The organism is Sulfitobacter sp. 1A12779, from assembly GCF_043557315.1.
GTDB classification, from domain to species: domain Bacteria; phylum Pseudomonadota; class Alphaproteobacteria; order Rhodobacterales; family Rhodobacteraceae; genus Sulfitobacter; species Sulfitobacter faviae.
The window spans coordinates 1-41,022 of the sequence record NZ_JBIFFU010000020.1; the positions used below are offsets into that span (position 1 = coordinate 1).

The 41,022-nt window shown below is 63.1% G+C and carries 37 protein-coding genes; 26 read left to right on the plus strand and 11 right to left on the minus strand.

The window, feature by feature from the left end; genetic code table 11:
• Window positions 1–147: 147 nt before the first annotated feature.
• The 5 genes from ACGYLQ_RS16970 to ACGYLQ_RS16990 are packed head-to-tail and all read left to right on the plus strand — an operon-like array spanning window position 148 to window position 8,761.
• Window positions 148–2,136: a helicase-related protein gene (locus tag ACGYLQ_RS16970; protein WP_394444010.1), complete on the plus strand. Its 1,989-nt coding sequence runs from the start codon at window positions 148–150 to the stop codon at window positions 2,134–2,136.
• Window positions 2,137–2,138: 2 nt separating this feature from the next.
• Window positions 2,139–6,119, plus strand: coding sequence for an Eco57I restriction-modification methylase domain-containing protein (locus ACGYLQ_RS16975; RefSeq protein WP_394444011.1), 3,981 nt, complete (start codon window positions 2,139–2,141; stop codon window positions 6,117–6,119).
• A 51-nt stretch (window positions 6,120–6,170) separates the two neighbouring features.
• Complete coding sequence (locus ACGYLQ_RS16980) at window positions 6,171–6,866, plus strand: hypothetical protein (protein WP_394444012.1); 696 nt, start codon at window positions 6,171–6,173, stop codon at window positions 6,864–6,866.
• A 9-nt stretch (window positions 6,867–6,875) separates the two neighbouring features.
• Complete coding sequence (locus tag ACGYLQ_RS16985) at window positions 6,876–8,003, plus strand: ImmA/IrrE family metallo-endopeptidase (RefSeq protein ID WP_394444014.1); 1,128 nt, start codon at window positions 6,876–6,878, stop codon at window positions 8,001–8,003.
• A complete protein-coding gene (locus ACGYLQ_RS16990) occupies window positions 8,000–8,761 on the plus strand; it encodes an HNH endonuclease (protein WP_394444016.1) in 762 nt (253 codons plus the stop codon). The genes ACGYLQ_RS16985 and ACGYLQ_RS16990 overlap by 4 nt, the downstream gene beginning before the upstream one ends.
• A gap of 152 nt (window positions 8,762–8,913) precedes the next feature.
• Here the strand turns inward: ACGYLQ_RS16990 and ACGYLQ_RS16995 are convergent, their stop codons facing one another.
• A complete protein-coding gene (locus tag ACGYLQ_RS16995) occupies window positions 8,914–9,603 on the minus strand; it encodes an RES family NAD+ phosphorylase (protein WP_394444017.1) in 690 nt (229 codons plus the stop codon).
• Window positions 9,600–10,013 carry an MbcA/ParS/Xre antitoxin family protein gene (locus ACGYLQ_RS17000; protein ID WP_038074207.1) on the minus strand — a complete coding sequence of 138 codons (414 nt, stop codon included), beginning with the start codon at window positions 10,011–10,013 and terminating at the stop codon, window positions 9,600–9,602. The genes ACGYLQ_RS16995 and ACGYLQ_RS17000 overlap by 4 nt, the downstream gene beginning before the upstream one ends.
• Window positions 10,014–10,227: 214 nt before the next feature.
• On the opposite strand from ACGYLQ_RS17000, the gene trbB reads away from it, so the two are divergent.
• The 11 genes from trbB to ACGYLQ_RS17055 are packed head-to-tail and all read left to right on the plus strand — an operon-like array spanning window position 10,228 to window position 19,813.
• The gene (trbB, locus tag ACGYLQ_RS17005; protein WP_394444019.1) at window positions 10,228–11,226 is read left to right on the plus strand and encodes a P-type conjugative transfer ATPase TrbB; all 999 of its coding nucleotides are present in this window, start codon (window positions 10,228–10,230) and stop codon (window positions 11,224–11,226) included.
• Complete coding sequence (locus tag ACGYLQ_RS17010; RefSeq protein ID WP_299560080.1) at window positions 11,223–11,555, plus strand: TrbC/VirB2 family protein; 333 nt, start codon at window positions 11,223–11,225, stop codon at window positions 11,553–11,555. Before trbB ends, ACGYLQ_RS17010 begins: the two co-directional genes overlap by 4 nt.
• A complete protein-coding gene (locus ACGYLQ_RS17015; protein ID WP_394444020.1) occupies window positions 11,555–11,836 on the plus strand; it encodes a VirB3 family type IV secretion system protein in 282 nt (93 codons plus the stop codon). The genes ACGYLQ_RS17010 and ACGYLQ_RS17015 overlap by 1 nt, the downstream gene beginning before the upstream one ends.
• Window positions 11,837–11,846: 10 nt before the next feature.
• Entirely contained in the window at window positions 11,847–14,342 is a 2,496-nt protein-coding gene (gene trbE / locus ACGYLQ_RS17020; RefSeq protein ID WP_394444022.1) for a conjugal transfer protein TrbE, read from the plus strand.
• Window positions 14,339–15,127 (plus strand): P-type conjugative transfer protein TrbJ, encoded by a 789-nt coding sequence (gene trbJ / locus ACGYLQ_RS17025; protein ID WP_394444024.1) that lies wholly within the window; start codon window positions 14,339–14,341, stop codon window positions 15,125–15,127. Before trbE ends, trbJ begins: the two co-directional genes overlap by 4 nt.
• Before the next feature lie 14 nt (window positions 15,128–15,141).
• Window positions 15,142–15,414 carry a putative entry exclusion protein TrbK-alt gene (trbK-alt, locus tag ACGYLQ_RS17030; RefSeq protein WP_394444026.1) on the plus strand — a complete coding sequence of 91 codons (273 nt, stop codon included), beginning with the start codon at window positions 15,142–15,144 and terminating at the stop codon, window positions 15,412–15,414.
• A 3-nt stretch (window positions 15,415–15,417) separates the two neighbouring features.
• Window positions 15,418–16,767, plus strand: coding sequence for a P-type conjugative transfer protein TrbL (trbL, locus tag ACGYLQ_RS17035; protein ID WP_394444028.1), 1,350 nt, complete (start codon window positions 15,418–15,420; stop codon window positions 16,765–16,767).
• Window positions 16,764–17,453, plus strand: coding sequence for a conjugal transfer protein TrbF (trbF, locus tag ACGYLQ_RS17040; protein WP_394444030.1), 690 nt, complete (start codon window positions 16,764–16,766; stop codon window positions 17,451–17,453). Before trbL ends, trbF begins: the two co-directional genes overlap by 4 nt.
• Entirely contained in the window at window positions 17,450–18,424 is a 975-nt protein-coding gene (trbG, locus tag ACGYLQ_RS17045) for a P-type conjugative transfer protein TrbG (RefSeq protein ID WP_394444032.1), read from the plus strand. The genes trbF and trbG overlap by 4 nt, the downstream gene beginning before the upstream one ends.
• A gap of 29 nt (window positions 18,425–18,453) precedes the next feature.
• Complete coding sequence (locus tag ACGYLQ_RS17050; protein ID WP_394444068.1) at window positions 18,454–19,557, plus strand: TrbI/VirB10 family protein; 1,104 nt, start codon at window positions 18,454–18,456, stop codon at window positions 19,555–19,557.
• Between the two features lies 1 nt (window position 19,558).
• Window positions 19,559–19,813, plus strand: a complete 255-nt coding sequence (locus ACGYLQ_RS17055; RefSeq protein ID WP_394444034.1) for a DUF2274 domain-containing protein — start codon at window positions 19,559–19,561, stop codon at window positions 19,811–19,813.
• Window positions 19,814–19,963: 150 nt separating this feature from the next.
• Here ACGYLQ_RS17055 and ACGYLQ_RS17060 read toward each other — a convergent pair whose 3' ends face one another.
• The 4 genes from ACGYLQ_RS17060 to ACGYLQ_RS17075 all read right to left on the minus strand — a co-directional run bounded on the left by ACGYLQ_RS17060 (window position 19,964) and on the right by ACGYLQ_RS17075 (window position 25,619).
• A complete protein-coding gene (locus tag ACGYLQ_RS17060; protein ID WP_394444036.1) occupies window positions 19,964–21,196 on the minus strand; it encodes a type II toxin-antitoxin system HipA family toxin in 1,233 nt (410 codons plus the stop codon).
• The gene (locus tag ACGYLQ_RS17065; protein WP_394444038.1) at window positions 21,196–21,564 is read right to left on the minus strand and encodes a helix-turn-helix domain-containing protein; all 369 of its coding nucleotides are present in this window, start codon (window positions 21,562–21,564) and stop codon (window positions 21,196–21,198) included. Before ACGYLQ_RS17065 ends, ACGYLQ_RS17060 begins: the two co-directional genes overlap by 1 nt.
• A gap of 243 nt (window positions 21,565–21,807) precedes the next feature.
• Window positions 21,808–23,112: an McrC family protein gene (locus ACGYLQ_RS17070; RefSeq protein WP_394444040.1), complete on the minus strand. Its 1,305-nt coding sequence runs from the start codon at window positions 23,110–23,112 to the stop codon at window positions 21,808–21,810.
• Entirely contained in the window at window positions 23,109–25,619 is a 2,511-nt protein-coding gene (locus ACGYLQ_RS17075; protein ID WP_394444042.1) for an AAA family ATPase, read from the minus strand. Before ACGYLQ_RS17075 ends, ACGYLQ_RS17070 begins: the two co-directional genes overlap by 4 nt.
• Before the next feature lie 503 nt (window positions 25,620–26,122).
• Here ACGYLQ_RS17075 and ACGYLQ_RS17080 point away from each other — a divergent pair.
• The gene (locus ACGYLQ_RS17080; protein ID WP_394444044.1) at window positions 26,123–27,439 is read left to right on the plus strand and encodes a hypothetical protein; all 1,317 of its coding nucleotides are present in this window, start codon (window positions 26,123–26,125) and stop codon (window positions 27,437–27,439) included.
• 34 nt (window positions 27,440–27,473) lie between these two features.
• Here the strand turns inward: ACGYLQ_RS17080 and ACGYLQ_RS17085 are convergent, their stop codons facing one another.
• On the minus strand, window positions 27,474–28,658 hold the full coding sequence (locus ACGYLQ_RS17085; RefSeq protein WP_394444046.1) for a site-specific integrase: 1,185 nt from the start codon (window positions 28,656–28,658) through the stop codon (window positions 27,474–27,476).
• 108 nt (window positions 28,659–28,766) lie between these two features.
• On the opposite strand from ACGYLQ_RS17085, the gene dusA reads away from it, so the two are divergent.
• The gene (dusA, locus tag ACGYLQ_RS17090) at window positions 28,767–29,789 is read left to right on the plus strand and encodes a tRNA dihydrouridine(20/20a) synthase DusA (RefSeq protein ID WP_394444048.1); all 1,023 of its coding nucleotides are present in this window, start codon (window positions 28,767–28,769) and stop codon (window positions 29,787–29,789) included.
• A gap of 2 nt (window positions 29,790–29,791) precedes the next feature.
• Here the strand turns inward: dusA and ACGYLQ_RS17095 are convergent, their stop codons facing one another.
• Complete coding sequence (locus ACGYLQ_RS17095) at window positions 29,792–30,979, minus strand: multidrug effflux MFS transporter (protein ID WP_394444050.1); 1,188 nt, start codon at window positions 30,977–30,979, stop codon at window positions 29,792–29,794.
• Between the two features lie 184 nt (window positions 30,980–31,163).
• Here ACGYLQ_RS17095 and ACGYLQ_RS17100 point away from each other — a divergent pair, with 184 nt between their 5' ends.
• Both ACGYLQ_RS17100 and ACGYLQ_RS17105 read left to right on the plus strand, forming a co-directional pair.
• Complete coding sequence (locus ACGYLQ_RS17100; RefSeq protein WP_067264714.1) at window positions 31,164–31,985, plus strand: sulfite exporter TauE/SafE family protein; 822 nt, start codon at window positions 31,164–31,166, stop codon at window positions 31,983–31,985.
• Window positions 31,986–32,136: 151 nt separating this feature from the next.
• Window positions 32,137–32,391: a hypothetical protein gene (locus tag ACGYLQ_RS17105; protein ID WP_394444052.1), complete on the plus strand. Its 255-nt coding sequence runs from the start codon at window positions 32,137–32,139 to the stop codon at window positions 32,389–32,391.
• Between the two features lie 7 nt (window positions 32,392–32,398).
• Here the strand turns inward: ACGYLQ_RS17105 and ACGYLQ_RS17110 are convergent, their stop codons facing one another.
• From ACGYLQ_RS17110 to ccmI, 3 genes are read right to left on the minus strand one after another with little or no spacing between them, the layout of a single operon-like run.
• Window positions 32,399–32,638, minus strand: a complete 240-nt coding sequence (locus ACGYLQ_RS17110; RefSeq protein WP_067264719.1) for a DUF1289 domain-containing protein — start codon at window positions 32,636–32,638, stop codon at window positions 32,399–32,401.
• Window positions 32,631–33,104, minus strand: coding sequence for a Holliday junction resolvase RuvX (ruvX, locus tag ACGYLQ_RS17115; RefSeq protein ID WP_067264722.1), 474 nt, complete (start codon window positions 33,102–33,104; stop codon window positions 32,631–32,633). The genes ACGYLQ_RS17110 and ruvX overlap by 8 nt, the downstream gene beginning before the upstream one ends.
• Window positions 33,101–34,330 carry a c-type cytochrome biogenesis protein CcmI gene (gene ccmI, locus ACGYLQ_RS17120; protein ID WP_394444054.1) on the minus strand — a complete coding sequence of 410 codons (1,230 nt, stop codon included), beginning with the start codon at window positions 34,328–34,330 and terminating at the stop codon, window positions 33,101–33,103. Before ccmI ends, ruvX begins: the two co-directional genes overlap by 4 nt.
• 196 nt (window positions 34,331–34,526) lie before the next feature.
• On the opposite strand from ccmI, the gene ACGYLQ_RS17125 reads away from it, so the two are divergent.
• From ACGYLQ_RS17125 to ACGYLQ_RS17150, 6 genes are all read left to right on the plus strand, one after another.
• Window positions 34,527–35,771: a sarcosine oxidase subunit beta family protein gene (locus ACGYLQ_RS17125; protein ID WP_394444056.1), complete on the plus strand. Its 1,245-nt coding sequence runs from the start codon at window positions 34,527–34,529 to the stop codon at window positions 35,769–35,771.
• Window positions 35,772–35,874: 103 nt separating this feature from the next.
• Window positions 35,875–36,132 (plus strand): hypothetical protein, encoded by a 258-nt coding sequence (locus tag ACGYLQ_RS17130; RefSeq protein WP_394444057.1) that lies wholly within the window; start codon window positions 35,875–35,877, stop codon window positions 36,130–36,132.
• Between the two features lie 108 nt (window positions 36,133–36,240).
• On the plus strand, window positions 36,241–36,570 hold the full coding sequence (locus ACGYLQ_RS17135; RefSeq protein WP_394444059.1) for a sarcosine oxidase subunit delta: 330 nt from the start codon (window positions 36,241–36,243) through the stop codon (window positions 36,568–36,570).
• Window positions 36,571–36,631: 61 nt separating this feature from the next.
• The gene (locus tag ACGYLQ_RS17140) at window positions 36,632–39,649 is read left to right on the plus strand and encodes a sarcosine oxidase subunit alpha family protein (RefSeq protein ID WP_394444061.1); all 3,018 of its coding nucleotides are present in this window, start codon (window positions 36,632–36,634) and stop codon (window positions 39,647–39,649) included.
• Window positions 39,642–40,220, plus strand: coding sequence for a sarcosine oxidase subunit gamma (locus ACGYLQ_RS17145; RefSeq protein WP_394444064.1), 579 nt, complete (start codon window positions 39,642–39,644; stop codon window positions 40,218–40,220). The genes ACGYLQ_RS17140 and ACGYLQ_RS17145 overlap by 8 nt, the downstream gene beginning before the upstream one ends.
• 122 nt (window positions 40,221–40,342) lie before the next feature.
• Window positions 40,343–40,942 (plus strand): superoxide dismutase, encoded by a 600-nt coding sequence (locus ACGYLQ_RS17150; RefSeq protein ID WP_394444066.1) that lies wholly within the window; start codon window positions 40,343–40,345, stop codon window positions 40,940–40,942.
• Window positions 40,943–41,022: the final 80 nt, after the last annotated feature.

The following is a 41,022-nucleotide window of genomic DNA, read 5'->3' on the forward strand; positions in this document are numbered from 1 at the left end:
GGGAAGTGTGTTCACATGGGTCAATTCTCAGTGACAATTTATGGGGCTACCGGGTCAGTTCTCAGTGACAATCAACAACATAAAGGGAAGCAGCAACGCTTCGACTTGCTCCAGGGGTTAGCAAAGGATCCAGAACGCAGGATAGTCATGCTCACGGCCACACCGCACTCCGGAGACGAAGAAGCGTTCGCGCGCTTGCTCTCGCTGATTGATCAAGAGTTCGCCTCAGTAGACTTCGACAATGCGCGTTACCGCGAGCGCTTGGCGCGGCACTTGGTTCAGCGGCGCCGGGTCGATCTCATCGAAGGGGACTGGGACGAAGATCGCTCTTTCCCGAAGCACGAAACAACCGAGTTCCCTTATCGTCTTTCAGCCGACCATTTGGCCTTTCAAGAGTCCGCCATCGACTACTGCCTTGAAGTCGTCTCGAAAGCCGGTGATCAGAAGAAGGATCAGCGGCTCGCTTTCTGGGGCACCCTCGCCTTGATGCGATGCGTGGGCTCTTCTCCAGCGGCGGCGCTAAGCGCTCTTAGAAATCGTGCCTCGAACGAAGCCGAGCGTTTGGAGCCACAAATCTACGACGAAGATGGCGACGACGAAGACGCTGTTGATGTCGAGCCCAATACAATCTTTGCGAACGATCCGGCACTCCAAGGTCTCCTGGATCAAGCGTCCAGTCTTTCGGTCGCAAAAGATCCCAAACTTGACGCGCTTGTCAGTGCGCTGAAGCCGCTGATCAAAGCAGGAGCCAATCCGGTCGTGTTTTGTCGATACCTGGCAACGGCGGAACACGTGAAGGAAGGCCTCCGAAAGGCTTTTCCAAAACTGACCATTGAGGCCGTCACCGGTGAACTCACGCCGGACGAGAGACGAGATCGTGTTTCGGAGATGACGATTGAAGATGGCGAAAAGGATACTCAGCGGATCTTGGTCGCGACGGATTGCCTGTCTGAAGGGATTAACCTTCAGCAGCTTTTTGACACTGTCGTGCACTACGACCTCTCGTGGAACCCGACCCGACACCAACAACGCGAGGGCCGGGTGGACCGTTTTGGTCAACCCGCCGAACTGGTTCGATCCATCATGATGTTTTCGCCAGACAGCGCTATCGATGGCGCCGTCCTCGACGTCATCTTACGCAAAGCGGAGGAAATCCGGAAAGCAACAGGTGTAACCGTTCCGCTGCCCGATGAACGCGGCCCCGTCACCGATGCACTCATGGCCGCGATGATGCTTCGTCGCGGTGGTCATAAACAGCTGACACTTGACTTGCGTCTGGACGACGGCACGCACGCGATGGATGCCCGTTGGCGTGATGCAAGCGAGAACGAGAAGAAATCCCGTGCGCGCTTTGCACAGAATGCAATGAAACCGGCCGAGGTTGCACCGGAATGGAACAAGGTCAAAGACCTGCTCGGTTCGCCGGATGATGCGCGGCAGTTTGTCGAACGCGCAATGTCTCGCTTTGGCGTGCCTCTAGAGAAGAAGCGGTCACTCTACATTGCGCATGTTCATGCACTGCAGGAGAGCCTGAGAGAAAAGCTGGGGCAAAGAGGAGTCGAGAAATCCGTTAAGCTTGCCACTGCGGAACCCGCGCCTTCGGGCACGTCTCTATTGACGCGCACCCATCCTCTGACAGCCGCTCTGGCAGAAAGCCTTGTGGAGGCTTCCCTGGACCACGAAGCCCTACCAGATCTCGGTATCGGGCGCGTTGGCGCTTGGCCTACACCGGCAGTCTCAGCAATGACCCGTCTCGTGCTTCTACGTATCCGCTACAAGCTCACCATCCATTCTCGCAAGGAAAGACTGCTACTCGCGGAAGAGGCCGCACTGGTTGCCCTTCAAGGGAACAGCATTGTAGCGATCGCAGACACCGCACGTGAAATGCTTAACACGCCAGCAACTGCTGATCTTGCGCAAATTGCGCGAGACCGGCTGGTGAACAACGCAAAGTCGGAGTTGCCCACGCTCATTGAAGGACCGCTGGCGGCATTCGTGAAAAAGCGGGCGGAGGAGCTCGTCGAAGATCATGCACGACTGCGTGCTGCGGCTGGATCGGCCTCGCGTGTCAGCGTGGAGGCTGTGCTTCCACCTGACGTCATTGGAATGTTCGTCCTGATGCCGGGAGAGGTTTAAGCATGGCCCGCAAGCCCATTACCGATATGTCGGCATGGCCCTCGCTTAGCCTCGAGGGCAATCTCATCGCACCCGCCATGATTGCAAAGATCGATCAGCGGGCCGCGCCGGAACAGGCCCCGGAGGACTATTCCGTTCGAAAGGGCCTGACGATCCGCGAAGAAATCTCGACGGCTTTCCGCGTCGGGCAGTCTCATTTTGATGCATTCGCCAAGATCGAGACACCAACTCAGGATGCCACACGTCGCTTTGTTTCTGGCCTCTTCAAGGAAACCTTCGGTTACGATGATCTGGCGGCTGCTGAGGCACCCATCGCATTGATCGCAAGTGGGCGCGTTCCGTTCGTCGTGGTGCCCACGTCCGAGACGCTTGACCGTCGCAGTCCGACCTTGTCAATCGACCGGTCGCGCTCCCCGGCGTTCGCCCTTCAGGACTACCTCAATGACAAGGACGAGGCGCTTTGGGGAATTGTCACCAACGGCACCCATTTGCGCCTCATGCGTGACAACGCCTCGCTGACACGCCCGGCTTATATCGAAGCTGACCTTGCCCAGATCTTCTCGAACGAGGACATCGCCTCCTTCGCGGTCCTCTGGCTGCTGATCCACCGGTCCCGTTTCGGCAACGAAGGTGCTCCCGCCACGGACTGCCCGCTCGAGCGGTGGCGAGAGACCGGCTCAAAGGAAGGTGAGGTTGCCCGGGATCGCCTTGCCGACCAGGTCCAGATCGCGCTCAAGGTGCTCGGCTCCGGTTTCCTCGAAGCCAACCCCGACCTTTCGACAAAACTGAAATCTGGTGAAGTGAACCTCACCGAGTGGTTCAACGAGCTCCTGCGCCTCGTCTACCGCTTGATCTTCCTCATGGTGGCCGAGGATCGGAACCTGCTGCACCCCAGCAACGCCAAGACCGACGCGCGCTCACTTTACGCCCAAGGTTACTCTCTCGCGGCCCTGCGCAAGCAATGCTACCGCGCCGCGACCTGGGACAAGCACCACGACCGTTACGAAGGCGTCAAGATCGTCTTCAACGCGCTCGCCCATGGTCAGCCAGCACTCGCCCTCCCGGCGCTCGGCGGCCTCTTTGCCGACGACCGTCTGCCCCACTTGGAGACCGCCCGACTGCGAAACAAGGCCTTCATGGAAGCGCTCTACCGCCTCTCCTGGCTCTCGGACAAAACCGGCATGGTCCCCGTCAACTGGCGCGCGATGGAGACCGAGGAGCTGGGGTCCGTCTATGAATCCCTCCTCGAACTGCAGCCCCAGCTGGGCGACGATGGCAAGACGCTCGTCTTCGCTTCCGAAGCCGCCGAGCAGAAGGGCAACCAGCGCAAGACCACCGGCTCCTACTACACGCCCGACAGCCTCGTTCAGGCGCTTCTCGACACAGCGCTCGACCCGGTGCTGGACAAGACCGAACCGGACAAGCTGCTCAAGCTGACCGTGATCGACCCTGCCTGCGGCTCGGGCCACTTCCTGCTGGCCGCCGCTCGCCGCATCGCCACGCGCCTTGCCCGGCATAGGGCCGAGGGCACGCCCGCGCTATCCGACTTCCGCCACGCCCTGCGCGATGTCGCGCGCTCCTGCCTGCACGGGGTGGACCGCAACCCGATGGCGGTGGAGCTGACCAAGGTCGCGCTGTGGATCGAGACGGTGGACCCCGGCCTTCCGCTCGGCTTCTTCGACGCGCAGATCCGCTGCGGCGATGCGTTGCTGGGGGTGTTCGACCTGAAGGTTCTGGAGGATGGCATCCCCGATGCCGCCTACAAGCCGCTGACCGGCGACGACAAGGATACGGCCAAATACTACCTGAAGGCCAATCGCGACGCCAAGGGCGGTCAGGGCGGGTTCGATTTCGGCACCGGCCAGGTCGCCATGCCCGAGATGAAGCCGATGGCGCTGGATTTCTCGGGTTTCCGCGATCTGCCCGAGGATACGGTGGAGCAGATCGGGGCCAAGGCCAAACGCTTCAAGGAACTGCGCAAGAAGCAGGGATTTGTGCGGGCGACGGCGGCGGCGAACCTCTATGTCGCGGCCTTCCTGTTGCCCAAGGTGGGCGGCGCGCCCGCTGGCCCCTCAGCCCGCACCGTGCCGACGACCGAGGAACTGTGGATGGCCCTCAATCAGGGCAAGATGCGGCAGGCGATGGTGGATGCGCCAAAGGCCGCGCGCCGTGCCCGTGCGTTCCACTGGCCGCTGGAATTTCCTGATGTGATGCAGCGCGGTGGGTTCGACATCGTGCTGGGCAATCCGCCATGGGAGCGGATCAAGCTGCAAGAGCAGGAGTTCTTTGCAACCCGTTCACCGGAGATCGCCGGTGCGCCTAACAAAGCGGCGCGCAACAAGCTGATCAAAGCCTTGGCGACGGCAATCGAAGGCAGCGCTGACCGAGCATTGCTTGAGGCATTCACATCCGCCAAACGCGAAGCTGAGGCAACAAGCGAATTTGTCCGTGTGTCAGGTGAAGATGGCGGACGCTTTGCTCTGACAGGACGAGGCGACGTTAACACCTATGCGCTCTTTGCGGAGTTGTTCGCGGACCTCGCGCACCAGCGAGCGGGTGTGATTGTCCCCACTGGTATCTCCACTGACATCACAACGGCCCCATTCTTTGCACATTTGGTTGAGAAACACCGACTGGCGCGGCTCATTGACTTCGAGAATCGAAGCCCGATCTTTTCGGCGGTTCATCGCAGTTTCAAATTCTGCTTACTTACTTTGGGCCGAGATGTGCGGGAGGCAGGCTTTTCATTCTTCTTGACCGATGCTAGCGAGATTGCCGACCCGGAGCGAAACTTCTCGCTGTCTCCCGAAGAGATTTCTGCAATTAACCCCAACACTCGAACTGCACCGGTGTTCCGATCTCGCTGGGACGCAGAATTGACAGCAAAAATTTACCGTCGCGCCCCGGTCCTTGTCGATGATTCAAATGATTCCAAAGGCAATCCGTGGAGTGTCAGCTTTGCACGCCCCTTCGACATGTCGACGGACTCGAAGTTCTTTCGCACTGCCTCGCAATTGGCGGCAGATGGCTTTGATCGCTCTGGCATGGATTGGATTCAGGGGGGAGTAAGACCTTCTCAAGGGGCCCTCTCCGTTGAGAGTTCAGGAGCTGGCAGCTTACCTTTGAGTGGGGCGGCCCCGCGACAAACACGATACGTTCCGCTTTATGAAGCGAAGTTGGTTTGGCACTTTGACCATCGCGCATCTTCATATCATTCACGCGGCGACGAACGAGGAAGCCGAGTGCTACCGCCCACTACGGAAGCAGAACATCAAAACATTTCCTTCGAAACTGACCCATTCTATTGGGTTCCTTCTGATGAAGTTGCCAGAAGGCTCTCTGATCGCCTTCGTGGAAAGAATTACATTTTCGGCTGGCGGGACGTAACAACTGCCATTGCTGAGCGAACGATGGTTCCATGCATTATTCCAAAATGCGGAACCGGCGATACATTCTTGCTGGCTTTTACAGAGCAACCACCACAACAACTTGCTTGTCTCTATGCGAATTGGGCGTCTCTCGCCTTCGATTACGCGACAAGACAAAAGATTGCTTATGTACATCTCAAATATAATATTGTTAAGCAGTTACCGACAATTGCGCCCGACTTCTACACCGAACCCCGCCTCGCCTTCATCACCCCGAAGGTGCTGGAACTTACCTACACCTCGCACAGCATCGCCCCGTTCGCCCGCGATCTGGGCCATGACGGGCCGCCCTTCGTCTGGGACGAGGACCGCCGCGCCGACCTGCGCGCCGATCTCGACGCCTTCTACGCCCGCGCCTACGGCCTGACCCGCGACGAGCTGCGCTACATCCTCGACCCCGCCGACGTGAAGGGCCCCGACTACCCCTCGGAAACCTTCCGTGTCCTCAAGGAAAAGGAAATCCGCCAACACGGCGAATACCGCACCCGCCGCCTCGTCCTCGAAGCCTGGGACCGCATGGAAGCCAACGGCGAATTTACGGCGATGGGGATGTAGGGGATGCACCCATACCTCAAGATCGCGCTGTGGATCGGGATTGTCGTGGCGATGTTCATGATCTTCCCGGCCTTGCTCGTCATCGCAGTGCTGATCCTGTTGTGGTGGTTGATTTCAAACCTGACGGAGCACGGCCCAAAGTGGATCTTGTGGCAACGGGATGCTTTGTTCCTGTGGATGGGCAGGTTCTGGTGGTTCGGCAAATTGCCATGGGTGTCGGGAGTCCTGCACCGCGTCCAAGCGGAAGATGAGCGCCGAAAGGAAGACGCCCGTCGCAAGAAAGCCGAGGCCGACGCCCGAGAACAGGCCGAACGCGACAGGGCGCAGAAGGAACATGATGCACTGGTCGAGCGGCCCATCCCCCCGGACATCAAACGGGATATGCGCTCCTTTCTGGACGGCTCCTTCGTCGGCGAAGATCGCTCTCCCTTGGCCTATGTCGGATACAGGGTCGGAAAAACACGTGGCCTTCCCAGCCGTGAAAGGCAAAGGCGGCTGGGCGTCTGTTTTCGGATCGAGATCCCGTCTGACCTTGACCCAAAATACCAGGGATGGGGCGCACCCGCGACATACCAGCGGTTCCGATCAATCGAGAAGCATCTGAAAATGCTTGCCGATATGCGGAGCGGTCGCAGCAACCAGAGATTTGCCGTCGCGGATTGGGAAGCGGATCGGACGTGGTTTCAGGTCGAGTACCGAGAACTGGCCGGGTTGTTTCAGCGCCACCCCCCACGGCGCTATTGGTGAGATGTACCGATGCCAGTGATCCATCCGCAAACCTACGCCAAGTTCAAGCCGATCTTCCTTGATGCTCTGAAGACCCGCACAGAGCCCGGCGCAGATCGCACCGCCATGATGCACGCCATCATCCATCAATTGAAAGACGCCTCATACACTCGGGATGATGCCGAGGATATCAGGCCGTATATCGAGTTGTTTGTGGAAGAGGTCCAGAACGGGACGATCGAGCCCTTTCCCAAGGGGCCCTATCTGGCTGGTTTGGAACCAACGCCGAACCCGGTTTTTGCACCTTTTCAGAAAGACCTGTTCACACCCAAGCCTCAGGAAAAAGCCCCGGCAGAACAAGCACTCATCGACCAGCTGATCGCCGCAACAAAGCTTTATGACACGAGCGAGGCAATCGAGGCGCTGTTCACCTTTACGATCAACTTGCGAGAGTTCGCCCCGTTCAATGCGATGCTGCTCCACATCCAGAAGCCGGGCCTGACCCATGCCGCGACTGCGCATGACTGGTGGCATCGCTTTGGGCGTGTCCCGAAGAAGGGCACGCGCCCCTTGCTGGTCTTGCGCACCAAAGGTCCGGTCGATTTCGTCTTCGATATTCTCGATACGGAAGGCCGCGATGTGCCAGTTGATGCGTTCGCGTTCCCGACTTTTGGAGACCTGAGTGACAACCGGTTTTCCGAGTTCATGCGCGCAGTCGCCAAGGAGCGGATCGATCTCGTCGTCTTGGATTCCGGCGATGGACAGGCAGGTTGGATACGTCTTCTGGCTGAATCCAAGGCCAAGACCGGCAAGAACGTTTATCAACTCGCCTACAATCGAAACCACGCCGCGCCGACGCGCTTTGTAACCGTGGCGCACGAGCTGGCACACCTCTATCTCGGACACCTCGGGTCTGATGCCGGACGACGGGTCCCTGATCGGCGGGATACACCGCATGCCTTGATGGAAGTGGAGGCCGAGATGGTTGCTTACCTTGTTGCCATGCGAAATGGGTTAAAGCCAAGGAGCGAGAGCTACCTCGCGAATTACAAAGGCGCGTTTGAGGACCTGAATCTGTATGCTGTGACGCGGGCCGCCAATGCGGTTGAAACTGCCATGGGGATTGCATCGCACAAGCTGTGGAACGAGAAGTCATGATCGAAGCGCCCCAGTCTTTCGTTATTCGGCAGGAGTGCGACAAGATCGCGTTCCAGAACGGATTTCGCCGGACTCATGGCGAAACTGAAGGCTGGCGGCGATACAGCTCGACCACAGCGCAAGGTTCGATCTGGCTGGCGGCAGAGGAGAACGGTAATTGGCTGCTCGCGATCGACCATGCCGGTGTGTTGGGAGAAATCGGTCTCGAGATGTCTGACTCCGTTGGGCCTGGACTGGCCCGCTTTCGGTTCGCATCGCTAACTTCGCTCTACGCTATCATGCCTCGCCTTTACGAACTTGCCGTCAGTCTCCCCGACGCTCCGCTCCAAGAGTTCCTGCATCGGACGAGTGAGATGCCCAGGACGACCGAGGCCGAGCGTCTAGTGGTACAGCGTGTTGGACAGGACATATTCCGAGACCGTCTGATCACCTATTGGCAGGGCTGTTGCCCGCTGACGGGCATTTCCGACCACGCCTTGCTGCGTGCCTCCCACATCAAGCCGTGGAAGGATTGCGAGAGCGACGAGGATCGACTGGACGTGCACAACGGCTTGCTTCTGTCGGCGCTCTGGGATGCCGCGTTCGACCGCGGCCTCGTTACGTTCGATGACGGCGGCCACCCGCAGTTTTCAACTCAGCTGAGTGAAACGGCTGCTACCGAATTGAGATGGCAGGCGCCAATTCGCCTGACAGACAAGCACCGTGCCCGCTTGGAATGGCACCGCAGCGAAGTGTTCGAAAAAGGATACGGCGGCTAAGTAATAGGCCAACAAAGATTTCTGCTGAACTCAGAAAACATAGGGGCTTGCGCGGGGGGACCCAATTCTGCGCAAGGTCTTGGCCTTCGCCGGATTTCTGGTAGGTCCGGTATGCGTCGAACGGTCATCCCATCGGACTTCGGTTTCCAACGTCACAAGACTCGCAACACCTCCCCATTATCCAGCCGCTTCACGTAATCGACTGCCGTGCCGTTCCAGTGATACGCAAAATGGGCCCCTTGGGTCGGGATCGGGACAACGTCGGGCCAGAAGATGGCGATGCACTGGCCCTCGGGAAAGCGCATGCTGGGCCAGGTAATGCCGTTCGAGCCAGCCGCACGGCGCTCGGCCCCGAAGAGTTGCGAGGGGCGGTAGTCGTCGGGGTCCAGCAAATCGGCGTGGCCCGTGACGTCGTCGAGATCGGTGTCGATCGATCCGATCAGCTCGCGGAACTGCGAGGTCCAGCCAGGAGCCTCTTCCGTGGCGCGCATGAAGCGGGCGTGGTGGTGGATGGTCTCGGCAATCGCCACCTCGGTGCGGTCGCCCGCGTAGTAGAGGCCGAAGCTGCCATCCGAGAACCGCCCGGGCCTGAGCGGCGAGCAATGCACGAAGGGCGCCATGACCCAGCTTGCGCCGGGGCCGGTCACGCGGCGGGCCACCGGGACCTTGGAGAGATCGCCGATGCTCTCGCGGATGCGCGGGTTGAACTTGGCCTCGGCCGAGGCCAGCGCTTCCCAGTCGGCCGGATCGGCGATGTCCTCGAAGAGGTTGATGGGCGGGTGGATCGAGCGGATAATGCGAACCGTGCGCGACCATGTCACGCGGCGGACAGGCACATTCACCAGGCACCCCGTTCGGCATCGAGATAGGCGCGCAGGTCGATCAGGTCGGTGATCTCGCCCCGGAGCATGACGTCCAGCGCACTCCGGCCCGCGAAGGCGGCGTTCGGTTTGCGGATCCAGGCATAGCCCCGGGCAGGGTCGGTGAAGAGATAGCGCAGCGCCTTGTGAATCCCCATCAGGATTGCCATCCGCGCGCGCAAGTCGCGGTCGATCCGGCCGATATCGCCGGTCTTCCACCGCGCCCAGGTGCGTTGTGCCATGTCGCCCAGCAACGTGCGGGCTTCCGCATCCGTCAGCTCCCAGGCCCGGAACAGGTTGACCGTTGTGCGTGCCAGCGCCGCCGCCTCCTCGTCGGTGATGACGGGAAGATCGGTGCGGGCGAGGACAGGCTGGACCGTAGCGAACTGCATGGCATTCTCCTTTGGCATCAATATATACATTTTGTGCCAAAAGGCAAGGTGGGCCGTGCGGTGCAGCTAAGATGGACTTCCACCCATTTCCCTGTCTTTGCGCGCCAGAGCCCTACGCCCCTTGAAGAGCTGTTGAGCGCGGCCCGTTTCCGGTTTTCTTGATGGACCCGATCCAGGGCCGCCCGTCGGCGACCACTCACGGAACGGGGACAGAATGGCAGAGGCAGCTCGGAAACCGGAAGCGATGGCCCGCGGGGCGCGGATGCTGCGCACGGCGCTCGGGCCCGCCATCGCCGGGTTTCTGGAGGACCCAATGATTGTCGAGGTCATGCTCAATCCCGACGGGCGGCTCTGGATCGACCGGCTCTCCGATGGGCTCTCCGATACCGGGGCTACCCTGTCCCCCGCCGATGGTGAGCGGATCGTGCGGCTCGTCGCCCATCATGTCGGGGTCGAGGTGCATGCCGCGCGGCCGCGCGTCTCGGCCGAATTGCCCGAGACCGGCGAACGCTTCGAGGGGCTCCTGCCGCCCGTGGTCACCGCGCCCTGTTTCGCGATCCGCAAACCTGCCGTCGCGGTCTTCACGCTCGCCGACTACGTCGCGTCCGGGATCATGACCGAGACCCAGGCGGCGCTGTTGCGGGATGGCGTTGCCGCCCGCGCCAACATCCTCGTTGCGGGCGGGACCTCGACCGGCAAGACGACGCTGACCAATGCGCTCCTGGCCGAGGTGGCCAGAACGTCGGACCGCGTTGTCATCATCGAGGACACGCGCGAGCTGCAATGCGCCGCCCCCAACCTCGTGGCGCTCCGCACCAAGGACGGCGTCGCCTCGCTCTCCGATCTCGTCCGCTCCTCGCTCCGCCTGCGCCCGGACCGCATACCCATCGGCGAGGTGCGCGGGGCCGAAGCGCTGGATCTGTTGAAGGCCTGGGGCACCGGCCATCCGGGCGGGATCGGCACCATCCATGCGGGCTCCGCCCTCGGGGCCCTGCGCCGGATGGAACAGCTCATCCAGGAGGCGGTGGTGACCGTGCCGCGCGCCCTCATCGCCGAAACCATCGATCTTATCGCCGTCCTCTCCGGGCGCGGGGCCAACCGCAACCTCTACGAGCTCGCCCGCGTCCAGGGCCTGGGACCCGACGGCGACTACCGCATCACCCCGGCGGCGCGGCCGACCGGGACGGACACCGACACAGGAGACTCTTCATGACACGATCCCTTCACCGGCTGCGCGCGCAGGCAGCCCATGCCGTTACTTTTGCCACCGTGACCTTGATGCTGGCGGGACCTGCCCGGGCGGCGGGCTCGTCCATGCCTTGGGAGGCACCGCTCCAATCGATCCTCGAGTCCATTGAGGGGCCGGTCGCCAAGATCATCGCGGTGATCATCATCATCGTCACCGGCCTGACGCTGGCTTTCGGGGATACCTCCGGGGGCTTCCGCCGCCTGATCCAGATCGTCTTCGGCATCTCCATCGCCTTCGCGGCGAGTTCGTTCTTCCTGAGCTTCTTCAGCTTCGGCGGCGGAGCGTTGATCTGATGGACGGAACATTCGAACAATTGGCGGATGTCTCGGGCTTCACCGTCCCGGTCCACCGGGCTCTGACCGAGCCGATCCTGCTGGCCGGTGCGCCGCGGGCCTTCGCGATCCTGAACGGCACGTTGGCCGCGGCCATCGGGCTCGGGCTGCAGCTCTGGGTCGCGGGCATCGTCATCGGTCTCCTGAGCCACGGGGTCGCGGTCTGGGCCGCGCGGCGCGATCCGCTCTTCGTCGAGGTCGGGCGCCGGCATCTGCGCCTTCCCGGTCACCTCGAGGTCTGAGGGCAGCACCATGATGAACCTCGCGGAGTATCGCCGGAAAGGGACGCGGCTGGCGGATTACCTGCCTTGGGCGGCGCTGGTGGCGCCCGGCGTGGTGCTGAACAAGGATGGCAGCCTGCAGCGCTCGGCCCGGTTCTGCGGTCCCGATCTCGACAGCGCGGTCGCGGCGGAGCTCGTGGCGGTGGCCGGGCGCATCAACAATGCCTTCCGTCGCCTCGGCTCGGGCTGGGCGATCTTCGTCGAGGCGCAGCGCGTGGCGGCGGCCGACTACCCCGACAGCCGCTTTCCCGATCCGGCCTCGGCGCTGCTCGATGCCGAACGGCGTGCGGGGTTTGCAGAGCAGGGGGCGCATTTCCAGTCGGACTATCTTCTGACCTTCCTCTACCTGCCGCCCGCTGAGGAGGCTGCGCGGGCCGAGACCTGGCTCTACGAAGGCCGCGAGAAGGCGGGCATCGATGCGGGCGAGGTGCTGCGCGGGTTCATCGACCGGACCGACCGGGTGCTGGCGCTGTTCGATGGCATCATGCCCGAATGCCGCTGGCTCGAGGATAGCGAGACGCTGACCTACCTGCATTCCACCATCTCGACGCAGGCCCATCGCGTCCGGGTGCCGGAAACCCCGGCCTATCTCGATGCGCTCCTGGCCGACCAACCGCTCACCGGCGGGCTCGAGCCCCGGCTGGGGGACGCCCACCTGCGTGTCCTGACCCTCTCGGGCTTCCCGACGGCCACCACGCCCGGGATCCTCGATGATCTCAACCGGCTGGCCTTTCCCTATCGTTGGGCGACCCGCGCGATCCTGATGGACAAGATGGAGGCCACGCGAATGGTCGCGCGCATCCGCCGCCAATGGTTCGCCAAGCGCAAATCCATCGCCGCGATCCTGAAAGAGGTGATGACCAACGAGCAATCGGCGCTGGTCGATACCGACGCGGCCAACAAGGCCGCCGATGCCGACATGGCGCTGCAGGAGCTTGGCGCCGATATCGCGGGCGAGGCCTATGTCACGGCGACCCTCATCGTCTGGGACGCCGACCCGCGTCGCGCCGACGAGAAACTGCGCCTGGTCGAGAAGGTCGTGCAAGGCCGGGACTTCACCGCCATGGTCGAGACGGTCAATGCCGTCGATGCCTGGCTCGGCTCGCTGCCGGGGCAGGCTTACGCCAATGTCCGCCAGCCGCCGATCTCCACCCTGAACCTCGCCCACATGATCCCGCTCTCCGCCGTCTGGGCGGGGGAGGAGCGGGATGCGCATTTCGACGGCCCGCCGCTGCTCTACGGCAAGACCGAGGGCGCGACGCCGTTTCGCCTGACGCTCCATGTGGGCGATGTCGGCCATACGCTTGTCGTGGGTCCCACCGGGGCGGGCAAGTCCGTGCTGCTGGCGCTCATGGCGCTGCAGTTCCGCCGCTATCCGGGGGCGCAGGTCTTCGCCTTCGATTTCGGGGGCTCGATCCGGGCCGCCACACTGGCCATGGGTGGTGACTGGCATGATCTGGGCGGCGAATTGACCGAAGGCGCGGAAGCGTCGGTCTTCCTGCAGCCGCTCGCCCGGATCGACGATCCCGCCGAGCGCAGCTGGGCCGCGGGCTGGATCAGCGCGATCCTTGCCCGCGAAGGCATCGCCATCACGCCGGAGGTGAAGGAGCATCTCTGGTCCGCGCTGACCTCGCTGGGCTCCGCCCCGGTTGGCGAACGTACGATCACCGGTCTCGCTGTGCTGCTGCAATCCTCCGATCTGAAACAGGCCCTGCAGCCCTATTGCCTCGGTGGCGCCCATGGGCGGTTGCTCGATGCCGAGGTCGAAGCGCTCGGCGCGGCCTCGGTGCAGGCCTTCGAGATCGAGGGGCTTGTCGGCACCTCGGCGGCGCCCGCGGTGCTCTCCTATCTCTTCCACCGCATCGGCGACCGGCTCGACGGGCGGCCGACGCTCCTGATCATCGACGAGGGCTGGCTCGCGCTCGATGACGAGGGCTTTGCCGGCCAGCTGCGCGAATGGCTGAAGACGCTGCGCAAGAAGAACGCCTCGGTGATCTTCGCGACGCAGTCGCTCTCAGATATCGACGCCTCGGCCATCGCGCCCGCGATCATCGAAAGCTGTCCGACCCGGCTGCTTCTCCCCAACGAACGGGCCATCGAGCCCCAGATCACCGCGATCTACCGCCGTTTCGGCCTCAATGACCGCCAGATCGAAATCCTCGCCCGCGCCACGCCCAAGCGCGACTACTATTGCCAGTCGCGGCGCGGAAACCGGCTCTTCGAGCTGGGCCTCTCCGAGGTGGGCCTCGCGCTCTGCGCGGCTTCGTCCAAGTCCGACCAGACATTGATCTCGGAGATCCTCGCAGAGCATGGACGCGAGGGCTTCCTCGCGGTCTGGCTTGAAGCTCGCGGGGTTGGCTGGGCCGCAGAGCTGATCCCGGGCCTCACCAATCTCGCGCCGGAGCCTGAAGTTCCGGACGCACTAATCCCCCAAGCCCCCGAACCCGCAAAGGAGACCACCCCATGACCCATGCCGCCCATCGATTGTCCAAGCTCGCCAGCGCCTCTGCGCTGGCCCTGGCACTCGCAGCCCCCATCGGCCTCGCGCCGATCTTCGCGACGCCGGCCCAGGCTTTCCTCTTCGGTGGGGGCGGGCGCATCGTATACGACCCGCGCAATCACGCCGAGAACATCCTCTCCGCCGCCCGGGCGCTGGAGCAGATCAACAACCAGATCACCCAGCTGCAGAACGAGGCGCAGATGCTGATGAACCAGGCCCGCAACCTCGCGAGCCTGCCGCATTCCTCGCTGCAGGCGCTGCAGCAGAATGTCGACCGGACCCGGCAGCTCCTGTCTGAGGCACAGAACATTGCCTTCGATGTCGCCCAGATCGACCAGGTTTTCCAGCAGGACTATGCCAATATCCCCATGGCCGCGCCCGAGGCGCAGCTTCTGGCCGATGCGCGCTCCCGATGGGAAAACACCGTCGGCGGGCTGCAGGATGCGCTCCGCGTGCAGGCCGGTGTCGTCGGCAATCTCGACGGCCAGCGCGCCGAGCTCTCCGCCCTCGTCGGCGAAAGCCAGTCCGCCGTCGGTGCCCTGCAGGCGACCCAGGCGGGCAACCAGCTCCTCGCGCTGCAGTCCCAGCAGATCGCCGACCTGATCGCCGTCGTGGCCGCCAATGGCCGCGCTTCGGCGCTCGTCGAGGCCGAGCGGTCCGCCGCGGCCGAACAGGGCCGGGTCCAGCGCGAGCGGTTCCTCACCCCGGGCGCGGGCTACCAGCCCGGCAATGCCCAAATGTTCAACAACTGAGGGAGGGCAGGCCCATGGAGGGATCGGTTCTCGCCCGCATCGCCGCCATCGTCTTCGTCGCCATCGCGATCACCGCGGCGATGGTGGAGATGGGCCGGGACGAGGCGGGGCAGGGGGCGCGTCCGGCGGCTTTGCCTGTTCCGGAGGTCGATACCCTGCGCGTCGAACAACGGCGCTGCCAGGAGCTGGGCGAGGCCGCGGCCTCCGATCCGGACTGCCTCGCCGTCTGGGCCGAAACCCGTGACCGCTTCCTCGGACGGGAACGCGACCGGGCCGGGGGAGAGTGAGCCATGGGCGGCACCGGCGTCATCGACACCTTCCTCGGGGTCTTCACCTCCTACATCGACGGCGGCTTCGGGCTGCTCGGTGGCGAGGTCGCCTTCATCGCCAGCACGCTCATCGTGATCGACGTAACGCTGGCCGCCCTTTTCTGGGCCTGGGGCGCCGATGACGACATCATCGCCCGCCTCGTGAAAAAGACCCTCTTCGTCGGCGTCTTCGCCTGGCTGATCTCGAACTGGAACAGCCTTGCCGCCATCGTCTTCGACAGTTTCGCGGGGCTGGGATTGCTCGCCTCCGGCACCGGGTTTTCGCCCGCCGATCTCTTGCGCCCCGGCCGGGTGGCGCAGACCGGGCTCGATGCCGGGCGCCCGCTTCTGGAGTCCACGGCCGATCTCATGGGCTTCGTCGCCTTCTTCGAGAACTTCATCCAGATCGCCTGCCTGCTCTTCGCCTGGGCGCTGGTGCTTCTGGCCTTCTTCCTCCTCGCGGTGCAGCTTTTCGTGACGCTGATCGAGTTCAAGCTGACGACGCTCGCGGGCTTCGTGCTGATCCCCTTCGGCCTTTTCGGCAAGACCGCCTTCATGGCAGAACGGGTGCTGGGCAACGTCGTCTCTTCCGGCATCAAGGTGCTGGTGCTGGCCGTGATCATCGGCATCGGCTCGACGCTCTTCGGCCAGTTCACCGCCGGTTTCGGTGGCGTGACGCCCACCATCGACGAGGCCATGGCGATCGTGCTGGCCGCGCTCTCGCTCCTCGGTCTCGGCATCTTCGGCCCCGGCATCGCCACCGGCCTTGTCTCTGGCGGGCCGCAACTGGGCGCGGGGGCCGCCGTCGGCACCGGGCTTGCCGTGGGCGGAGCGGCCGTCGCGGCGGGTGGCGGGGCCATGCTCGGCGCTCGCGGGGCCGGGGCGCTGGCCTCGGGTGGGGCCGCCGCCACGCGCGGGGCAGCAGCGGCGACCGGGGCTGCCTCCGCCGCCTACACTCTCGGATCGATGGGCCAGACAGGAGCCGTAAGCGTCGCCTCCGGACTCGGCGGCTTGGCGCGGGCAGGGGGCGCGGCAGCGATTTCACCCCTGCGCCGGGCCGCCGCCGCGGCCTCCGAAGCTGTCAAGACAAGCCATGCCGGCGGCGCCCGATCCGGGTTTGCCGCTACCGGGGGCTCCTCATCCATGGGCAGCGTTGCAGGTGCGTCGGCCGCCATACCCGCATCAACTGGCAGCCCACCGGCCTGGGCGCGCTCCATCCGCCGCAGCCAGGCCATGAGCCATGGCGTTTCCGCCGCCACCCATGCGCTGCGGGCCGGGGACAGCCCCGGCTCAGGCACCTCCGTTTCCCTTTCCGAAAGTGACCGCCCATGAGCCTCTTCAAACGCGCCGCCGCGCATTACGGCAAGACCCCTGTGCCCGAGACCCCGTATCAGAAGGCCGCCCAGGTCTGGGACGAGCGCATCGGCGCGGCCCGCGTGCAGGCGAAGAACTGGCGCCTCATGGCCTTCGGCTGCCTGATCCTCGCGGGCGGCTTCGCGACAGCGCTGGTCTGGCAATCGGCGCGCGGCACCGTCGTGCCTTACGTCGTCGAGATCGATCGCCACGGCGAGGCCCGCGCCGTCGAGGCGGCCAGCGCCGGCTATCGCCCGAGCGATCCGCAAATCGCCTGGCATCTCGCCCGGTTCATCGAGGAGGTCCGAGGCCTGCCCGCCGATCCCATCGTGGTCCGGCAGAACTGGCTCCGCGCCTATGAATTCACCACCGATCGCGGCGCGCTGGCGCTGAACGATCATGCCCGGGCCAATGATCCCTTCGCGCGGGTCGGCGAGGACCAGGTCTCGGTCGAGGTCTCGAGCGTCATCCGCGCCTCACCCGACAGTTTCCGGGTGGCCTGGTCCGAGCGGCACTACGAGAACGGCCAGCTCGCCCGCACCGAACGCTGGACCGCCATCCTGACCCTCGTGATCGACCCGCCGCGCACGGCGGACCGCCTGCGCGCCAATCCCCTCGGCATTTATGTGAACGCGATCAACTGGTCGCGGGAGATGAGCCAATGACCCGACCGATCCTGCCCGCTATTCTTCTGGCCTCCACGCTTCTGGCCGCCTGCGCCAGCGACCGCCCGCCCGCATTCGCCTATGACGACGCGGTGCCGCCCTTGCCGTCACCCCCCGTGACGGCACCCGATGACCGGCCGCGTCCCCTCCATGTCCCGCCCGCCTGGACCCCGAGCCGGGGCGGGGAGGCGGCCGCCACACCCGTCACCCAGGTCGGCAATGCCAATGCGGCCGCACGTGTCGAGCCGCGGCAGGCCGGGTATTTCAACGCGATCCAGATCTATCCCTGGTCCGAGGGCGCGCTCTATCAGGTCTACGCCGCCCCGGGCCAGATCACGACCATCGCGCTCGAGCCCGGCGAACGTCTCGCCGGCACCGGCCCGATCGCGGCGGGCGACACCGCCCGCTGGATCATCGGCGACACCGAAAGCGGCGCGGGCCGCGACACGCGCGTCCTCGTTCTCGTGAAACCCACCCGGCCCGATATCAGCACCAACCTCGTGATCTCGACCGACCGGCGGACCTACCTGATCGAGCTCAACGCCAGCGAAGAGACCTGGATGCCCGCCATCTCATGGGCCTATCCGCGTGCGCCCGACGCCCCACGCGTCGCGTCGGCCACGCCGCGCATCCCGCCCGCGCATGCCCGCAATCATCGCTACGGGCTGCAGGGTGACAGCCCGCCCTGGCGTCCGGTTTCGGTCTTCGACGACGGGCGCCGGGTCTATGTCGTTTTCCCGCGCGGGATCGCCCAGGGCGAGATGCCGCCACTCTTCGTAATGGGCGCCGATGGCGAACTGGAAATCGTCAACTCCCGCATCCACGGCAATGTACTGATCGTCGACCGGCTCTTCGGAGCGGCGGAACTGCGCCTCGGACGCGGTCCCCGGCAGGAGGTGGTCCGCATCCTGCGGATCGAACCCCAGACCGAAGCGGCTGTGGTGCGGCAAAACGCGGAGCGGGGGACGTGAGCGAGATATCGACCGATACCGCCGCCGCCATGCGCCTGCGCGCCGATCCGCCGCGCGTCACGCGAATTTCCCGAAAAGTGATCATCGGGCTTGGCGTGGTCGCGGGCATCGGGATCGGCGCAGCGCTGATCTATGGACTCCAGCGACCCGATCGCAGCGCTGCACCGGAAGAGCTGATCACCACGGACCGCCGTCAGCCAGCCGATGGTCTCCGCGATCTGCCGGGCAGTTATGACGCGATCCCGCGGCTCGGTCCGCCCCTGCCGGGCGATCTTGGCGGTGGCATCCTCGACGCCCAGCAACGTGGCCAGTCCATCGCGGCTCCAAGCCTCTCGCCGCCCACCATGGACCCGGCGGAACAACAGCGGCTTGCGGAACTCGAGGCCGCCCGGGTCAGCGATCTCTTCTTCCAGACGCGGCCCGGAGCGCCCGCGTCCACAGGGTTCCAGTTGCCGCCTACGGCGCCGGGGAGCGGTTTGGCTGCTACCCCGGAGACCGATCCACGTCAGACCTTTCTCACCGGGCCAATAGACCGCCGAACGGTCGCGCCCGACCGCGTCCAGCCCCCGGCATCGCCCTGGCTGCTGCAGGCCGGCTCCGTCATCCCGGCCGCACTGATCACCGGCATCCGCTCCGACCTGCCCGGCCAGATCACTGCGCAGGTCACCCAAAATGTCTATGATAGCCCCACGGGCAGCCTGCTCCTGATTCCGCAGGGCACCCGCCTGGTCGGGGCCTACGACGACAGCGTCACTGTTGGCCAACGTCGTGTGCTCCTGGTCTGGACGCGGCTAATCTTCCCCGATGGACGCTCCCTCGTGCTCGAACGCCAGCCCGGGGCAGATGCCGCCGGCTATGCCGGTCTCGAGGACCGCGTCGACAATCACTGGGCCAGCATCCTGCGCGCGGCTGGCCTTTCGACCCTGCTCGCCGTCGGGGCGGAACTTTCCCTCGACGAGGAAGACCGCCTCGCCCGCGCGCTCCGCGACGGAGCCCTCGACACGATCAACGAGGCTGGCCAGCGCATCGTCCAACGCCAGCTCGAGGTACCGCCGACGCTGACCATCCGTCCGGGCTTCCCCGTCCGCGTTATCGTCACACGCGATCTCGTCTTTGCGCCACCCAGAGGCTGATATGAGCAAGCTGAAACTCGGACCGATCCCGGACGACAAGCCGGTGAAGCTGACCCTGGAACTGCCAGCTGATCTCCATCGCGACCTGATCGCCTATGGGGAAATCCTCGGGCGCGAAGCAGGGCAGGGATCAATCGAACCGAAGAAGCTGGTGGTTCCCATGCTTGAACGGTTCATCGCGACGGACCGAGGGTTTGCGAAAGCGCGGCGCGGGGGAGGTCAGGACCGAAATCGAGCCAAGGAACAGCCTCCTTGATTGCTTCGGCCGCAATTGGAGAAAGAGCGATTTTGCAATGTTAAGCGCTTATGGCCCTCTTCGGTTGTCCTCTTGCAATTAAAAGGCGGGCACATCCTCCAAACGGTCTTGATGCCAATGTATCCGAGGGGACTCAAGAAATTCTACGGGCTACAGCCCGAGTGCCGCATCCATCCGTTCATGTTCGAAGGCCGGAGCGCAGGCATTCAACCCCGCGCCAGCAAGCCCCTGGTGGCGCAATTCGTCCCGCCAAGTGTTGCCGATAACTTGTGCCATATCCCGGGCCAGGGCTCGGGCTTCCGGCGCACTGATATCGAAAAACTCAGCCGCGTCGATTGCGGCAGCAATGTCCGGCTCATGCCCATGGATCGGGCTGATCCCGGTTTCCATCTGGGCATGCCGCCGGGGCTGCGGATTGACATCGAAGAGCGGTGAAAGACGCCACAGGTTCTGACCCGCATAGATGAAACCGTGGTTCTTCAGGTGGTCATCCGTGTTGGTGACAAGGACCCCGAACACCATGCGGCGCCAGATTTCCCGCAGATCATCGCCGGGCCGGGCGGAAATGGTGCGGATGATATCGGCAATATCTGTGTAGAAGCCGCTCGCATGTCCAAGCTTGCCCAAGGCGGTGCGCGCGGAAATATAGGGGACCCGACCGCCGCCTCGGCGATCAAAACGGCTGAAGAGCCCGATGGGGTGCGCGCTGCCGGGCAACTCGAGCCTGCATTCCGGTGTACGAAGACCAAGACGCCCGGCGAGCTTCATCGTTGCCACCTCGAGACGTTCCACTGGCCAAGTGTCGTTGATGGAGGTGAACTTGGCGAGCCAGAGCCGCTCCCCATCCCTCACGTTGGCTTTCGGTCGCGCCCCGCCCGGCGTACCGGCGGCACCTACGAGATCCAGCGCATCCTGCTCCGCGCCTGCCGGGTCTCGTTCGAACCTTTGCGCGATCTTGAGCAGGTCCTCGATATCAGCAAGGCGCGGGACGGCTCTTCCGATCCGCGGGAATGGCTCACCGTTTTCCTGTAAAAAGCGCAGCGCGCCCTGGCGGGCGGTATCGTCGCATGCCGTCAGGAAGTCGAACTCGGTTGCTGCCTCGCCCAGAACCCGACGCATCAATTTGCGGCCCCAGCTGTCCGGGGACGTATCCGCAAAGGGCCCGGCGATAACATCACGCTTCCGGCTGTCGCGCCCGCCGGAACTAGCGTGATAGGGCGTGTTCACCCTCGGCATTTGCAGGCAGAGGTCGAAGCCGCGCGGGTTATCGATCCAGTCCTGATCATAGAGGAAAGTGGAATGCGCGCGCCGCCCATCCGTCTCGAAGATCAGACGGCCGACTGGAACCAGCCCTTCCCCGAGAGCGACACGCGCCACGGCCATCAGAAAGCGCTCCCTTCGTCATCGATCTCATCCGACCTCTCTTGCGTGGTATCCGATCTGCCGGAGGACGGCCTGCGGCGATTGACGATCCGCTCTGGCAGGCGGGCTTGATCAAGGACCAGGCCAGTATCGTCTTTCGCCGGATCCAGGATTTCGCCGAGTCGGTGGATCTCGCCAAGGACCATGAGTGCCATGGCCATTGTCTCGAGCCGCACACCGCCATCGCCCATCTCGAGTTTGGCAAGCGTCTTGTCGGTCACACCCAGGCGCTCACAGAAATCTGCGACGGACATGCGCCGCTTCTTCCTGGCCACACGTATGTCATGGCCAAGTCGTTTCAGGGCGGTCTGAACCTGGTATGATGACATTTTTGATCGGAGAAAACTCCGCCTTGTGCTGCTGTATCCGTAATTTTTTCCGTGTTAGGTGGTTTTGCATGAGAAGTCAACAAAATGCACCGCAAAGCGGAATATAATCCGGCTTAACAGGCTAAGAGCGGACTTTTGTCCGATTTAACGTGCAAGGTCTGGTGGCCCTGATGATCTCCGGCGGTGGGTCGGGCAGGTCGCACCGGACGTCTCTGCCGTGCGTTTATCTTGCCTGACAAGCGCTCAGGCTGCGACCGCGGCAGGCAAGGTCTGCGCCAACAGGTGTTTCAGGGCTTCGATATGGGTATGTGCAGGGCCGGTGACATCCAGTGTCGCAACCTGGAGGGTCTCTTCGGCGCCGTCGCTGGCGATTGCGTAGCGGGTACAAATCGGCTCGGGCGGCAAATCACCGTGGTGTGGATAGAGCAGCATGACCTCCGGGCAGCGGTAGAGCTGGCTATAGGCCATCAATTGATACACATCGGACTGGCTGACACCCTGCTTCGGGTCGTCGATGCGCGGCGCCATCCGTTTCCATTTCGTGTCGATGACGAGGACGGTTCGATCCCCCTGCCGGATGATGAGGTCAGGTTTGGTCCGAAACCGCCCCGTTCCCGCTTCGAACAGGCAGTCACGGTGCCCGCCCTGCGCTGCGACACGGTATCCGCTTCCGGCCAGAGCACGGGTGACCAGTCTGGCAACGTATTGCTCGAACAAGGCATTCATCTCGAACAAGAGCGCATGACCATCTGTAGCCCCGGCACTGGTCTGCTGATGCCGATCCCCAAGCAGGAGCCGCGCGAAGGAAAGAAGCTCGCGCCACCGCTGATTGGTCCGATCCAGTATGATTTGGTCCCATCGCAGCGCGGGGATAGGAACCTCGGTCACGTCCGCATAGGCGAAGCCCAACTCGCGCAGGATACGCTGATTGTCGGGGGCCTGAGCCACACGTTGCAAACGGGTCACGGCGGCGCGCATCACCTGATTGAGCGCAATGTCAGAGGACAAGTCATCATAGCGACAGGCCAGCTTTTGCGGCGCCACCGCATGGCGTGAAAACTGCCGGGTGACATCGAGCCTGCCGCGCAGGGCAGGGAGGTCGTCTGCGTGATCCACATACAGGCGCGGCAGCCCCATGCGCACCGCTTCCATGAGGCGCGCACAAAACAGCCGGATCAACAATTCCAGAATGGTGTCCTTCTGCCATCCGAGCTGGGCCAACGATCCGGCATCGATCCGCAGATCGTGAACAACCGCCAGCATGTGGATGAGGCGGCGACGAAGGGCTTCGTCCGTGGTCTCGTGTTCTCCCAGGCCCTCGATCTTCGGGAGGATCTCCAGCTGACAGCCCGGCGCGGCAATCACGCCGACCACGCCGCGCGCCCGCAACCCTTTGCGGCCGTGTTCGAGCACGCCTTCGCCGCCACGCCCCGCGAAGCTCGAGCGCGCCGCAAGGGCGGCAATTCGATCAGCCTCGGAGGGCGGGATGGTCGTGTTGTCATCGCCGTAGCCGATGCGCTGCCATTCGCGGAGCGTGCGGCGGATCATGAACCGAGCAGCCGCGCGTAATCGAAGCTGCCTTCGCGCACGTCCCACCGGAAGCGCGGCATCGCTTCACCATTGTCGAGCCCCGGCGGTGCCTTCAGGACGGACCTGTTCAGAAAGCCGCCCTCTATCGGCCCGTCATGCGTATCCAGATCCCCCAGAACCGCGGCGATCTTGCCCCAGTCTTCGAAGAAATACTCGGCCAGCAGCGGGATCACCATGTGCCGCATGACCTCGTCCACATCCGCTCGGGTGTCGCAGCCGGTGAAATAGGCATGGCCGATCTGGTGGTCACGGTCATAGAGGTACTCGATCCGTTCATTGATGATCGTCAGAAGGGTCGGCAGATCGATACCTGTGCGGGCCGCAGCCTCCTTCAGAACGGCCGGATTGGGCATGATTTCGCGGAATGTGAACCGCCGCCGCAGCGCCGTATCGAGCAGGGCGATGGAGCGGTCTGCCGTATTCATCGTCCCGACAATATGCAGGTTCGACGGAACACCAAACTCGTCCCCGGAATACGGAAGGCGCACCTTCAGCTGGTTCGCCTGACCGAGACGCTTGTCCGATTCCAAGAGCGTAATCAGCTCGCCGAAAACCTTGGAGATATTGGCGCGGTTGATCTCGTCGATGATCAGGACGAAAGGTTCGGGATCAGATGGCCCCTCGTTCCGCTGGCTGTTCATGTAGCGTTCAAGGGCCGGCACGTTGAGCGAGGACTTGTCGATTTCATAGATCGTTCGCTGAACGAGGCCTACTTTGGCAACATCGCTCGCTTCTATGCCATCCCGATCAACCCAAAGCCAATTCACGGCGCGGCGATGGGCATAGTCCCCAGCACGCCCCTCTATCGGACTAAACTCGTAGTCTCCTTCGACGATACCGATTGCGCGGACAAGCAGATTTCCCTTGGTCACGATTAGTACGTCGCCGACTTTCAGGCTGTTCCGAAAAAGGTTGGTCATCATTGAGGCTGGCTGAGAAACAAAGGCCTCTGGGTCTTCCTTACGCCGGGCCTCCGCAGCAGCGTGGATTGCCTCTCGTGTGTCAAATCGGGGATCCGAAAGATCAAAATCGTAGAACCCAAAGATCGCGCAATTCTTCTCGATTGCTTCCTCAAAGAGAGGTGCGTCTTCGGGCAGATACTTTGCGCCTATCGACATCTTGAAAACACGTCGGCCTTCGAGCGAAAGCTTTGTTTCAGAACTGACCGTTCCTCTGCTCACCTCCGCACGTCGTGCGATGCGACGGAAAATGCCCGGCACGGTTTCCAACCGGAACCCACCCGAGGATGTGTCCTCGCCATCGTCCGCGCCGGTCATCGGCTGTCGGCCTTCGACGAACTCTTCATAAGCCATCGACTGGTGAAACGTGACGAACTCGATCCGCCCTGCGGCGAGCAGTCCCTGATAGACCGCCATCAGATCGTCGCGATCTTCTGGCACAGGCTCCCCACACAACTTGACAGCCTCAGTCGCTGTGCTGAACGTCTTCCCTGTGCCTGGCGGACCATAGAGAATAAGATTGGTAGCTGTGGGACGCTCATCCTGTTGGGCAATGGCCATACTATTCTCTACCTGCTTTGTCGTTTCTTGAACGCTGCCACTGGCAGGCACACCAATTTTTTTCGCTATGTCGGGATCAAGTTGGTATCGAACGAGCTTTTCCCCACCGTAGGTCAAATAGTTGACCGTGCCGCCAGCAATGGCTTTGACTCTCGAAGCAAGCCCGTCCACGAGCATTGCCCGCGCGACGTCGACCAGGTCTTCGGTTGCGATCGCTTCGTCCGCTTTGTTGCCCGCACCCTTGGGCTTGATCCGATAGGCTGAAACTCCGTTGGACCGATTGAAATTCTTCACTGGTTGGTACGGATTTCCAGCGCCATCAAATAGCGTGAATGGTCGTTCGTTCTGTGACGCCATCGACTCGTCGAGTCCAAAGCGAAACACCGTGGCCGAGCTTTGATCAGCCCCGATCCGTTCCGGAGCGCTGACCTGTGCGAGGTCCTGGAAAATCTTGCCCGCCAAAGCCTGACAAATGTTCGGCCAGGCTTCATTCAGATTGAGTGCCGTATTCACGTCCCGGACAAGCACGTCGACATGGGATGTACTTTCTTCACGGGCTGGCTCGATATACTGTTCCAGAACGTGTTGGCGAATGCGATCCGCATCCTTTGCGGCGCCCGGCGGCTCGCCCGCAATAAACCGCCCGTACTGCGCCAACCAACTGCTCCAATTCGACAGCCGATTGTGCGGCTTCTCTGAATCGGGCATCAGGATTCGATAGTCTTCGCCCCCTGAACGAGCATCGTCACGTATGGCTTTGAGACGGTCTCTGAGCCCTGCGAACTGATCGGCCTCCCAGGCCTCCTCGAGATTCTGGTAGGGCATGCCAAGTGCAGCGAGATTTCGCTCTATCGTTCGAACGGCATAGGTCCTCGAGTTTCGCCCCGCTTCGGTTTGTGCGCCGCCTTGTTCCAGCCACGCCTTGAATTCGTTCTCATCCTTCAAATTAGGGCCCTTCACTATTTATCTGTGTGCAGCCTCCTACGGGGCTGTGCTGGTCGGCAAAATCCCAACATTCAGGGGCGGAAGAAAACGCTCGAAGCCCTCAGTCATGACCTTGCCACCTCTCCGCGATCCGCAAGGCTACGGGCTATGGGAACGGCCAAGCCAGGTAAGCTTGCACTGTTGCGGGCAAGATCCTCCTTGATGCCGTCCGGCAAGGCACGTCGCAGGTCTGCGGCCTTGGCGCGGCGCGAGAGTGCCTGATCGACCGCAGCCCGGCCGCCAAGATCAGGGAAGTCTCGGGCAGCGCACACCCATTTTCCACGACCCCGTGCGCGGATGCGCTTTATGATTTTGTCTGCGATCGTGATCATTATGTTTCGCGTCTTGAGCTTCGGATATCGGAATTATAGACGGTATTTCAGACAGATGTAACCTGAGTTGGCGGCACCGTATGGGGCTGATTAGCAAACGTCCCATTGGGCCGAATTTACGAGAATAAAGACTTGCCTGACGACACCACCACCACTGTGTCCCGCTCCAGACAAGTCACGAGAGAAGAAGTTTACCAAAAGGTCTGGTCGACACCCATCAGCCACCTGGCGGCCGAGTATGGTGTATCTGGTTCCTATATCGCCCGGGTCTGTACGACGCTGGCTGTGCCCCGGCCTCCCGCTGGCTACTGGCAAAAGAAGGCGGTCGGAAAGGCCTCTCCACGCCCTCGACTTCCCCCTGCAAAGCTAGGCGATCAGCTTGTCCGGTCGACGGATACGCCGCTCGCGCGTCCCGTGACACCTGCCACCAGATCTTCGGTGTCGTCACCTAGTCGTGACAGGCAGCGCAAGGATGCCCGGCATCCGATCCTTCGCGGCGTCGAGCCGCATTATCGCAAGACGCGCAAGATTGACGACTACGAGTTTCTTCGACCCTACAAGCTCCTCCTGCCGGACATCGTGATGTCCGAGGCGCAGCTGCTACGCGCATTGGACCTCGCGAATGGGCTCTACGATGCGTTCGAGCGGAAAGGGTATCGCGTGACCTTCGCGCCGCCCGATCAACCATTGTTTCGGGCGCAGATCGAAGAGCGGGAGGTTCCGGAGAAGGATCGCAAATACGGGCGCTATTCCTGCGGACGGATTTGGGCACCGCACCGCCCAACCGTCGCCTATATCGGCGAGGCTCCCATCGGTCTTGCGCTCGTCGAAATGTCCGAACGGGTCACGCTCAGATACTTTAAGGGCAAGTATGTGCGGGACGACAGTGCGGTCGTGAAGGCCGCCAGATCACACCAGCTGGTCCATTCCTGGACGACCGAGAACGATGTTCCGTCCGGGCGCTTCCGGCTAGTCGCCTACGCGCCGCGCCGGGACGTAGAGTGGTCGGCGATATGGCAAGAGACACCAAAGCTAAAATTGCCGTCCATGTTCCCAAGGATCGTGAAGGAGCTGGAAGCCGTCGTGCCGGACCTCAAGTCCAAGACTGCAGAAGCCGAGGCGGCGGCCATCCGCAAGCAACGCGAATGGGTGGAACAGCAGGAACGCTGGAAGCGCAAACAGGATCGACGCAACGGGGACAACGCCCTTGCCCAAAGCCGCGAACAACTTTCCGAAGTGATCCAGAAATGGTCCGCCGCGATGTCGATCGAAAGCTTCTTTCGCGAGGCGGAGGAGCGTCTTGCCGGCGTCGAGACCGACAGGCGCCAGGCCTTGTCCTCTCGGCTTGATCTTGCGCGGTCCATGATGGGAACGCTCGATCCGCTGGAATTCCTGGAGCAGTGGGTCGCGCCGGATGAGCGCTACACGCGGCAATATCCCGAAGACTAATTGTATTTTGTTACATAATTTTAAGGGACGATGCTCATGTATCTTCTCCGGGGCGTCGAACCGGTCTTGTCCGAAGTTTGGCTGTAGAACCCGGCCGCGCGGGGTTTCTTTTGCGCTGCCTCGGATCCCGCGTGGTGACTTCCGCATTCCAGTTCCAATCAGCGAACTTGTCGCCGGTTTGGCGCAAGTGGGTGTAGCGCTTGAGCGACGTCCATGACCGGTGGCCGGAAACAGCAGCCGCGTGTGGAACGTTGTAGCCGATCTCGAACAAACGCGAGACGCCTTCGTGCCTCAGGTCGTGGAAGCGCAGATCCTCGATCCCCAGAAACTGCGTTGCCCGAGTGAACGCAGCGCTGATCGCATCGGTGGAATAGGGGAAGATTTGGCTCGCGTGTTTGGGCATCGCCTCGATGATCGCCAGCGCCGGATCGGGCAGGTCGCACCAGACGTCGTTGCCCATTTTCTCACCGGGGTTCTTCATGTCGCGCACGAGGACGCGTTTGCCCTCCTTGTCGAGGTCTGCCCATTTGATCCGGGTTATCTCCTCCTGCCGCCGGGTCGAAAAGATCGCAAAGGCGATGACGCGATGCATCGGGACAGAGGAGGGACGACGGATCGAGCGGTCGAGGAAATGCGCCATCAACTGCTCGAGTTCATCCAGCGTTGGCCGCCGGTCGCGGTGGCGGCTCTTCTGGGTCAGGCCCAGCCTCTTCGCGACGATCATCGCATTGCGCATTGCGCGCTCGTCCAGCGGATAGTTCCAGGCCGGGCCGGCCACCGTGAAGACTGCGCTGAGATGGGAGAGGTAATTCGACACAGTTTGCGGCGAGACACCGGTATTCAGCTTCTCCTTGGCGAAGGCCACGATGTCGGCGCTGTCGATCTGGGCACAGAGCTTGTTCGCGATGTCGAACTCCTTGATGCTTTTCAGCACCTGCGCCTTGGTCCGACCGATTGCCTTCGCGCTGTCTTCCACATATTTGTCGATGGCGTCGCCGAGGGTCACTTCGCGGCGGCGGGTCTCTCCGATGGGCAGGTTTTCGAGGGCGCCGGGCTTGGCGAGGTCCTTCTCGCGCTTCTCGATCCAGGCCGCGGCGATCGAGCGCAGCTCGAAGGTCCGGTTTTCGCGCCAGACGGTTTTTCCAGCCCGCCGAACGGCGATCTGGGCAAGCCAGGAGGCAGTGCCGTCTTTGCGCTTTCGCTTGATGATGGTACCCATGGGGTTACAACATTTGGCCCAAGTTACAACATTTGTTGTAAATCCTACCCGAAATGGGCGCGATTTACAACAAATGAGACGGGAACGGGCTTGAGGATTGAGCGATAAATGGCTGATAAAAATAAAAAATCCAATAATTTCAATATGCCCCTTTTGGCGGTCGCGCCGATGATGGATTGGACCGACCGCCACTGCCGCTACCTCCACCGTCTGCTCAGCCGTGAAACCCTGCTTTACACCGAGATGGTGACCGCCCCCGCCTTGGTGCGTGGTGGCGCGTTGCATCTGCTGGACCACGACCCCGCCGAACATCCCGTTGCATTGCAACTGGGCGGGTCGGACCCGCAAGAGCTGGCGCAGGCGGCGCGGTTGGGGGCCGCGGCGGGCTATGATGAGATTAACCTTAATTGCGGTTGCCCCTCTGACAGGGTGCAATCGGGCGCATTCGGGGCCGTTTTAATGCAGCAGCCGGGGCTGGTTGCCGATTGCGTCGACGCGATGCGCGCGGCCTGCGATGTCGAAGTGACGGTGAAATGCCGCATCGGGGTGGACGATCAGAACCCCGAAGAGATCCTGCCCGAGTTCCTGTCGCGGATCGTGGCGGCGGGCTGCACCCGGGTGACGATCCATGCCCGCAAGGCGTGGTTGCAGGGGCTAAGCCCCAAGGAAAACCGCGATATTCCGCCGTTGGATTATGACCTCGTCCACCGAATGAAGGGGCTGTTCCCGAACCTGCACATCTCGGTCAATGGCGGGATCACCTCGCTTGATCAGGCCGAAGCCTTTCTCGATGCGGGGCTCGATGGCGTCATGGTGGGGCGCAGTGCCTATCACGCGCCTGCGGATATCCTCGCCACGGCAGACCGGCGCATCTTCGGGCAGGGCAGCGACAGCAGTGCTGAGGCGGCGGTGCAGGGGATGTTGCCCTATATCGAGGCACATTTGTCAGACGGCGGGCGGCTCGGGCAGATCACCCGGCATATGCTGGGGCTTTTCGCCGGGCGGCCCGGTGCGCGGCAGTGGCGGCGTATCCTCTCCGAAGGGGCGCATAAGCCCGGCGCGGGCCCAGAACTGGTCGAGGCTGCTTTGGCCGAAGTCGCCGCGGCACAGGACATGGCCGCGGCGGGGTAGGGTCAGACGCTGGGTTCGGCCACAGGGCGGGGCCGCAGCAGCGCCAATGTGAGCAGGGCCGCCACCAGACCGCAGGCCGCGATGGCCCCCAACATCGGCGTGACGCTGCCGTCGAAAAACGGACCGGCCAGCGCGATGGAAAGGCCCCCGGCCACCATCTGCAAGGTGCCGCCCAAGGACGAGGCCAGCCCCGCGATATCGCCGTGGTCATCCAGTGCCACGACCATCACCGTCGGCACCACCACGCCAAGGCAGGCATTGGCGCAGAACAGACCCGCCATCACCAGATAGAGACCCGGCTCGGTAACCAACGCGGTGACAAAGATTGCGGTGGAGAAGATTACGAAACCCGCGACCCCGCGCCGGACGAGGCTGCGCATGCCCCAACGTTCGCCCAGCCATCCCGCCAATTGCGAGGCCGAGAAGAAGCCCACCGCGTTGACCGCGAAGGCCAGCGAGAACCCCGTCGGCCCCAGCCCGTATTGCCCGGTATAGACGAAGGGCGCGAAGGCGATGAAGACAAAGAAAGACCCCATGGCGAAGCCGCCGATAAAGGTCAGCCCCATGAAGATCGGATCGCTAAGCAGCACTTTCGCCCCGCGCCAAAGGCTGCGCGGATTGATCCGAACGCGGCGCTCTGTAGGCAGCGTCTCGGGCTGGGCGGTGGCGGTGAGGGCCAGCGCGGCAACCGCCAGCACGCCGAGGGCGATGAAGATCGCGCGCCAATCGGCCAAAGCCAGAACCGCGCTGCCCGCCAGCGGGGCCAGCATGGGCGAGATCGAGATCACCAGCATCAACATCGCCATCAAGCGCGTCGCCTGTGTCCCGGTATATTGGTCGCGGATGATCGCGCGGGGCACCACCATCAGCACCGCGCCACCCAGCCCTTGCAGGGCGCGCCAGCCGGTCAGCGCCGCCATCGAGGGGGCGAAGGCCGCCCCGAAAGAGGCGACCAGAAACAGCGCGAGCCCGACCATGATCGGCAGTTTGCGCCCCGCCTGATCGGCCCAAGGGCCGTAGAAAAGCTGCCCCAGTCCGAAGGCGATGAAATAGGCGGTGATCGTCGCCTGAACCGCCGTTTCAGAGGCGCCATAGCTGGCGGCGATGGCAGGCATGGCGGGCAGATACATATCAATGGCGAAGGGGCCGACCAGCCCCAGCAATCCGAGAATGAGCGCTGAACGTAGCACGAGATGTCCTTTCGGATGGAATGGCCGGGGCCATATGGGGCAGGCGGCAAACGGTCGGTGCGCTTGGGGCCCACAGTCGCGGGCAACCTAACCGGCCTTGGGCAAAGTGCAACCCCGGCGTTATCGCCTTGAACCCTTCGCGCGAAACGGCTTGATAGAGCCAAAGACAGCCGGGGAGGGGCTCATGCCAGAATTGAACGATCTATTGCCGATGCTGGTGCTGCTCGCCCTGATCGGCGGTTTTGCCGGGATTTTGGCCGGGCTTTTGGGCGTCGGCGGGGGCATCGTCTTGGTCCCGGCGTTCTTTTATGTGCTGCAGTCGCTGGGCTACGGCGGGCCGCAGTTGATGCAGATTTGCCTTGCGACCTCTCTGGCGACGATCATCGTCACCTCTGCGCGCTCGGTTCATGCGCATAATAAGAAGGGCGCGGTGGATTGGGAGATTCTGCGCACTTGGGCACCGGGGATTATGCTGGGGGCCATTCTGGGCGTGCTGCTGGTGTCGCAACTGCGAACCCAGACGCTACAGGTGATCTTTGGCGGGTTGGCGCTCTGCGTGGGCCTCTACCTCGGCTTTGGGCGCAGCGAGTGGCGCTTGGGGGAGACCATGCCGCGCGGCCTTAAACGCGCGCTCCTGTCGCCGATGGTGGGCTTTCTGTCGGTGCTCATGGGGATCGGTGGCGGCAGCTTTGGCGTGCCGCTGATGACATTGCACGGGCGGCCCATTCACAAGGCCGTGGCCACGGCGGCGGGCTTTGGCCTCTTGATCGCCGTGCCTTCGGTGATTGCCTTTCTCTTTGTCGACATCGGCCAGAACCGCCCGCCGCTGACGCTCGGGGCGGTCAACCTCGCAGCCTTTGGGATTGTCGTGGCGATGACGCTGATAACCGCGCCCTGGGGCGTGCGGCTGGCCCATGCGATGGACCCCAAGCCGCTGCGGCGGGTCTTTGCCGTCTTCCTCGTGCTGGTGGCGCTGAACATGCTCAGAAAGGCGCTTTGGGGCTAAGGCGACCCGGTTTTGACCTTACTCCTGCCGAAATGCGGCTCTTTCTGCCCAATTTCGGACAATGTTCACTGAATTGCCGCAATCTCGACACAAACTGCGGGCTAAATGGCATAACAAACGCAGAATCATCCGAACCAAGGGACGTGACGAGATGCGCCGAAGCGGGACCAAAGCGATCATTCTCAAAGGGCAGGGCGGCGACCTTGCTTATTGGAAACCTGCGCGCCGGGGCCGTCGGGCGTTTCGTTTCGATGGGATGTTCACCCGTGAGACCAGCCTGACCTTCGCCCGCGCCTCTGTGTCTGCCGCCAACTACAACGCGGCCCCGATGGGGCATCAGGATGTCACCCACGGCGAAGCGGCCCTTATTTTCCTGAACCAGATCGTCCAGCGCCGCGGCGCCTGAGCCCGCCTTAGTCGCGCCGCCGGGCCAGCCGCGCCGCGCGGCCCCCGCGCCGTTTCGCATGGGCGCTCTCGCGTGAGGGCAGTTCCGCCATGATGGCGCGGCGTTCCTCGGCGCTCATCGCGGACCAGCGGCCAATCTCGTCGATCGACCGCAGGCAGCCGGTGCAAAGACGGCTTTCGGGATGCACCACGCAGATGTTGATGCAGGGGCTTTCAACCTCATCACGTTGCCAAACCTTCTTAGTCACGGCGCATCACCTGCAAACGATCCAGAAGCCCCTGCAGGATATAGCCCGCCGCCACATGGTCGATGACCTCGGCGCGGCGTTTGCGGGTGGTGTCGGCCTCAAGAAGCGCGCGTTCGGCGGCCACGGTCGACAGGCGCTCGTCCCAATAGGTGATCGGCAGCGGGCTGAGCCGGTCGAAGTTGCGCGCGAAGGCGCGGGTCGACTGGCAGCGCGGCCCCTCGGTGCCATCCATATTGCGCGGCAGCCCCAGAACCAGCCCGCCGATGCGGCGTTCGGCGATGATCTCGGTCAGGCGGGCGGCATCGACGCCGAACTTCTTGCGCCGCACGGTTTCCAGCGGGGTGGCGACGGATTGGAAACTATCGCTCACCGCCACGCCGATGGTCTTTTCACCCAAGTCCAGCCCGATCAGCGCCTGCATCGGGGGCAGGGCGGCGATGAAATCTGCGGTTTCGTCGTAAATCATCCTGCCACCCCTGCGCGTTCCCCGGCGCTGCGGATCATGTCCAGCGCCGCATTATCGCCCGAGAAAACCTCAAGCGCGTTATCATAGACCGCCCGGGCCTGATCGGTATCGCCCAAGACCCCCAGTGACGTGATCAGCCGCGCCCAGTCCTGCGGCGGGCCGCCTTCGCTGGCCAGACGGTCCGACAGCCCCGCGACCATGCCGCCGATCATCTCCATCCGATCATCCGCGCTCATCTCCGAGGCGGCTTCGATGTCTTCGGCCGAAGGGCCGCGCGCGGGGGTGCCAGTGCCAATCTGCGGCATCTCGTAATTCACCCCGGCAAGGGCGGCAACTTGGGCGATCTGCGCACGGATCGGCTCGATCCAGGGGGCATCGGCAGGCCCGCGCCGCAGCAGCGCGTCCCAGATGCGAAAGCCCACATCGGGCCGTCCGGTTTGCACCATCATCAGGCCGAGGTAATAGCGCGCCCGGCCATCCTGCTCATCGCGGTTCAACACCTCGCGCAGGGCGGTTTCCGCCTCGGGCGAAACATAGCCGCCCGCCGCCAGCACCAAGAGTTCGGCATAATCCGCGATATCCTTGGCGGTGCGGTCGGCCCCTTTGAGACGCAGCACATTGGCCTGTGCCTCGGCGGCGGCGGCGAAATTGCCGATCCGGGCTTCGTTCTGCGCCAGAAGGGTCTGCCCTTGCAGGTCTTCGGGCCGGTCTTTGACCGTGGCACGCAGCTGCTGCATCAAGGCGAGGTAATCGGCGCTCAGCCCTTCGGTGGCGGGGCTGGGGGGCAGGCTTTCCACCGCGCTTTGCTGGCTGGGACGGTTGCGGCGCATATCCTCGGCAAAGGCGATGCGGTCAGCGAGGGCCAGATCGCCATAGCCGGGCTGCCCCAGATGCCAATAAAGCGCCAAAGACCCAGCCCCCAAGGCCACGACCCCGGCGATCAGCACCAAGGGCGCGGGGCGCGCGGCGGTTTGCGGGCCACCGTCGCGGGCGGCATCGGCGGCTAGGATGCGGCGCGAAATCTCGGTCCGAATGCGGGCGGCGTCGGCCTCGGGGACAATGCCGCGCGCCACGTCGCGCTCAACTTCGTCCAACTGGTCGCGGTAGACCTTCAGATCATAGTCCGCCTGAGCGGGCAGGGGCGTATCCGCGCCGCGCCAAGCTGCCCGCGCCAGAAGACCGCCCACGACAAGCGCCATCGCGCCAGAGAGAAACCAGAATATCATGGCCTCTACCTAACCTTTGACCGGCCCCGACAAAAGCCCGCAAATGCCGCGTGCCCTGCGGCATTTTTCACCAATCGCGCCGCATGTCGCAAAACCGCGTCCAAATGCCGTGGTGGTCATTTCGCATATCTACTCCTAGGCTCAGAACTGAGCACAGCCGCCCGCGCGGCCCGAATCCTTGCCGGGAAGTGACGTGATGAAGAAATACTCCGTTTTCGCAGTGGCCCGAGAGGCGATGCGCCATCATACGGGCTGGACCCGCGCATGGCGGGATGCGCAGCCGAAAAAGCGCTATGACGTGATCATCGTGGGCGCGGGCGGGCATGGGCTGGCGACGGCGTATTATCTGGGCAAGAACTTCGGCATCACCAATGTCGCGGTGCTGGAAAAGGGTTGGCTTGGCGGCGGCAACACCGGGCGCAACACGACGATCATCCGCTCGAACTATCTGCAAGACCCTTCGGCTGCGATCTACGAAAAGGCGCGCAGTCTTTACGAGACGATGAGCCAAGACCTGAACTACAACGTCATGTTCAGCCCACGCGGCGTCATCATGCTGGCACAGACCGAGCATGAGGTGCGCGGCTACAAACGCACGGCCCATGCCAATGCTCTCCAAGGCGTACAGACCGAGTTCATCGGGCCGGACCGGGTCAAACAACTGGTGCCGATCATCAACATCGACGGGCCGCGCTACCCGGTGCTGGGCGGGCTCTGGCAGGCCCGCGGCGGCACCGCGCGGCATGATGCGGTGGCTTGGGGCTATGCGCGGGCCTGCTCGGATATGGGCATGGACATCATCCAGAAATGCGAGGTCACCGGCGTGCGCCAGACGGGCGGCAAGGTGACCGGCGTCAGCACCACACGCGGCGATATCGATTGCGACAAGCTGGGGATCGTCGTGGCCGGGCATTCGGGCCAGCTGGCGAATATGGCGGGCTTTCGTCTGCCGATCGAAAGCGTGGCCTTGCAGGCGCTGGTCTCAGAACCGGTCAAACCCTGTATGGATGTCGTCGTCATGGCCAATACGGTGCACGGCTACATGAGCCAATCCGACAAGGGCGAGATGGTCATCGGCGGCGGCACGGACGGGCATAACAACTACACGCAGCGCGGCAGCTTTCACCATATCGAAGAGACGGTGCGCGCGCTGGTCGAGACCTTCCCGATGATCTCGCGGCTCAAGATGCTGCGGCAATGGGGCGGCATCGTGGATGTCACTGGCGACCGCTCTCCCATCCTCAGCAAGACCCCGGTCGAGGGGGTGTTTATCAATGGCGGCTGGGGCACGGGCGGCTTCAAGGCGATCCCCGGCTCGGGCTGGGGTTTTGCGGAATTGATGGCCAAGGGGCATTCGCCCCTGACCGACGCCTTCGGGCTTGCGCGTTTCGCCGAAGGCCGCTTTATCGATGAATCTGTGGCCGCTGGGGTGGCGCATTGATGTTGTGGATCGGCCACAATTCGCCGCTGCTCAGCACGGGGGGGAACGCCAGTGCCCGGCCCGGGGTTACCCGTTCAGACATTGAATATAACGGAGCTGAACAATGGCAACCCCGGATCACAACCGCACGGATCACGTCGATCATACCAACACCACCACAACCACGACCACAACGGACCGTGGCGGCAACAGCGGCCTTGCTTTCATCGTGGGCGCGGTCGTCGTCGTGGTGGCTTTGCTGGCCTATTTCCTCTTCGCGGGCGGTGACCTCGATGGCGCGAATGACGTCAACGTTAACATCGAAGGTGCTGCCGAAAGCACGGCAGATGCCGTCGATGAGGCAGCAACCCCGACCGAGTAAATCCCCCTCGGCCACGCGCGCAGCGTCGCCTTTTCACGATTCACGCCGCTCCGCGCTGTCGCGCCGGGGCGGCGTTTTGCCGTTCTCTACCCGCGTAGGAGCCTGCCCATGCTGATCCTCACCTGTCCTTGCTGCCATGTCACCGCCGAAGAGACGGAATTTCACGGCGGCGGGGAGGCGCATTTGAAACGTATCGGCCCCGGCGGCTCCGAAGAGGATTTTGAGCGTTACCTCTTCATGCGTGAGAACCCCAAGGGCGTGCATCTTGAGCGTTGGCGGCATGTCTATGGCTGCGGCAAGTGGTTCCACACGGCCCGCGATACCGCCACGCTCGAAGTCTTTGGCAGCTATCCCGCGCAGACCCTTGCCCCACCGGATCACATCCTTGAGGCGATCCGCAAACGCTACCCTGATTGGCAGTGGCAGCGCGCCAGCTAACCCCCGACCTCGTTTCTCGCCCCGGTATTCACCCCATCCTCAGCCCCCAAGGTTTTCCACGATGAGCACAAGACTGGCCACAGGCGGCCGCCTGCTGAACAAAAGCAAACCGCTGAGCTTTACCTTCAACGGCAAGCAGATGCGCGGCTATGAGGGCGACACGCTGGCCTCGGCGCTGTTGGCCAATGATCAGGTGCTGGTCGGGCGTTCGTTCAAGTATCACCGTCCGCGCGGCATCGTGACCTCCGGCCCCGAAGAGCCCAACGGTCTGGTCGGTCTTGGCCAAGGGGGGCGGTTCGAGCCCAATGCCCGCGTCACCACGACCGAACTTTACGAGGGGTTGGCCGCGGAAAGCCAGAACCATTGGCCAAGCCTTGAGTTCGACGTGGGCGCGATCAACAAACACCTCAGCCGTTTTCTCCCCGCGGGCTTCTACTATAAGATGTTCATGCACCCGCGCCCGCTGTGGAAGCATCTCTATGAGCCGATCATCCGCCATTCCGCCGGTCTGGGCAAAGCGCCCAAGGCGGCAGATGCCGACACCTATGAACACTTCCACGCCTTCTGCGATGTGCTGGTCATCGGCGGCGGTGTCGCGGGGCTTCAGGCCGCCTTGGCCGCGGGCCTAAGCGGTGCGCGTGTCATCGTGATGGAGCAGTCGGCCCATTGGGGCGGGCGGGCGCCGGTTGACGGCGGCACGGTCGACGATGCGCCGGTGGAGGATTGGATCGCGCAAACGCTCGACCGTTTGCGTGGCATGGAGAATGTCGATCTGCGCGACCGGACCATGGGGGCAGGGGTTTACGATCACGGCTATGTGCTGGGCTATGAACGGCTACGGGATCATGCGCCCCAGAGCGCAGGCCCACGTCATCGGCTTTGGCGCGTGCGGGCGGCCCATGTGATCACCGCCACGGGCGCGATCGAACGGCCGCTGAGCTTTGCGGGAAATGACGTGCCGGGCGTGATGCTGGCCTCGGCAATACGCGACTATGTGGCGAATTACGGGGTCTCACCCGGTGACCGCACCGTGGTGGTGACGAATAACGACAATGCCTATCTCACGGCGATTGCGCTGAAACAGGCGGGGCTTGATGTGCCCGCCGTGCTGGATGCCCGCGTCTTGCCGCAGGACAGCGAATTGGTCGCGCAGGCCCGCGCGCTTGGCATTCGGGTGGTCATGGGCCATGCGGTATCCTCGGTTCGGGGGGGCAAGCGGGTGACCGGTGTGGCCGTCTGTTCGCAGGCGGGCGAAGGGGCCGTGCTGGAAGAGATCGCCTGCGATGCCGTGGCCATGTCGGGCGGCTGGTCCCCGGTGGTGCATCTGTGGTCGCACTGCGGTGGCAAGCTGACATGGGACGAGGCGAAAGCCTGTTTCCGTCCTGATCAGGACCACCCGCCCACCGGGGCGGATGGCCATGGTTTCGTGACACCGGCGGGGGCTGCGGCGGGGGTCTTTGCCCTCGACGACGTGCTGCATGACGCCCATGCTGCCGCAGATGGGGTGGCGACGTCGCTCGGCTTCAAACTGCCGCGCGATCTGGCGGCACCCACGGCGGCGCGGCGCGAGGAAGCGCCGATGATGCCGGTCTGGCAAATGCCGCAGGGCGCCAGCGTCAAACTGCGCGAAAAGACCTTTCTCGACTACCAGAACGACGTAAAGGTCTCGGACGTGCGGCTGGCGGCGCAGGAGGGTTTCGTCTCAGTTGAACATGCCAAACGCTATACCACGCTCGGCATGGCGACGGATCAGGGGAAGTTGAGCAATATCAATGGGCTTGCCACGCTCGCCGGGGCGCTGGATGCAGAGATCCCCAGCGTCGGCACCACCACCTTCCGCCCGCCGTACCACCCGATTTCGATGGGCGCGATTGCGGGGGCGGCGCGGGGCGATACCTTCCAGCCGATCCGCCGCACCCCGCTACATGACTGGCACGCGGCCAACGGCGCGGTTTGGGAACCAGTCGGCCAGTGGCGGCGGCCCTATGCCTATGCGCACGACGGTGAAAGCACCCATGACGCGGTGATGCGTGAGGTGACCAACACGCGCCAGAACCTCGGCCTGCTGGATGCCTCGACCCTTGGCAAACTGATCGTGCGCGGCCCGGATGCGGCGCGGTTCCTCGACATGATGTACACCAATATGATGTCGACGCTGAAACCCGGCAAATGCCGCTATGGGCTGATGTGCAACGAAAATGGTTTCCTTATCGACGATGGCGTCGTGGCGCGTTTGGATGAGCAGACCTTCCTCTGCCACACGACCACCGGCGGGGCCGACAGCATCCATGCCCATATGGAGGAATGGCTCCAGACCGAGTGGTGGGATTGGAAAGTGCATGTGGTCAACGCCACCGAACATTACGCGCAGGTGGCCGTGGTCGGCCCCAATGCGCGCAAATGTCTGGAGAAACTCGGCGGGATGGACCTCAGCCGCGAGGCGCTTGGCTTCATGGAATGGACCGAGGGTGAGCTTGGCGGCTTCAAGGTCCGCGTCTTCCGCATCTCATTCTCGGGGGAGTTGAGCTATGAGATCGCGGTCGAGGCCGGGCAGGGGCAGGCCTTTTGGGACGCGCTGCTGATCGCCGGGCATGACTTGGGCGTGATGCCCTATGGCACGGAATGCCTGCACATCCTGCGCGCTGAAAAGGGCTTCATCATGATCGGGGATGAGACCGATGGCACGGTGATCCCCCAAGACCTTGGCCTGAACTGGGCGATCTCGAAAAAGAAGGACGACTATCTTGGCAAACGCGCGCAAGAGCGCAGCCATATGCAGGATCCGACCCGCTGGAAACTGGTGGGGCTTGAGACGACAGATGGCAGCACCCTGCCGGATGGGGCCTATGCGCTCGGCGAAGGTGAGAATGAGAACGGCCAGAAGGTGATGCAGGGGCGGGTGACCTCCTCCTATCACTCCCCAACGCTGGCCCGGGGCATCGCCATGGGGCTAGTCCTGCATGGACCGGACCGGACGGGCGAAGTGCTGACCTTCCCCGGCACCGATGGCAAGACCTATGAGGCGCGGATCGTCGATCCGGTGTTTTATGATCCCAAGGGGGAGAAACAGAATGTCTGAACCCGTAAGCGCATTGAAGAACGCCCGCTATGACGCTGGTATCGCTGTGATTTCTGAAGTTGCACCCATGGGCATGATTACGATCCGCGGCGATCTTGATGCGCCCTATCTGCGCAAGGTGACCAAGAAACTCACCGAGGTGGAGCGCCCCGAGCGGGGGCAATGCCGCTTCGCCGGGGATGCCGGGGTGGCTTGGATGTCGCCCGATGAATTGCTGCTCTTCTGCCCCCACGCGCAGGTGCCCGAGGTGTTGGCGCGGCTGCATGCGGCCTTCGAGGATACCCATAGCACCGCCATGGATGTCTCTGGCGCGCGGGCAGCGTTTCGTGTCGAGGGCCCCCATGCGCGGGAGGTGCTGGCCAAGCTCGCCCCCGTCGACCTCGCCCCAGATCAATTCACCCCCGGCATGTTCCGCCGCACCCGGATGGGGCAGGTGCCCGCCGCCTTTTGGCTGCGCGACGATGGCGCCTTTGAGGTGATCTGCTTTCGCTCGGTGGCGCAGTATATGTTCGACCAGCTTTGCGTCGCGGCCCAGCCCGGCAGCGCGGTCGGCCATTTCCAAACGGCCTAAGTCGGGAGAAAAACTGACTATTTCTCTCGGAACGGATGTGATTTGCAGACGTTGACCTTGACGTTGCCGCTTGATCAACATCAAGTGGCCGCAGCGAAATTTCCAAACGAGGAGGCCCAGAAATGGCTTTTGAACTTCCCGATCTCCCCTATGCTCACGACGCGCTTGCATCCAAAGGCATGTCCAAGGAAACGCTGGAATACCACCACGACAAGCACCACAACGCCTATGTCACCAACGGCAACAAGGCGATTGAGGGCACCGAGTGGGAGGGCAAGACCCTCGAAGAGATCATCAAGGGCACCTACGACCCGAACGCCGTGGCCCAGTCCGGCATCTTCAACAACATCTCCCAACTGTGGAACCACAACCAGTTTTGGGAATTGATGAGCCCGGAAGACAACAAAATGCCCGGTGAGCTGGAAAAGGCGATCACCGAGAGCTTTGGCTCCGTCGACAAGTTCAAGGACGAGTTCAAGGCCGCGGGCGCGGGTCAGTTCGGCTCCGGCTGGGCGTGGCTGGTGAAAGACAAAGACGGCAGCCTGAAGGTCACCAAGACCGAGAACGGCGTGAACCCGCTCTGCTTTGACCAGACCGCGCTGCTCGGCTGTGACGTGTGGGAGCACTCCTACTACATCGACTTCCGCAACGCGCGCCCCGACTACCTGTCGAACTTCCTCGACAACCTTGTGAACTGGGACAACGTCGCGTCGCGCATGTGATCCAGCGGCGGCGCGTGCGAGAGCCGCTCGCGCCTGATGCGTGTGGCGCTCTCCCAGTCACCGACGCCCACGGCTACGCC

Excerpts from the sequence above, each read along its gene's own strand:
- trbE (WP_394444022.1), top strand. The coding sequence starts at position 11,847 with ATGATGAACCTCGCGGAGTATCGCCGGAAAGGGACGCGGCTGGCGGAT.
- ACGYLQ_RS17105 (WP_394444052.1), top strand. The coding sequence starts at position 32,137 with ATGCGCCGAAGCGGGACCAAAGCGATCATTCTCAAAGGGCAGGGCGGC.
- ACGYLQ_RS17050 (WP_394444068.1), top strand. The coding sequence starts at position 18,454 with ATGCGCCTGCGCGCCGATCCGCCGCGCGTCACGCGAATTTCCCGAAAA.
- ACGYLQ_RS16980 (WP_394444012.1), top strand. The coding sequence starts at position 6,171 with ATGTTCATGATCTTCCCGGCCTTGCTCGTCATCGCAGTGCTGATCCTG.
- ACGYLQ_RS16970 (WP_394444010.1), top strand. The coding sequence starts at position 148 with ATGCTCACGGCCACACCGCACTCCGGAGACGAAGAAGCGTTCGCGCGC.
- trbL (WP_394444028.1), top strand. The coding sequence starts at position 15,418 with ATGGGCGGCACCGGCGTCATCGACACCTTCCTCGGGGTCTTCACCTCC.
- ACGYLQ_RS17145 (WP_394444064.1), top strand. The coding sequence starts at position 39,642 with ATGTCTGAACCCGTAAGCGCATTGAAGAACGCCCGCTATGACGCTGGT.
- ACGYLQ_RS17010 (WP_299560080.1), top strand. The coding sequence starts at position 11,223 with ATGACACGATCCCTTCACCGGCTGCGCGCGCAGGCAGCCCATGCCGTT.
- ACGYLQ_RS17060 (WP_394444036.1), bottom strand. The coding sequence starts at position 21,196 with ATGGCCGTGGCGCGTGTCGCTCTCGGGGAAGGGCTGGTTCCAGTCGGC.
- trbJ (WP_394444024.1), top strand. The coding sequence starts at position 14,339 with ATGACCCATGCCGCCCATCGATTGTCCAAGCTCGCCAGCGCCTCTGCG.
- ACGYLQ_RS17065 (WP_394444038.1), bottom strand. The coding sequence starts at position 21,564 with ATGTCATCATACCAGGTTCAGACCGCCCTGAAACGACTTGGCCATGAC.
- ccmI (WP_394444054.1), bottom strand. The coding sequence starts at position 34,330 with ATGATATTCTGGTTTCTCTCTGGCGCGATGGCGCTTGTCGTGGGCGGT.
- ACGYLQ_RS17085 (WP_394444046.1), bottom strand. The coding sequence starts at position 28,658 with ATGGGTACCATCATCAAGCGAAAGCGCAAAGACGGCACTGCCTCCTGG.
- trbB (WP_394444019.1), top strand. The coding sequence starts at position 10,228 with ATGGCAGAGGCAGCTCGGAAACCGGAAGCGATGGCCCGCGGGGCGCGG.
- ACGYLQ_RS17070 (WP_394444040.1), bottom strand. The coding sequence starts at position 23,112 with ATGATCCGCCGCACGCTCCGCGAATGGCAGCGCATCGGCTACGGCGAT.
- trbK-alt (WP_394444026.1), top strand. The coding sequence starts at position 15,142 with ATGGAGGGATCGGTTCTCGCCCGCATCGCCGCCATCGTCTTCGTCGCC.
- ACGYLQ_RS17135 (WP_394444059.1), top strand. The coding sequence starts at position 36,241 with ATGCTGATCCTCACCTGTCCTTGCTGCCATGTCACCGCCGAAGAGACG.
- ACGYLQ_RS17140 (WP_394444061.1), top strand. The coding sequence starts at position 36,632 with ATGAGCACAAGACTGGCCACAGGCGGCCGCCTGCTGAACAAAAGCAAA.
- ACGYLQ_RS17130 (WP_394444057.1), top strand. The coding sequence starts at position 35,875 with ATGGCAACCCCGGATCACAACCGCACGGATCACGTCGATCATACCAAC.
- trbG (WP_394444032.1), top strand. The coding sequence starts at position 17,450 with ATGACCCGACCGATCCTGCCCGCTATTCTTCTGGCCTCCACGCTTCTG.
- ACGYLQ_RS17000 (WP_038074207.1), bottom strand. The coding sequence starts at position 10,013 with ATGCAGTTCGCTACGGTCCAGCCTGTCCTCGCCCGCACCGATCTTCCC.
- ACGYLQ_RS17055 (WP_394444034.1), top strand. The coding sequence starts at position 19,559 with ATGAGCAAGCTGAAACTCGGACCGATCCCGGACGACAAGCCGGTGAAG.
- ACGYLQ_RS17150 (WP_394444066.1), top strand. The coding sequence starts at position 40,343 with ATGGCTTTTGAACTTCCCGATCTCCCCTATGCTCACGACGCGCTTGCA.
- ruvX (WP_067264722.1), bottom strand. The coding sequence starts at position 33,104 with ATGATTTACGACGAAACCGCAGATTTCATCGCCGCCCTGCCCCCGATG.
- ACGYLQ_RS16985 (WP_394444014.1), top strand. The coding sequence starts at position 6,876 with ATGCCAGTGATCCATCCGCAAACCTACGCCAAGTTCAAGCCGATCTTC.
- ACGYLQ_RS17100 (WP_067264714.1), top strand. The coding sequence starts at position 31,164 with ATGCCAGAATTGAACGATCTATTGCCGATGCTGGTGCTGCTCGCCCTG.
- ACGYLQ_RS16975 (WP_394444011.1), top strand. The coding sequence starts at position 2,139 with ATGGCCCGCAAGCCCATTACCGATATGTCGGCATGGCCCTCGCTTAGC.
- trbF (WP_394444030.1), top strand. The coding sequence starts at position 16,764 with ATGAGCCTCTTCAAACGCGCCGCCGCGCATTACGGCAAGACCCCTGTG.
- ACGYLQ_RS17125 (WP_394444056.1), top strand. The coding sequence starts at position 34,527 with ATGAAGAAATACTCCGTTTTCGCAGTGGCCCGAGAGGCGATGCGCCAT.
- ACGYLQ_RS17015 (WP_394444020.1), top strand. The coding sequence starts at position 11,555 with ATGGACGGAACATTCGAACAATTGGCGGATGTCTCGGGCTTCACCGTC.
- ACGYLQ_RS16990 (WP_394444016.1), top strand. The coding sequence starts at position 8,000 with ATGATCGAAGCGCCCCAGTCTTTCGTTATTCGGCAGGAGTGCGACAAG.
- dusA (WP_394444048.1), top strand. The coding sequence starts at position 28,767 with ATGGCTGATAAAAATAAAAAATCCAATAATTTCAATATGCCCCTTTTG.